Source organism: Enterovibrio makurazakiensis, from assembly GCF_050336585.1.
Taxonomy (GTDB): Bacteria; Pseudomonadota; Gammaproteobacteria; order Enterobacterales; family Vibrionaceae; genus Enterovibrio; species Enterovibrio gelatinilyticus.
This window is the reverse complement of sequence record NZ_JAKJSE010000005.1, coordinates 230,685-288,355: the sequence shown is the minus strand read 5'-3', so window position 1 is coordinate 288,355 and position 57,671 is coordinate 230,685. Positions and strand designations below refer to the sequence as shown.

General features: G+C 45.5%; 53 protein-coding genes (2 of these 53 cut by a window edge). 22 read left to right on the top strand and 31 right to left on the bottom strand.

Features of this window, described 5'->3' with window-relative positions; all coding sequences use genetic code 11:
• The 3 genes from L4D06_RS03475 to moeA all read right to left on the bottom strand — a co-directional run.
• On the bottom strand, positions 1-384 hold the start of the coding sequence (locus L4D06_RS03475) for a putative bifunctional diguanylate cyclase/phosphodiesterase (RefSeq protein WP_429737878.1). It extends 1,236 nt beyond the left edge of the window; 384 of the gene's 1,620 nt are visible here — the first part of the coding sequence; it begins with the start codon at positions 382-384; the stop codon falls past the left edge of the window.
• Between the two features lie 135 nt (positions 385-519).
• The gene (gene moeB / locus L4D06_RS03470) at positions 520-1,269 is read right to left on the bottom strand and encodes a molybdopterin-synthase adenylyltransferase MoeB (RefSeq protein WP_429737877.1); all 750 of its coding nucleotides are present in this window, start codon (positions 1,267-1,269) and stop codon (positions 520-522) included.
• Positions 1,270-1,378: 109 nt separating this feature from the next.
• Positions 1,379-2,614: a molybdopterin molybdotransferase MoeA gene (gene moeA, locus L4D06_RS03465; protein ID WP_429737876.1), complete on the bottom strand. Its 1,236-nt coding sequence runs from the start codon at positions 2,612-2,614 to the stop codon at positions 1,379-1,381.
• A gap of 221 nt (positions 2,615-2,835) precedes the next feature.
• Between moeA and folE the strand changes: the two genes are divergently transcribed.
• Positions 2,836-3,492 (top strand): GTP cyclohydrolase I FolE, encoded by a 657-nt coding sequence (gene folE, locus L4D06_RS03460; RefSeq protein WP_274165413.1) that lies wholly within the window; start codon positions 2,836-2,838, stop codon positions 3,490-3,492.
• Between the two features lie 98 nt (positions 3,493-3,590).
• Here the strand turns inward: folE and L4D06_RS03455 are convergent, their stop codons facing one another.
• A complete protein-coding gene (locus L4D06_RS03455; RefSeq protein WP_274165412.1) occupies positions 3,591-4,784 on the bottom strand; it encodes an amino acid aminotransferase in 1,194 nt (397 codons plus the stop codon).
• Positions 4,785-5,179: 395 nt separating this feature from the next.
• Positions 5,180-6,580 carry an asparagine--tRNA ligase gene (gene asnS, locus L4D06_RS03450; RefSeq protein ID WP_429737902.1) on the bottom strand — a complete coding sequence of 467 codons (1,401 nt, stop codon included), beginning with the start codon at positions 6,578-6,580 and terminating at the stop codon, positions 5,180-5,182.
• A gap of 349 nt (positions 6,581-6,929) precedes the next feature.
• On the opposite strand from asnS, the gene queD reads away from it, so the two are divergent.
• Positions 6,930-7,292: a 6-carboxytetrahydropterin synthase QueD gene (gene queD, locus L4D06_RS03445; protein WP_274165411.1), complete on the top strand. Its 363-nt coding sequence runs from the start codon at positions 6,930-6,932 to the stop codon at positions 7,290-7,292.
• A gap of 134 nt (positions 7,293-7,426) precedes the next feature.
• Here queD and queE read toward each other — a convergent pair whose 3' ends face one another.
• Positions 7,427-8,089: a 7-carboxy-7-deazaguanine synthase QueE gene (queE, locus tag L4D06_RS03440; RefSeq protein WP_429737875.1), complete on the bottom strand. Its 663-nt coding sequence runs from the start codon at positions 8,087-8,089 to the stop codon at positions 7,427-7,429.
• A 258-nt stretch (positions 8,090-8,347) separates the two neighbouring features.
• Between queE and mlc the strand changes: the two genes are divergently transcribed.
• The gene (gene mlc / locus L4D06_RS03435) at positions 8,348-9,562 is read left to right on the top strand and encodes a sugar metabolism global transcriptional regulator Mlc (protein WP_274165409.1); all 1,215 of its coding nucleotides are present in this window, start codon (positions 8,348-8,350) and stop codon (positions 9,560-9,562) included.
• Between the two features lie 152 nt (positions 9,563-9,714).
• Here the strand turns inward: mlc and L4D06_RS03430 are convergent, their stop codons facing one another.
• From L4D06_RS03430 to bioA, 8 genes are all read right to left on the bottom strand, one after another.
• Entirely contained in the window at positions 9,715-10,554 is an 840-nt protein-coding gene (locus L4D06_RS03430; RefSeq protein WP_429737874.1) for an energy-coupling factor transporter transmembrane component T family protein, read from the bottom strand.
• Positions 10,551-12,245 (bottom strand): ABC transporter ATP-binding protein, encoded by a 1,695-nt coding sequence (locus L4D06_RS03425; protein WP_274165407.1) that lies wholly within the window; start codon positions 12,243-12,245, stop codon positions 10,551-10,553. Before L4D06_RS03425 ends, L4D06_RS03430 begins: the two co-directional genes overlap by 4 nt.
• An 8-nt stretch (positions 12,246-12,253) precedes the next feature.
• A complete protein-coding gene (locus tag L4D06_RS03420) occupies positions 12,254-12,802 on the bottom strand; it encodes an ECF-type riboflavin transporter substrate-binding protein (protein WP_429737873.1) in 549 nt (182 codons plus the stop codon).
• A 281-nt stretch (positions 12,803-13,083) separates the two neighbouring features.
• Positions 13,084-14,322: a serine/threonine transporter SstT gene (sstT, locus tag L4D06_RS03415; protein ID WP_274165405.1), complete on the bottom strand. Its 1,239-nt coding sequence runs from the start codon at positions 14,320-14,322 to the stop codon at positions 13,084-13,086.
• Positions 14,323-14,672: 350 nt separating this feature from the next.
• Positions 14,673-15,344: a ChrR family anti-sigma-E factor gene (locus tag L4D06_RS03410; RefSeq protein ID WP_429737901.1), complete on the bottom strand. Its 672-nt coding sequence runs from the start codon at positions 15,342-15,344 to the stop codon at positions 14,673-14,675.
• Positions 15,337-15,969: a sigma-70 family RNA polymerase sigma factor gene (locus L4D06_RS03405; protein ID WP_429737872.1), complete on the bottom strand. Its 633-nt coding sequence runs from the start codon at positions 15,967-15,969 to the stop codon at positions 15,337-15,339. Before L4D06_RS03405 ends, L4D06_RS03410 begins: the two co-directional genes overlap by 8 nt.
• A 66-nt stretch (positions 15,970-16,035) precedes the next feature.
• Positions 16,036-16,599, bottom strand: a complete 564-nt coding sequence (locus L4D06_RS03400) for an LON peptidase substrate-binding domain-containing protein (protein WP_274165402.1) — start codon at positions 16,597-16,599, stop codon at positions 16,036-16,038.
• 51 nt (positions 16,600-16,650) lie between these two features.
• Positions 16,651-17,919, bottom strand: a complete 1,269-nt coding sequence (bioA, locus tag L4D06_RS03395) for an adenosylmethionine--8-amino-7-oxononanoate transaminase (RefSeq protein WP_429737871.1) — start codon at positions 17,917-17,919, stop codon at positions 16,651-16,653.
• Between the two features lie 176 nt (positions 17,920-18,095).
• Between bioA and bioB the strand changes: the two genes are divergently transcribed.
• The 4 genes from bioB to bioD are packed head-to-tail and all read left to right on the top strand — an operon-like array spanning position 18,096 to position 21,831.
• Positions 18,096-19,148, top strand: coding sequence for a biotin synthase BioB (bioB, locus tag L4D06_RS03390; RefSeq protein WP_429737870.1), 1,053 nt, complete (start codon positions 18,096-18,098; stop codon positions 19,146-19,148).
• A 16-nt stretch (positions 19,149-19,164) separates the two neighbouring features.
• On the top strand, positions 19,165-20,337 hold the full coding sequence (bioF, locus tag L4D06_RS03385) for an 8-amino-7-oxononanoate synthase (RefSeq protein WP_429737869.1): 1,173 nt from the start codon (positions 19,165-19,167) through the stop codon (positions 20,335-20,337).
• The gene (bioC, locus tag L4D06_RS03380; protein ID WP_274165398.1) at positions 20,334-21,149 is read left to right on the top strand and encodes a malonyl-ACP O-methyltransferase BioC; all 816 of its coding nucleotides are present in this window, start codon (positions 20,334-20,336) and stop codon (positions 21,147-21,149) included. The genes bioF and bioC overlap by 4 nt, the downstream gene beginning before the upstream one ends.
• Entirely contained in the window at positions 21,142-21,831 is a 690-nt protein-coding gene (bioD, locus tag L4D06_RS03375) for a dethiobiotin synthase (RefSeq protein WP_429737868.1), read from the top strand. Before bioC ends, bioD begins: the two co-directional genes overlap by 8 nt.
• A gap of 128 nt (positions 21,832-21,959) precedes the next feature.
• On the opposite strand, the gene L4D06_RS03370 is transcribed toward bioD, so the two are convergent.
• Positions 21,960-22,133, bottom strand: coding sequence for a hypothetical protein (locus tag L4D06_RS03370; protein ID WP_028025297.1), 174 nt, complete (start codon positions 22,131-22,133; stop codon positions 21,960-21,962).
• 282 nt (positions 22,134-22,415) lie between these two features.
• On the opposite strand from L4D06_RS03370, the gene htpX reads away from it, so the two are divergent.
• The 6 genes from htpX (at position 22,416) to L4D06_RS03340 (ending at position 30,437) form a co-directional block, all read left to right on the top strand.
• Positions 22,416-23,297 (top strand): protease HtpX, encoded by an 882-nt coding sequence (gene htpX, locus L4D06_RS03365; protein WP_274165396.1) that lies wholly within the window; start codon positions 22,416-22,418, stop codon positions 23,295-23,297.
• A gap of 156 nt (positions 23,298-23,453) precedes the next feature.
• On the top strand, positions 23,454-23,813 hold the full coding sequence (locus tag L4D06_RS03360; RefSeq protein WP_429737867.1) for a VOC family protein: 360 nt from the start codon (positions 23,454-23,456) through the stop codon (positions 23,811-23,813).
• 199 nt (positions 23,814-24,012) lie between these two features.
• Positions 24,013-26,331 carry a penicillin acylase family protein gene (locus L4D06_RS03355; RefSeq protein ID WP_429737866.1) on the top strand — a complete coding sequence of 773 codons (2,319 nt, stop codon included), beginning with the start codon at positions 24,013-24,015 and terminating at the stop codon, positions 26,329-26,331.
• 331 nt (positions 26,332-26,662) lie between these two features.
• Positions 26,663-28,285 carry a DUF1800 domain-containing protein gene (locus tag L4D06_RS03350; RefSeq protein WP_429737865.1) on the top strand — a complete coding sequence of 541 codons (1,623 nt, stop codon included), beginning with the start codon at positions 26,663-26,665 and terminating at the stop codon, positions 28,283-28,285.
• Entirely contained in the window at positions 28,282-29,601 is a 1,320-nt protein-coding gene (locus L4D06_RS03345) for a DUF1501 domain-containing protein (RefSeq protein WP_429737864.1), read from the top strand. Before L4D06_RS03350 ends, L4D06_RS03345 begins: the two co-directional genes overlap by 4 nt.
• Positions 29,602-29,864: 263 nt before the next feature.
• Complete coding sequence (locus tag L4D06_RS03340; RefSeq protein WP_429737863.1) at positions 29,865-30,437, top strand: class I SAM-dependent DNA methyltransferase; 573 nt, start codon at positions 29,865-29,867, stop codon at positions 30,435-30,437.
• A 66-nt stretch (positions 30,438-30,503) separates the two neighbouring features.
• Here L4D06_RS03340 and punC read toward each other — a convergent pair whose 3' ends face one another.
• Complete coding sequence (gene punC / locus L4D06_RS03335) at positions 30,504-31,796, bottom strand: purine nucleoside transporter PunC (protein ID WP_429737900.1); 1,293 nt, start codon at positions 31,794-31,796, stop codon at positions 30,504-30,506.
• Positions 31,797-31,881: 85 nt separating this feature from the next.
• Between punC and punR the strand changes: the two genes are divergently transcribed.
• The 5 genes from punR (at position 31,882) to L4D06_RS03310 (ending at position 38,301) form a co-directional block, all read left to right on the top strand.
• Positions 31,882-32,784, top strand: coding sequence for a DNA-binding transcriptional activator PunR (gene punR / locus L4D06_RS03330; RefSeq protein WP_274165390.1), 903 nt, complete (start codon positions 31,882-31,884; stop codon positions 32,782-32,784).
• Positions 32,785-32,899: 115 nt separating this feature from the next.
• Positions 32,900-34,747 carry a bifunctional helix-turn-helix transcriptional regulator/alpha/beta hydrolase gene (locus tag L4D06_RS03325; RefSeq protein WP_429737862.1) on the top strand — a complete coding sequence of 616 codons (1,848 nt, stop codon included), beginning with the start codon at positions 32,900-32,902 and terminating at the stop codon, positions 34,745-34,747.
• 173 nt (positions 34,748-34,920) lie between these two features.
• Complete coding sequence (locus tag L4D06_RS03320) at positions 34,921-37,206, top strand: hypothetical protein (protein ID WP_429737861.1); 2,286 nt, start codon at positions 34,921-34,923, stop codon at positions 37,204-37,206.
• Positions 37,207-37,600: 394 nt separating this feature from the next.
• Positions 37,601-37,954 (top strand): DUF1272 domain-containing protein, encoded by a 354-nt coding sequence (locus L4D06_RS03315; protein ID WP_429737860.1) that lies wholly within the window; start codon positions 37,601-37,603, stop codon positions 37,952-37,954.
• A 41-nt stretch (positions 37,955-37,995) separates the two neighbouring features.
• Positions 37,996-38,301, top strand: coding sequence for an NIPSNAP family protein (locus L4D06_RS03310; protein WP_429737859.1), 306 nt, complete (start codon positions 37,996-37,998; stop codon positions 38,299-38,301).
• Between the two features lie 107 nt (positions 38,302-38,408).
• Here the strand turns inward: L4D06_RS03310 and L4D06_RS03305 are convergent, their stop codons facing one another.
• Both L4D06_RS03305 and L4D06_RS03300 read right to left on the bottom strand, forming a co-directional pair.
• Positions 38,409-39,662: an Nramp family divalent metal transporter gene (locus tag L4D06_RS03305; protein ID WP_274165385.1), complete on the bottom strand. Its 1,254-nt coding sequence runs from the start codon at positions 39,660-39,662 to the stop codon at positions 38,409-38,411.
• 54 nt (positions 39,663-39,716) lie between these two features.
• Positions 39,717-40,103 carry an ectoine synthase gene (locus L4D06_RS03300; RefSeq protein WP_102391006.1) on the bottom strand — a complete coding sequence of 129 codons (387 nt, stop codon included), beginning with the start codon at positions 40,101-40,103 and terminating at the stop codon, positions 39,717-39,719.
• A 175-nt stretch (positions 40,104-40,278) separates the two neighbouring features.
• On the opposite strand from L4D06_RS03300, the gene L4D06_RS03295 reads away from it, so the two are divergent.
• Complete coding sequence (locus L4D06_RS03295; protein ID WP_429737858.1) at positions 40,279-41,154, top strand: LysR substrate-binding domain-containing protein; 876 nt, start codon at positions 40,279-40,281, stop codon at positions 41,152-41,154.
• A gap of 226 nt (positions 41,155-41,380) precedes the next feature.
• Here the strand turns inward: L4D06_RS03295 and glyA are convergent, their stop codons facing one another.
• Positions 41,381-42,715 carry a serine hydroxymethyltransferase gene (glyA, locus tag L4D06_RS03290; RefSeq protein WP_429737857.1) on the bottom strand — a complete coding sequence of 445 codons (1,335 nt, stop codon included), beginning with the start codon at positions 42,713-42,715 and terminating at the stop codon, positions 41,381-41,383.
• Between the two features lie 113 nt (positions 42,716-42,828).
• On the opposite strand from glyA, the gene L4D06_RS03285 reads away from it, so the two are divergent.
• Positions 42,829-43,698 carry a LysR family transcriptional regulator gene (locus L4D06_RS03285; RefSeq protein ID WP_429737856.1) on the top strand — a complete coding sequence of 290 codons (870 nt, stop codon included), beginning with the start codon at positions 42,829-42,831 and terminating at the stop codon, positions 43,696-43,698.
• A gap of 70 nt (positions 43,699-43,768) precedes the next feature.
• On the opposite strand, the gene L4D06_RS03280 is transcribed toward L4D06_RS03285, so the two are convergent.
• Positions 43,769-44,308: a hypothetical protein gene (locus tag L4D06_RS03280; RefSeq protein ID WP_429737855.1), complete on the bottom strand. Its 540-nt coding sequence runs from the start codon at positions 44,306-44,308 to the stop codon at positions 43,769-43,771.
• Positions 44,309-44,565: 257 nt separating this feature from the next.
• A complete protein-coding gene (locus L4D06_RS03275) occupies positions 44,566-45,543 on the bottom strand; it encodes an MBL fold metallo-hydrolase (RefSeq protein ID WP_274165380.1) in 978 nt (325 codons plus the stop codon).
• Between the two features lie 145 nt (positions 45,544-45,688).
• Between L4D06_RS03275 and L4D06_RS03270 the strand changes: the two genes are divergently transcribed.
• The gene (locus tag L4D06_RS03270) at positions 45,689-46,600 is read left to right on the top strand and encodes a LysR family transcriptional regulator (protein WP_429737854.1); all 912 of its coding nucleotides are present in this window, start codon (positions 45,689-45,691) and stop codon (positions 46,598-46,600) included.
• Between the two features lie 32 nt (positions 46,601-46,632).
• Here L4D06_RS03270 and L4D06_RS03265 read toward each other — a convergent pair whose 3' ends face one another.
• The 7 genes from L4D06_RS03265 to L4D06_RS03235 all read right to left on the bottom strand — a co-directional run bounded on the left by L4D06_RS03265 (position 46,633) and on the right by L4D06_RS03235 (position 54,281).
• A complete protein-coding gene (locus L4D06_RS03265) occupies positions 46,633-47,499 on the bottom strand; it encodes a hypothetical protein (RefSeq protein ID WP_274165378.1) in 867 nt (288 codons plus the stop codon).
• On the bottom strand, positions 47,489-49,951 hold the full coding sequence (locus tag L4D06_RS03260) for a fimbria/pilus outer membrane usher protein (RefSeq protein WP_429737853.1): 2,463 nt from the start codon (positions 49,949-49,951) through the stop codon (positions 47,489-47,491). Before L4D06_RS03260 ends, L4D06_RS03265 begins: the two co-directional genes overlap by 11 nt.
• Complete coding sequence (locus tag L4D06_RS03255; protein WP_429737852.1) at positions 49,948-50,664, bottom strand: fimbrial biogenesis chaperone; 717 nt, start codon at positions 50,662-50,664, stop codon at positions 49,948-49,950. The genes L4D06_RS03260 and L4D06_RS03255 overlap by 4 nt, the downstream gene beginning before the upstream one ends.
• Positions 50,618-51,343 (bottom strand): fimbrial biogenesis chaperone, encoded by a 726-nt coding sequence (locus L4D06_RS03250; protein ID WP_429737851.1) that lies wholly within the window; start codon positions 51,341-51,343, stop codon positions 50,618-50,620. Before L4D06_RS03250 ends, L4D06_RS03255 begins: the two co-directional genes overlap by 47 nt.
• A 64-nt stretch (positions 51,344-51,407) precedes the next feature.
• Positions 51,408-51,914, bottom strand: a complete 507-nt coding sequence (locus tag L4D06_RS03245; protein ID WP_274165374.1) for a hypothetical protein — start codon at positions 51,912-51,914, stop codon at positions 51,408-51,410.
• A gap of 119 nt (positions 51,915-52,033) precedes the next feature.
• Positions 52,034-52,444, bottom strand: a complete 411-nt coding sequence (locus L4D06_RS03240; protein ID WP_429737850.1) for a hypothetical protein — start codon at positions 52,442-52,444, stop codon at positions 52,034-52,036.
• Between the two features lie 1,414 nt (positions 52,445-53,858).
• Positions 53,859-54,281 (bottom strand): VOC family protein, encoded by a 423-nt coding sequence (locus tag L4D06_RS03235; RefSeq protein WP_429737899.1) that lies wholly within the window; start codon positions 54,279-54,281, stop codon positions 53,859-53,861.
• Between the two features lie 349 nt (positions 54,282-54,630).
• Here L4D06_RS03235 and L4D06_RS03230 point away from each other — a divergent pair, with 349 nt between their 5' ends.
• Complete coding sequence (locus L4D06_RS03230) at positions 54,631-55,932, top strand: ferredoxin reductase family protein (RefSeq protein ID WP_429737849.1); 1,302 nt, start codon at positions 54,631-54,633, stop codon at positions 55,930-55,932.
• Between the two features lie 75 nt (positions 55,933-56,007).
• Here the strand turns inward: L4D06_RS03230 and L4D06_RS03225 are convergent, their stop codons facing one another.
• The 3 genes from L4D06_RS03225 to L4D06_RS03215 all read right to left on the bottom strand — a co-directional run.
• On the bottom strand, positions 56,008-56,511 hold the full coding sequence (locus tag L4D06_RS03225) for a P-loop nucleotide/nucleoside kinase family protein (RefSeq protein WP_429737848.1): 504 nt from the start codon (positions 56,509-56,511) through the stop codon (positions 56,008-56,010).
• A 36-nt stretch (positions 56,512-56,547) separates the two neighbouring features.
• The gene (locus L4D06_RS03220; RefSeq protein ID WP_429737847.1) at positions 56,548-56,982 is read right to left on the bottom strand and encodes a GNAT family N-acetyltransferase; all 435 of its coding nucleotides are present in this window, start codon (positions 56,980-56,982) and stop codon (positions 56,548-56,550) included.
• Positions 56,983-57,323: 341 nt separating this feature from the next.
• Positions 57,324-57,671: the final stretch of an eCIS core domain-containing protein gene (locus tag L4D06_RS03215; protein ID WP_429737846.1), read on the bottom strand. Its footprint extends 1,662 nt past the window's final position; 348 of the gene's 2,010 nt are visible here — the last part of the coding sequence; its start codon lies beyond the right edge, outside the window; the stop codon is at positions 57,324-57,326.

Below are 57,671 nucleotides of genomic sequence, written 5' to 3'. Positions count from 1 at the left end.
GATTTGCTCGCTGATTGTTTTGAGGAGAAATCGTCGATTAGGTAAGCCAGTTAATCGGTCGTGTGAGGCGTTATGGCGTTGTTGGAACTCAGCAAAAGCGATGCGTTCCATACTCTGAGAAACGACGCCAAATATCATGACGCAGAAAATACCGCCACCAAAGAAAATGACAGCAACGACGCACTCGATAAAGGTGATTTCTGGCTTCATCGATAGAAAGGCAGCATACAAGATATAGCCAATGATGAAGCCAAGCACGACAGGAACAAAACTGAATGTAGAAGGGCGTCGATCACGTTGATATAAGGAGATCGACGACTTTAACGCAGAAAGGAGCGCAAACATACCCATGATGACAAGGACAATAGATAGGGTTTTTATCATCGTTGTTGCAATGCACCCACATAAAAAAGGAACGTCACTCTGTTGATGCTGTCAGGTAAGCAACAACAGAGACCCTCCTAATTGTAGTAGATGTTTCTCATTTTGAGATTTGTGTCGCTTAATTGAAACCGAGTGTTAAGTAGAGCAAACACCACACTTAGGATTCTTAGGCAAAGAAAACGACCGCCATTCGCTGCTCAGTGCATCATAAAGCATTATTTTACCTGTTGGCGCTGGTGAGAATTTTGATATGACTTTGATGGCTTCAAGTGCTTGGGTTGCTCCAATGATGCCAACGACGGGCGATAAGATCCCCGCTTCTACACAGCTCAGTACCTGTTCGCCAAACAGTGCGCTGAGGCATTGGTAACAAGGCTCTTTCTCTCCATAGGTGAAGACAGCTACTTGTCCTTCCAAACGGATAGCGGCACCGCTGATCAAAGGCGTTTTTGAACGGAAGCAAAGTTGGTTGAGTTGGTTTCGTGTGCCAATATTGTCTGAACAATCGATAACGATACTGTGCTGTTCGATTAATGCCAGTAAGGCATTGTCATCCAACCGTTTTTCGATGGTGTCGATACTCACATGTGGGTTGAGAACACGCAATGCTTTGGCCGCAGATTCTACTTTCAGCTCACCAATTGTGCTGTCATTGTGAAGCACTTGTCGCTGTAAGTTTGATAGTTCAACGCGGTCATCATCAATGAGCGTTATTTTCCCAATTCCCGCAGCAGCAAGGTATTGGCTTGCTGCACAGCCTAAACCGCCAGCACCTAGAATAAGGACTTGGCTTTGCTTTAAAGCCTCCTGACCGTCGAAATCAAATTGTCTGAGCACGATTTGGCGGTTATATCTGAGTTCTTCTTCGGGAGAGAGAATGTCCACGTTGTCCCTTAGCGTTCGGGTAGATGAGTACAAAGAGTGGGGAGAGGCCGGGAGTGTTTTAGCGTGACGCTAAAACACCGGCGACCTCGTTGGCGAGTTCAATGCAGGATTAGTTCAACACTGCACTAAACGGTTCAACCATGACTGAGTCACCCACTTCTATGTGGCCGCGATCTTGCTCAAGAATGGCAAAGCAATTTGCCAACGAAAGCGAACTAAATGCGCCAGAGCCTTGGTTGCCTGTTGATGCGACAACGAGTTCACCTTGTTCGTTCATGCGATAGATAGCTCGTTGGTAATCAGTGCGACCCGGTGCTTTTTTGAAACGCGTTTCTGCTTTGGCTTTTAGTGCGATGCTCTGCTGCCATTGTGTATGTCCTGCTAGTTTCGCTAGAAGTGGCTGAACAAGCACGTGCAAAGTCACCAGTACAGACACTGGATTGCCAGGCAATCCACAGAAAAGCGCGTCTTTAACAGTACCAAAAGCAAAGGGTTTGCCAGGCTTGATAGCGATTTTCCAAAAGCCAACTTCCCCTTCTTGGTCCAAGATGTCTTTGGTGTAGTCGGCCTCACCGACGCTGACGCCGCCCGATGTCACGATGACATCCGCATCGTCTGCAGCACTTAGAAATGTTTGTCGCAATTTTTCCGGGCAGTCAGGTACCACACCTAGATCGATTGCTTCACAGTGCATCTTTTCCAGCATTGCGCGAATGGTATAGCGGTTGCTGTCATAGATTTCACCCTTACCCAAAGGCTCACCGACTTGACGTAATTCGTCGCCTGTCGAGAAGAATGCAACTTTGGGCTTGCGAATAACAGTGACATTCGCAATACCTAGTGTTGCCAGCATAGGCACTTCTCGCGGTGTTAACAGCGTGCCTTTCGGAATAACGACAGCGCCTTGCTTAACGTCGTCACCGATAGGGCGAATGTTCTGTTGAGCGGTCGCTGATGCAGTAAAGGTAATCTGATCGCCGTCTACTTCTGTTTGCTCTTGCATAATGACCGCATCTGCACCTACTGGCACTTCAGCCCCGGTCATGATGCGAATACAGGATCCTTCAGGCCAATCGCCCTCAAAAGGAATACCAGCGAAAGATTTACCTGCCAAAACGAGGGCGCGAGATTTTTCTAAATCAGCACAGCGCAGGGCATAGCCATCCATTGCTGAGTTAGCAAAAGGTGGGACATTGATAGGCGATCGAATATCTTCCGCCGTAATGCGATTTTGTGCGTCAATCAGTGACACGTTTTCGGTTTGTGTCAGTGGGGTGGTTTGATCCAAAAGAATGTCGATAGCCGTTGATACAGGCATCAAACCAGGAGTGTCGCAGCAACCCATAATGAACTCTCAGTAGTTTCGAGCAACTTATGCTCAATACGCAGAATAAAGCGGGCATTATGGCAAACTTTAGCCGCTGAAACTAATGCCCACACGCATTTCGAGGTGTAAATTTTTTACTATAAACGCTATGCTTCAAAAATCTGACAGAAATTGATCCTTGTCTGTGAATGACGAGTAATTAATTAGATAACAACATTGCAATAATTCAAGGATTTTCCATGACAGCATTGAGCGATTCAGCAACACGAGTCCGCGAAGCCCTTATCGCACGCGGTATTGAGACACCAATGCAGACCGGCTCCACAATGACCGCGGAAGAAAAGAAAGAACGAATTGAATATCACATGCGGGAAATTTTGTCTGTTATCGATCTTGACCTCGATGATGACAGTTTGACTGAAACACCAGCGCGCATTGCAAAAATGTACGTTGATGAGGTGTTTTCCGGACTTGATTACGCAAATTTCCCCAAGATTACTGTGATCGATAACAAGATGGGTTGTGACGAAATGGTGAGAGTGAAAGACATCACCATGACCAGCACCTGTGAGCATCACTTAGTCACGATTGATGGCAAGTGTACTGTCGCATATCTACCTAAGAACAAAATCATTGGTTTGTCGAAGATCAATCGTATCGTACGTTTCTTCGCGCAGCGCCCTCAGGTTCAAGAGCGTTTGACTCGTCAAATTTTGGTGGCTCTGCAAACGCTATTGGAGACGGAGAATGTTGCTGTTCACATGCACGCGACTCATTATTGTGTGAAAGCGCGTGGAGTGATGGATGCGACTAGTGCGACGACAACGACAGCGTTGGGTGGTAACTTCAAACAGAATGCCTCCACGCGAGCAGAGTTTTTGCACGGCGTCGGTTAATTCCACGTTTGGTGGTACCCAAGATAGGTTTCCATTAACCGGAATAGAAACAAAAAAAGCGCCGAAAGGCGCTTTTTTATTAGAGGTTAGTGCGATGATTATTTAAGAACCGCAGCGATAGCTTTACACAGTGGACCCATGTTAGAGCGCATCATGCCGGCAACACTGATACGGCCAGAGCCTACGATGTACACACCGAATTCTTCTTTCAGGCGTGTCACTTGTTCTTTGTTTAGACCAGAGAAAGAGAACATGCCGTTTTGGCGTTGAATAAAGCTGAAATCACCTTCCACGCCTTCTTCTTTCAAGGTAGCAACGAATAGCTCGCGCATTTCTTGAATGCGAACACGCATATCCGCGACTTCTTGTTCCCACTCTGCACGCAAGGCAGCGTCGTTTAGGATCGCTGTCACAACTGCAGCACCATGCGCTGGTGGGTTAGAGTAGATAACGCGTGCAATGCTTTTCACTTGGCTAAACGCGGTTGCGGTTTCAGCAGCATTTTTACCAACGATGGTGAATGCGCCAACACGTTCGTTGTACAAGCCAAAGTTTTTCGAGAAAGAGCTCGCAACTAAAAGCTCTGAACATGCATCAGCAAAAATGCGAAGGCCTGCTGCATCTTCTTCAACGCCCGACGCAAAACCTTGGTAGGCAAAGTCGAACATTGGGAGTAGGTTTTTCTCATTACACAGTGCAGCCAGTTGTTGCCACTGCGCGGCATCTGGGTCGATACCGGTAGGGTTATGGCAGCAGCCGTGCAGAAGAACCACATCACCTTCGCTTGCGGTTTGTAGATCTGTCAGCATCGCTGCAAAATCCATGTCTTTGGTTTCTGCGTTGTAGTAGCCGTAAGATGCCACTTCCAAGCCAGCCGCAGCAAATACACCGTTGTGGTTCGCCCATGTCGGGTTACTCACCCATACTTTTACATCGCCAAGTTGACGCTTGATAAATTCCGCCGCCACACGCAGTGCGCCTGTACCGCCAGGTGCTTGTGCTGTTTGTGCGCGTTTATCTGCAATAAGAGATGCATCGTTACCAAACAGCAGCTTTTGTACGGCTAAACCATATTCAGGCGTACCTGGGATGCTTAGGTAAGATTTTGTGGTTTCACTTTCAAGTAGAAACGCTTCGGCTTTCTTAACGGTAGCTAAAACAGGTGTATTACCGGATTCATCCTTGTAAATACCGACGCCCAAGTTGATTTTCTCGGCGCGTGTATCTGCTTTGAATTCTTCAGTAAGACCTAGAATAGGGTCGGCAGGGGCTGCAGCTATTTTTTCAAACATCTCATTCATCCATGGCGTTAGTAAAGGGAACTACCTTTGTTTATACCATTTTGATCCGTTGTAATAAAACCGAAATTTCCTGAAATTTTATTGTTCTTTGTATCTGTCTATTCGCGCGATCAATCGCACATTTTTTAGCAACCGTTGGAATCATGTTCTTATTGACCTTTTCGACAAGTTTCGCGCGAGTCCTGTGTCCGTCAGGTTGCTTGTATATCTAAGGATGAATGATTCTGAATCGTACTTTTATCATCTATCAGCGTGTGGAAAAGCGCATTGAAATAGACGATGTGGGCTGAGAGGGGTGTTTTGAGGGAAAATTACATAAAAAAAGACCGCTAATAACAACAGCGGTCTTTCGAAACATAATTAGAACGTATCAGCGATGCAAAAAATTAGAAGTTTGCACTGCGTGGCGTACGTGGGAATGGAATAACGTCACGAACGTTGCCCATACCTGTTACGTAAGAAACCAGACGCTCAAAGCCTAGACCGAAACCAGCGTGTGGTACGGTGCCGTAGCGACGAAGATCGCGATACCAGCTCATGTGCTCAGGGTCGATGTTCATTGCGCGCATACGTGAGTCTAGAACGTCTAGACGCTCTTCACGCTGTGCACCACCAATGATTTCACCGATACCTGGTGCAAGTACATCCATTGCCGCTACTGTTTTACCGTCGTCATTCAAGCGCATGTAGAATGCTTTGATGTCTTTCGGGTAGTTTTTCACGATAACAGGCGCTTGGAAGTGTTTCTCTGCAAGGAAACGCTCGTGCTCAGATGCCAAGTCGATACCCCATTCAACTGGGTTCTCAAACGTTTGGCCTGATTGAAGCAAGATGTCGATTGCGTCGGTGTAATCCACTTGCGCAAAATCAGAGTCAACGAATTTCTCTAGACGCGTGATCGCTTCTTTGTCGATGCGCTGAGCAAAGAATTCAAGGTCATCACGACGTTCTTCAAGTACTGCTTTGAATACATACTTCAGCATGTCTTCAGCCAGTCTTGCTACATCGTTCAAATCTGCAAACGCCACTTCTGGCTCAACCATCCAGAATTCCGCTAGGTGGCGGCTGGTGTTTGAGTTTTCAGCACGGAACGTTGGACCGAAAGTGTAAACTTTGCTCAAAGCACATGCATACGCTTCTGCGTTCAGCTGACCTGAAACGGTTAGGAAAGTTTCTTTACCGAAGAAGTCTTCGTTGAAATCCACTTTACCTTCGTCTGTGCGAGGTAGGTTTTCCATGTCCAGTGTAGAAACTCGGAACATTTCACCCGCGCCTTCTGCATCAGAAGCGGTGATAAGTGGCGCAGAAACCCAGAAGTAACCTTGCTCATGGTAGAAACGGTGAATCGCTTGAGACAGGCAGTTACGAACACGTGCAACTGAACCAATCACGTTGGTACGTGGGCGCAGGTGAGCAACTTCGCGTAAGTACTCAATAGAGTGACGAGTTTTTGCCATTGGGTAAGTATCAGCATCTTCAACCCAGCCAACGACTTTTACGTCAGTTGCTTGAAGTTCAAATGCTTGACCTTGACCTGGGCTTTCAACAACTTTACCTGTCACTTCAACAGAGCAGCCTGTGGTAAGACGCAGTACATCTTCTTTATAATTATTCAGCTCATTAGAAACAACAGCCTGAATTGGATCAAAACAAGAGCCGTCATAAATGGCGAGGAAAGAGATACCGGCTTTTGAATCACGACGGGTGCGGATCCAACCACGGACAGTGACTTCTGTGTCGACTGCCGTTTTGCCGCGCAGGACGTCTGCTACAGGCATATAGTTCATAATTTGCATCTAACTCCGTTGAAGAATGCCTGACAAATCGTGTCATCAGGCTAGGATAATTCGCGCTTAAGCAGGCAAGTTTACCTTTATCGCCAAACTACCTCAAGATACTTGATTTACGTGGATTGCTTGCCCGTACTGTTCGGAGAAAATCTAAGCGAATACAGTGTGGATCTTTGGTGCGGAAAGAGGGGATAGCAACCTAAATGTGTCATTTCGGGAACGACAAGGGGCTATTGGCAGTGATTCAATTTGAGCTGGGCTCAAATATTAAGTAGCATCGCCCCCGCAAGTGATACCCAAGTGCGATTATTTGGGTATGCCATTATCGATCACAGGAACGTACAAAATGCACACCGAACTGTTTAAAGAATTCATGTTTGAAGCGGCCCACCATCTCCCACATGTCCCAGAAGGTCATAAATGTGGTCGATTGCACGGTCACTCGTTCCTTGTGCGTATCTATGTCGCGGGTGAGGTTGACCCTTATACTGGCTGGGTCATTGATTTTTCTGAGATCAAAGAGGCTTTTAAGCCAATTTATGATCGTCTCGACCACTATTACTTGAACGATATTGAAGGGTTGGAGAACCCGACCAGTGAAGTGTTAGCAAAGTGGATTTGGGATGAACTGAAACCGTCTTTGTCTTGCCTAAGTAAAGTGATGATCAAAGAAACGTGTACTGCAGGTTGTATTTACACCGGTGAATAACACGCCATTCTGATCCACATTCACGATATAACGTGTAGATGCGATGTGGAATGGAAAACGAAAAAGGGTCTGAGGGCCCTTTTTGTTTAGATTGGTGGTGAGTTTGACACAACGTCGAGAGTTTCTGGGTTGAATCAGGCGATATCTAAGTACTTATGTGTCTGAATCGACAAGCGCCAGTTGCGTTGAATGCATGTTTTTATGCAAAGTTCGGTAGCTCTTGGCTTCTGGCTAATGGGTTGCAGTGCAATTTCTTTACTACTCAAATTAATTCCATCAAGCAACGTATCAAGCTTTTCAATATCAGATTCTGTCCCGACAGGGTGCTTGATCTCATTGGCTCTCTCTAACGCTTCTACCAACACCGGAAGTTTTCCGCGCATGTTGATTTTAGGCGATACCGTCACCCATGTGTCCTTGGTTGCTTTGATTGCGTAAGTGCCGCTGGTTTCGATTTGGCATCGATAACCTGCCGATTCAAGGCGTGAGGTTAGAGGGATGAGATCAAAAATACACGGTTCCCCGCCGGTGATAACCACATGTTTTGCAGTGTAACTTTTCGCTAAGTGAGCAAGAATAGTGTCAGCTGACACCTGTGACCAAGTTGGACTGTCGCCGGTTTTCGCTAGGACAGTTCCAAAATCTCGCTCATCGTTTGGGAGCGTATCCCACGTTTGGCGTGTGTCGCACCACGGGCAGCCTACAGGGCAGCCTTGAAGGCGAACGAATACAGAAGGCACACCCGTAAAGGTCCCTTCTCCTTGAATGGTTTCAAATATTTCGTTGACGTTGTACATACCGCTTCAACAATCAGATTTTCATGTGGTGCAAGATTATGGCAGTTTCCCTAGCACCTGTCTTGGGAAGAAATAATTTGATGCATTACTTACAGAATGCCATACATTTAAATCATTGATTTTTAGTGTCAGATGCTGATTTATTTGGGATGAGACAAATAGCTCGTGATGTGTATCACGACATCTAACTATGAAGCTTCACAATTACTTCGCAAAGTAAAAAAATTCACTGTTAATGAATTTTATAGGGAAAGTGGGATGATTCTCGCCCAACCAGGACACATAGATCACATCAAGCGCAACAATGCTGGGGCGGTTTATAAGCTGATCGATCAACTTGGGCCTATCTCTCGAATTGAGCTTTCTAAACGCAGCCAATTAGCGCCTGCAAGCATTACCAAAATAACCCGTGAGCTCATTGATGCTCATCTTGTCAAAGAGACTGAATACGGAGAGCCTGGCAGCCGTGGGCGACCTGCCATTGGCTTGGTGTTGGATAATGAAGGCTGGCAGTTCCTGTCTATTCGTCTTGGTCGTGGCTATTTGACCCTTGCTTTGCATGAGTTAGGTGGCGACATCCTCGTGGAGGAGCGCCATGACATTCTCGTGCTCGATCAGGATGTGCTCATTGAACTGATTCAACAGTACATTAATCAGTTTTTTTCAACACATTCAAAGATTGTTGACCGTGTTACTTCTATTGCTGTTTCGCTTCCTGGGCTGGTAAACAGCACGCAAGGCATTGTGATTCAAATGCCGCATTATGATGTACATAATATGCCGCTGGGAGCGGCAATACATCGTGCAACAGGGTTGCCAGTATTCATCGGCAACGACACACGATCGTGGGCACTAGCCGAAAAACTGTTCGGTAATGCACGTGACGTTGATAATGCCATACTCATTTCTATTCATCATGGGCTCGGCGCCGGCATTATGCTCGACGGAAAGGTTCTGGAAGGACAAGTCGGCAACATTGGTGAACTAGGGCATATACAAATCAAACCGTTTGGTAAGCGTTGTTTTTGTGGAAACAACGGTTGCTTGGAAACGGTTGCTAGCCTGCAAGCAGTATTGGATGACACGCAGACTCTCCTTGATCAAGGCCATGAAAGTGTATTGCACAATAAGCCACTGACCATCGACAGTATTTGTGATGCTGCGTTAGAAGGTGATGGCGTCGCGCAACAGATTATCACCGAGTTAGGTCATAACCTTGGGCAAGCTATCGCGATCATGGTGAATTTGTTTAACCCACAGCGAGTGTTAATAGGTGGAGAGTTCAATCGTGCAAAGTCTGTGCTTTATCCTGCCATTATGGAAAGAGTGTTGAATCAGGCTTTGCCGCACTACTGTGAGAATCTAATAATAGAAGAGAGTTATTTTTACACGCAAGCGACGATGCCCGGCGCGGCGTTGGTTAAGCGTGCGATGTATGACGGCTATTTGTTAATGAAGGTTCTAGAAGGCTAATCTTGGTTTAAGTGGTTTAAGTGTCAAAGAAAAAGGAGCGCATGGCGCTCCTTTTTTGTAAGAGTCGAGTCCCGAGACTGGTGACTTATTCCTAACGGTAACTTATATATCCTGCGCCTCATCTCGTTAACACTGGCGTTTGAAAAACGTTGCTAAAACGGATACCAGATAGTCGCTGCTTCTGAAGAACGTTTGAAAATCGCTAGCGCCACCAATAGCGCAATAACAGCTAGCGCAATACCATCTTTGGCTGTTAGAGGGCGAGAGTGATACCAAGTTCGTTTTGGGTTTCTGCCAAATCCACGCAGCGTCATGGCGTTGGATATTTCATCTGCTCGATCAAGGCTTGAGAAAATGAGTGGAATAAGAATTTTCGCCACACCTCTAAATCGTTCCATAAGCGGTGCATTTTTCGAGAAATCAACACCACGAGCTTGTTGCGCGTGCATGATATTCACAAAGTCATTCTTCACTTCAGGCAAATAGCGCAATGTAAGGCTAACGGCATAAGCGATTTTGTAAGGAACACCAATACGATTCAGGCTTGAGGCGAACTCGGTTGGATGGGTGGTAAAGACAAACACCAACGCAATAGGGAACATACTGAAATACTTCAGTGTCACGGTACACAGGTAGAACAGTGTTTCTTGTGTTAGTGAATAGTTACCCGGTAACGTAATTAGAGGCGTGGTTGTTCCAATCCACTCTGGACCCTGTTGTGGCGCGACAATAAACATGAATACGGCATTCATGCTGAGTACGCTCAACGTGCCGAGCAAAAGCGGCTTATACACCCGAAAAGCAACGCCCGTCATATTAAGCAGCGCCAAGCCAAGTGCGACCATGCTTAAAATGATGCGCAAATCGAAGGTAGTAAGCACAACTGTTACCCATGCCATGAACAAGGCGAACTTGGTGATGCCATTGAGTGCATGCAGAGGGGAGTTTGTATCAATGTAGTTGATACCAAACTTCATCTTCGACGCTTTCATTTGGTATTGCTCTCAGTTTGAATGAATTGCTGCATAAATCCGTTGATGTCTTTGATTCCTACTCGGTCAGCGATCTGATAGAGGCTGGTTGTAGCAAGGTTTGCTTGGTCAAGCAGATTGGGTTGACTGAAAACGGAGGTCATTGGCGCATCGGCAATTAACTTGCTGTCGGCGATCACAATTGAGCGAGTCGTGTATTCGAGCACCAAATGCATGTCGTGCGAGATGATCATAACGGTGATGCCACGTTCTTTGTTTAGGCGCTGAATGAAAGAAAGCATTGCGCTGTAATTACGATAATCCTGACCTGCTGTGGGTTCATCAAGAACCAGCAATTCTGGCTCCATCACCAAAATTGACGCAATGGTTACACGTTTTTTCTGGCCATAACTCAACGCATCAATAGGCCAATGGCGATATTTACTTAATCCACAGAGTTCGAGAGCGTTTAGCGCACGCTGCTCGATGTCTTCTTCGCTGAGACCTAGATTTTTAAGGCCAAAACTCACTTCGTCCATGATCATATGATGAGAAATCATATGATTTGGGTTTTGCATAACGACACCAACTTTCTTGCTACGCTCGAAAATTGAAAGTTGGCTGAAATCTTCACCATTAAAACAGATCGTGCCAGAGTCAGGTTCGAGCACGCCCATAATCAGTTTGGTGATGGTGGATTTTCCTGAACCATTCTTACCAAGAACAGACACGATTTCACCGCGATTGACTGAAAATGATACGTCTTCCAACGCATTCTTTTCGCCATCGTATGAATAGGTTAGCCCTTCAATGTTTAATAGTGGCTCGGCGTCTGGCTGCCCGTCGTTAGGCGTATATTCCTCTGCCCATTGCAGCAAAGGTGTTGCAAACTGGTCAACATCAAGCAAGTTGAGATAAGCAGGATTATCAGATTCCGAAAGATGACAACCTGCGTGTTTCAATGCTGAAAGATACAGAGGTTGGCGAATACCGTGCTCGTGAAGTAAACCTGACATCAAAATGGCATTTGGCGTGGTGTCAGCGACAATGGAACCATTATCCATCAAGATCACGCGATCGACGGTGTGTGTCAGGACATCTTCAAGGCGATGCTCAATGATGATGATGGTTTTACCGGTGTCACGGTGCAATTGATCGATGATCTCAATCGTGCGTTTGCCCGTTTTAGGGTCGAGCGCCGCTAACGGTTCGTCAAACAGCAACACATCAACGTCATCAACCAAGATGCCAGCGAGCGATACTCGCTGCTTTTGACCGCCAGATAAATCATGTGGCGCATGGTTGAGTAGCGTTTCTAAGTCGACCATTTTGGCCGTAGCCTTGACCAAAGGGTACATGTCAGCCACTGAGACACATTGGTTTTCCAATGCGAAGGCAATGTCTTCTCCCACACTGAGACCAACAAATTGGCTGTCAGTGTCTTGCAAAACGGTGCCGACTTTCTCTGTGTATTCCACCAAAGACATCTTTTGGCTGTTTTTGCCATCAATCAGCAACTCGCCGTGAATGTGGCCTTCAATAGCATGTGGGATGAGTCCATTAATACATTGACCCAGCGTGGATTTACCGCTGCCGCTAGGGCCAATGATGAGGACTTTTTCGCCCTTTTCAATACGAAGGTTGATGCCTTTAAGTGTCGGATTGACTAATGCATCGTAGCGAAAGGTAAAGTTCTTAAATTCGATGGACATATTGGCGCTTAAGCCTCTTCCAAATTACGGTACTGGCTGTTGCGTTTGGCTACGGATTGCAGAATGAAATACCCCACAACAGTGACCAACAAAGCGTTACCTGCGGCAATAATACAGAGCTGAATAAATACCTTGGTAAAGGGTTCTGCGTATAACAAGGTGTCCAAAAATGCTGAACAGCCATAACCCAATACATTGCCCAATAAAGCGAGCAGTGAGAAAAGTACGATATCTATCGTTGGGAAACGGCCATATTTAAGACGATTCTTAGTGAGCATAGGAAAGAGGCCGATGACCATACCCACAATGCCAGAACCCAATACCCAAGTGAGCCATACGCCCCATCCTGCGAAAAGGTCGGTAACCCAGTGACCGATAAAACCGACAAAGAAGCCAACGCCGGGACCAAAGAGCACAGAGAAAAGTGCAAGGATAGCCATTGCTGGTTTTAGCGTTGTATTGGCGAATACGGGAATACCAAACATGGGCAAACCGCCAATACCATAAAGTGCCGCGCCAATCGCAATGATAACGACAGTTTTCGCTGAAAAATTCATAGATAACCCTTGGTGCCAGAGTGCTTTAGTGCAACACCTGACACGAACTTGAATGCTTTGTTGATGTACTTCACAAAAATGAGGCGGGATTATATAGGATAACCGCCAAAAAAAGAAAGCTATCAGTCTAGACGTCTACAACGCTGTGTAAACCATGATAGACAGAATGCTGGTGGGATGAGCAATCAATGTTGGGATTGCGGGTTGTTTGGGAAAACGAGGAGCTGAAGGGAGAAAAACGAAAAAAGGCGCCGAAGCGCCTTTCTCGTAGTCAGTGTATTTTATTTGGCGATTTTTTCTTGCATTGCTTTCATCTCAACCGCTCGGCAAGCCGCGGCAGTGAAGACAACATCGGTTGAACTGTTCAATGCAGTTTCTGCCGAATCTTGAACCACACCAATAATGAAACCGACAGCAACAACTTGCATGGCGATATCACTTGGGATGCCAAATAGATTACATGCTAGTGGGATCAGGAGTAGTGAGCCACCAGCGACACCCGATGCGCCGCAAGCAGAGATAGCGGCGACAATGCTTAGTAGTATGGCTGTGGCTAAATCTACTTGAATACCAAGAGTGTGAACGGCCGCTAGCGTCAGAACGGTAATGGTAATCGCCGCACCACCCATGTTAATGGTAGCGCCAAGTGGAATGGAGACCGAGTAAGTGTCTTCATCCAATTTCAGCTTGTTACAAAGCTGCAAGTTGACTGGAATGTTCGCCGCTGAGCTGCGAGTGAAGAATGCGGTTACGCCACTTTCTCGTAGGCATTGGAATACCAACGGATAAGGGTTCGTGCGTGTTTTAACGTAAACGATGAGCGGGTTTATGACCAGTGCGATAAATGCCATGCTGCCCAGAAGTACGCTTAACAGATGCGCGTAACCGATCAGGGCTTCGAATCCTGTCTCTGCGAAGGTATTTGCCACAAGGCCAAAAATACCAATCGGAGCAAGTTTAATAATAAAACGTACGATGAACGATACACTCTCCGCAACGTCTCCGAATACGGTTTTGGTGGTTTCTGACGCATGATGCAATGCGATACCTAAACCGATTGCCCACGCCAAAATACCAATGAAATTACCTGTCATCAGTGCGTTAATTGGGTTGTCGACCACATTGAAAAGCAATGTTGAGATAACTTGAGCAATACCTTCCGGTGGAGAAATTGCTGCTGTAGATGCAGTCAACGTCAGCATGGTAGGGAAAATAAAACTCATGGTAACGGCTGTGATCGCTGCTGCAAATGTACCGACAAGGTAGAGCGCGACAATGGGACGCAAGTGCGTGTTTTGACCTTTACGCTGGTTTGCAATTGAAGCAGCCACGAGGACAAAGACAAGGATGGGTGCGACAGCTTTTAGTGCGCTGACGAAAAGGCCACCTAGAAAGCCAACGGCTTTTGCACTGTCTGGTGAAATGCTCGCCAGAACAACACCCGCAATAATACCGATCAAGATCTGGAGCACCAGACTTGAATTGGTCATGCGAGAAAGAGGGGAGGATATTTGCTTCATTTTTATCTCACTTCACTGTGTTTACCTGAGTAACCATCAGTTTCTGGTTACTTGGTTATAAAACCCAAGCCGTCCAAACGTTAATGATAAACATTTGGGTGTCGGGAAAGCTGTTAACGAGTGGTTAGCGTTAGGATTAAATCAGGTGAATGAGTGCTCTGTAAAGTGATAATTAGATCATAATCTTTTATTTTTATATCAACTCRTGATTTTGTGGTGAACAATAATTAATCTACGATGTAAAATATTGTCGTTATTATTGTATGGTTATTGTAAGCGCGCCAAAAAAAAGCACCTAAGATAAGGTGCTTTCTTTGCAGGTATTGAATGCTTATAAGATATTAAGATGACTAATAAATAACACGTCCTACCGCGTTAAGTATCTGGCTAACGCCTTTAGTAAAGTGCAATGGTGCATCAGCCACCGTGTAACATAAACAGCCATCACGGGTTTGCGGCGTATGATGATTTTCACTGTCCAAAAGGATGAAATCACCGGGTACATATTGGTCATGTTCATCTTCAAATTGACCACTGAGCAGCAGTGTCACTTCTATGCCTTTGTGTGTGTGGCTCGGCACTCCCCCATTCATCCCAATGTGAAGTAAGCTGGCGTGAGTGTTACCTTCATTCAATGGCAAACGTGCTCGGCTTATTGCACCAATACTGCTCCAGCCCAAATGATGATAACGACGCAATGCAGTTGGGAGTGTGTAACGCTCGCCAGCCACATCGATATTTGCTTCTGGTGAAGCGGAGACCAGTGTAATTGGCAATTGCTCATCGCTCATGATGGAGGCCATCATTGCTTCAAATTCATCGTTTTCTATCTCTTGCTGCTCATCGTCTTGTTGCGGTGCACTGAAAGCCAATTCTGCCGCTTGATTTTCAAACGCTATAAGTTTCTTTGCGCAAATCTCACACATTTCACTGTGTGCTGCGACTGCAATTGACATTGAAGCGGGGAGTGTACCCGCAGCGTGAGCGATTAGTAGCTCGTCGGCCGGGTGATACTTAATCATCATTCACCTCCAAATGAGTGCGCAGTTTTTGCAACCCCAAACGCAGGCGTGATTTTATCGTGCCTAAGGGGACATTAAGTTGAGCGGCAAGTTCTTGGTGGGTAAGTTGCTTGATATAAACACCCTGTACCACTTGCTTTTGAAGATCAGGGAGTAAATCAATATACGAAAAAAGCTGAGTCTGTAATTGATTTTGAAGTGCATCGTCTTCTTGGTCGCCGGACTCTCCGTCAATGAGTGGCCAAATATCACCACTCAAGCAGTCTTCGCGATTACTCTTCACTTTACGAAGCATGTCGAAGCTCACGTTACGCATAATAGTGAATATCCAAGTGGATGCGCCACCTTTTGCACCATTATATAGGTGAGCTTTACGCCACACCAAAAGCATAGTTTCTTGAACCAGCTCAAGGGCTTGCCCATCGGCTCGCAAGTGCCTAAGTCCGTAGGACTTCACCTTTGGAGCGAAATGCTTGAACAAAGCAGCATAAGCGGACTGATCTCTGTCTTCCGCGACACGATGAAGTAATTCAGCCAGATGTTCCGGAGAGTTTGCTGACATAGTGTTTTTACTACTCGGACTGTTTATTGATTTCCTAGTATATGTGCCTTCGACCAATTCCATGATGATTGAATCCTAAAATTGCAAATAGAATCATGACTTACATAACGAACCGCATCAAAAAATGGATCACTCTTCTCGAATATTTTCTTCTTTTAATAAAACAGAGATGAACTGTTTGGCTTCTTCGAGATCGGTTTGGGCAATAAACCATTGTCTTTGATTATTGGCGAGAGGCAGCACCTCTAGCCATCGTTGGCATACCCAGTTCAGGTCATCAAAGTGTCGTTCAGAACCATATTGAGCGGCGTGTTCTGGGTGTGCTTCAAACAGTGCTAACAGTGCGTCACCGAGAAAGTCTGGGTGTTCTCTGCTGGCTTCCCAGGTGGGTAATGCTTCTGCGTCTGCCACCCAAAGCCCATCTGCTTCTTGCCCTATGTTCGACAGTTTCACTCGCTTTATCCCTTTGATGGTCACCCCAAGCAGACCATCAGGCAAGGTTTCGAAATCGATGATCTTAACGTGGGTACCGAAGGAACAAAGCGAATCACCTTCTTTCATTGCCAACACGAATCCTTGATTATCTTTCATTGATTCTTTTACAAGCCTCACATAGCGAGGCTCAAAAATGCGCAATCGGCTTACACCTTCGGGCAAAAGAAACAGGGGTAGTGGAAATAGACCTAATTGCATTTATACCTCCATAAATCGTATTCAAATTTACGGGGAGAAAGCACTTGTCGATCACATTAGGTCCACCAATGCGTTGTTAATTGCATCAATAAGTTGCTTTAGCTGTGCTTCGGTCATGTCATATGGGGGCATGATGTAAATGAGTCTACCGAAAGGGCGGATCCAAACTCCTGATTTAACAAAGTGTTCTTGAATGGTTGCTACATTAACGCTGTTATAGGTTTCTACCACGCCAATCGCACCCAACCAACGCACGTCCTTCACGCAATCTAGGTGGCGAAGTTGAGGAAGCAATTGCGAAAGATGGTGCTCGATACCTAGCACTTTTTCTTGCCACGGCGTTTCTAGCAGTAGCGACAAACTTGCATTGGCAACCGCACTGGCAAGCGGGTTTCCCATAAATGTGGGGCCGTGCATAAAGCAGCCAGCTTCACCACTACATACCGTGTCGGCAACATGTTTGGTGGTGACTGTCGCTGCCATTGTCATGTAACCGCCAGTTAACGCTTTTCCTAAGCACATAATGTCGGGTGAAATCCCTGCATGTTCACAAGCAAAGCGTTTTCCTGTTCGTCCAAAGCCTGTGGCTATCTCGTCACAAATGAGCAAAACGCCATGTTTATCGCAAAGCTCTCGAACGCGCTTTAGGTAGGTTGGGTGGTAGATACGCATTCCACCTGCACCTTGCACGATGGGTTCTAAGATCACGGCGGCAATATTCTCGAGATTGGCTTCGAGTTTTGTTTTGAAATCGGTGATGTCTGACTCATTCCACTCATCATGGAAACCGCATTCAGGAGAGTCTGCAAAAATGTGTTCGGGTAGGAAGCCTTTATACAGTTTATGCATTGAGTTATCTGGGTCAGTGACAGACATCGCTGCAAAACTGTCGCCGTGATAACCGTGACGTAGGGTTAAGAAGGTCGACTTTGGCTTGCCCTTGGCGTGCCAATATTGCAGCGCCATTTTTAAGGCGACTTCCACTGATATGGATCCTGAGTCGCACAGGAACACTTTTTCTAGTGGTGCGGGTGTCATCTCGACCAGTTTTTTGCACAAATTGATGGCGGGGTCGTGCGTGATGCCACCAAACATAACGTGCGACATTTTACCCACTTGCTCTGTAATGGCTTGATTTAAAACAGGGTGATTGTAGCCGTGAATTGCGGCCCACCAAGAAGACATGCCATCGAGAAGCTGTGTGCCGTCTTCCAAATACAAGTACATGCCTTCCGCACGAGAGACCGGATAGCAGGTTAATGGGTTAAGGGTTGACGTATAAGGGTGCCATATATGGTCACGATCAAAAGCTAAGTCCATGTTCAAATAATGTCCAGTTGTAAACCATGCATTGTTGTCAATGTTGACATTGTAAGGGTAGACCTTACACTGAACAAGTCATCAATCTCCAAATGACATCGATATACAGGACAAGCGAATAGAGATTGGCAGGTTGCTGGGTATACGCGTTATTTAATCAAGTTGAGGTAATACAGGTGGAAGTTCGCCATAACTGGACTGTCGAAGAAGTACAGGCCCTTTTTGAAAAACCGTTTATGGATCTGATGTTTGAAGCACAACAGGTTCACCGACAGTATCAAGCGCTCAATCATGTTCAGGTCAGCACATTGTTGTCGATTAAAACTGGAGCTTGCCCTGAGGATTGCAAATACTGCCCTCAAAGCGCGCATTATCGCACTGATGTGGAAAAAGAGCGTCTGCTCGAAGTAGAACGTGTGCTTGATGCCGCAGAAAAAGCAAAACACTCTGGCGCGACACGTTTTTGCATGGGCGCGGCGTGGAAGAATCCGAAAGCTCGTGACATGCCTTATCTAAAAGAAATGATTCAAGGCGTGAAAGGCATGGGTCTTGAAACTTGCATGACACTTGGCATGTTGACGCCTGATCAAGCGGATGAGTTGGCGGTAGCGGGTCTCGACTACTACAACCACAACCTTGATACCTCCCCAGAATACTATGGCAATGTGATTACAACTCGCACCTACCAAGACCGTTTAGATACGCTTTCACATGTTCGCGACGCGGGCATGAAAGTGTGTTCTGGCGGGATCATCGGATTGGGCGAAAATGCCCGCGATCGTGCAGGCCTGCTGGTGGAATTGGCTAATTTACCGCATCACCCTGAAAGTGTGCCAATTAACATGTTGGTTAAGGTGAAAGGCACGCCGTTAGAAGAAGTCGAAGATGTTGACCCGTTCGATTTCGTCCGCATTATCGCTGTTGCTCGCATCATCATGCCGGAATCTGCGGTTCGTTTATCGGCAGGGCGCGAAAATATGAATGAACAAATGCAAACGTTGTGCTTTATGGCGGGTGCTAATTCTATTTTCTACGGCTGTAAGCTGCTTACCACCCCTAACCCAGATGAAGATGCAGATATGCAATTGTTCAAAAAGCTGGGTGTCAACCGTGAGCAGGCCGTACAAAAACCAGATGAAATTCAAGAAGAAGCGTTGCTATCTCAAGTGGCTGAACGCGTGGCTTCTCGTCCAAGTAAAGACGACCTTTTCTACGAAGCCAACGTCTAAGAGCGCGTAAACCATTATGCGTCAAGACAGTCATCTACAACGACGTATCGAGCAAAAGCTCGATACGCGTCGTCAGCAGAAATTGCTCCGAAACGTCAGCGCTTTCCATCATCAAGATGGAAAGCTCTTTGACACCGATAACCAGCCTTACGTGAATTTCTCAGGCAATGACTACTTGGGGTTGGCGCACGATCCTTCCGTGATCAAAGCGTGGCAAGACGGTCTGGAGCAATTTGGTGCGGGCAGCACGGCATCACCATTAGTGACGGGGTTTACCCGCGCTCATCAACATCTAGAACATACGTTGTGCGATTGGTTGGGTTTTGAGCGTGCACTCTTGTTTAACAGCGGCTTTTCGGCTAATCAAGCGGTGATTTTTTCGTTGCTTGAGAAACAAGATATTTTACTGCAAGACAAACTGAATCATGCGTCGTTGATGGAAGCTGGGATGCTGTGTGACGCAAAAATGCAGCGCTTTCCTCACAACAACATCAATAAACTCAAGTCACTGCTTCAGGCCAATGAGCAAACACCAGCGCGCTTCGTGGTGACAGAGGGTGTATTTAGCATGGATGGAGACTTGTCTCCGTTGGCAGAAATAAGAGCCGCATGCGATGAGCATGATGCGTGGTTAATGGTTGATGATGCACATGGTGTGGGTGTGTTGGGTGACGAAGGGCAAGGAAGTGCACACCTTGCCAATGTGAAGCCTGATATTTTGGTTGTCACCTTTGGAAAGGCGTTTGGAATGATGGGTGCGGCAGTGTTGTGCAGTGAACAGGTCCATGATTACTTCACTCAATTTGCTCGGCATTACGTTTACTCAACCGCTATGCCGCCCGCTCAGGCACATGCGCTTTCTCATACTCTCTCGATGATTCGCACGCAATCTTGGCGTCGTGAAAAGCTATCTGCATTGTCTGATTGCTTTCACAACGAATTAAAAAACTGTACAGAGGTGGTAGACACCATAACGCCAATCAAACCTGTTGTACTTGGGGACGTCGAAAAAATGCAGTTGGTCGCATCCAAGCTAAAAAAGGATGGATTTTTAACTGGGGCGATTCGTCCACCCACCGTACCCGTAAACACAGCACGTCTTCGAATCACTTTATCGGTAAATCAATCTGAAACGCAGGTAAAAGACCTCGCCGTTTTACTCCGTCGTTGTATTGAGGAGGGCGAATGAGCCAAGCAGTATCATTTCAACTCGAGGCTTCTCTCTTGGAGAGTGAAGAAAAATCCGCTATTAAAGACGCGTTCAGCCGCGCGGCCACGACCTACGATAAAAGTGCTGCTTTCCAGCGTCGAGTGGGTCATGAACTCATGGCTCAAGTATCGGAGTGGCAGAATAAGACTGTCCTCGATTTAGGCTGTGGGACGGGCTACTTCAGCGAAAAAATAGCGCTTAAAGGCGCTCATGTCATTGCGCTGGACCTATCAGAGAAAATGTTAGAACAGGCCAGAGTAAGGTGTGGCAATACGCTACAGTACCTCTCTGGTGATGCAGAATCACTTCCGCTTGCTGATGACAGTGTGGATTTGGTGTTCACATCTTTGGCTTTGCAATGGTGCAATGATCTTTCTGTTCCATTACGTGAAATGAGACGGGTCGTAAAACCTGGTGGGACTATATTGTTTTCGACCTTGCTTGACGGTTCGCTGTACGAACTGAAGCAAGCATGGTGTGAAATTGATGCGCGTCAACACGTGAATACTTTTCTAACGCCAAACCAGATAAATATTGCGCTTGCGCAAGCTGGCATCGTAAATCACCACATAGAATGCCAAACGTTAACGGAGAGATATCCGTCTGCACTGGCGCTAATGAAAGACCTCAAAGGTATTGGCGCCACACATTTATCAGAGGGTAGAGAGGCGGGATTGGTTGGCAAGCGAACCTTTATGGCACTAGAGAATGCATACAGACAATTTCAGTTAAGTGAAGGAATCGTACCCGCAACCTATCAAGTTTGCTTTGGAGCGATAAAGAATGACTAAAAGCTATTTCGTGACAGGCACAGACACTGAAGTAGGAAAGACTGTGGCTTCAATGGCCATCATGCAAGCAGTCGCGAAAGCAGGCTATAGCGTGGTTGGTTACAAACCCGTAGCAGCGGGCAGTAAAGAAACTGAAGATGGACCGATGAATTCAGATGCCATTCGTCTTCGTGAATGCACGACGGTTGATGTGGACTATGAAGAAGTTAATCCAAGCCTTTTGCATGCTGCCTGTTCACCGCATATTGCAGCAGAGCTAGAAAATACCACTGTGGATTTTGCTCAGTTGAGCCGAGGGTTGAAGAACATCCAAACCAAAGCTGATTTTACGTTAGTTGAAGGTGCAGGTGGCTGGCGAGTACCTGTGAGTTACGACAGCACGTTGGCGGATTGGGTTGGGCAAGAGAAATTGCCTGTTATTTTGGTCGTAGGGATAAAACTTGGTTGCTTGAACCATGCCTATTTAACGGCAGAAGCCGTTCGACGAGATGGGCTAGAAATTGTTGGATGGGTGGCTAACAGAGTCAATCCAGGAACAGAGCACTACAGCGACATTGTAAAGACATTGGAGCATCACTTGGGCGTTCCTAAATTGGGGGAGATCCCTTACATGCCTGCCATTAAGTCGAGAGATTTAAGCGGCTATATCGACATTAGTCCACTAGGATTGTCGCCTGTTTAAGGGTTCTCGCCAGGCTAAGGGCTGTTACCTGCTGTCAGCATGAAAAAAGCCAGCGTTAGCTGGCTTTTTAAACGTTCTAGTCAAAATTCCGATGACATTACACGTGGTAAGTCATGATCAATTTCGAATTATTTGTCTTCTGACAGCAGTCCCATCAAAGACTCCTGCACATCTGAAATTTGTTTAATCTTTTGGTTCTCGTCATCGGCGAGTCCTAGCTCAGCACAAGCTTCGTCGAAGCTCATCCCTAAGTGACAGCAAAGGATATCGATTGCGACGCGATAATTTTCTTTGTCAGCCATTGTTTTCTCTCCTTAGAAACGCACTCACTATGGAGCACTTAAACGCATCAAATGAGGCGCTCACCTTTTGAACACACATTATTCTTGATTGGCTATTATTTCAACTCGACCAAAGTCTAATTTCGTCTTGAAACCTAGACCGTTCACTATCCTTTTTAAAAATAGCATAAGCAGCCCGTTACAATAATTTACGTTTGAATTTGCTACGCAGGCTTGTTTTTCGACAGTTTGACCCTACTATCACACCCATAGCGCTTCAATCATTCGGAGACAAATTCAGTAATGAAACGCATATCTTTATTTTTGTTAACCAACCTAGCGGTTCTTTTCGTATTCAGCATTGTGCTGAATATCGTTTATGCCGTGACTGGCATGCAACCAGGCAGTTTGTCAGGTTTACTTGTGATGGCAGCTCTGTTTGGTTTCGGTGGCTCGTTGATTTCACTCTTTATGTCGAAATCAATGGCACTGCGCTCTGTAGGCGGTCAGGTCATCGAGCATCCACGCAATGAAACTGAGCATTGGTTGATGAACACAGTGAGTCGCCAAGCACAGACAGTAGGCATTGGTATGCCGACTGTGGCTATCTATTACTCAGATGATATCAACGCATTCGCAACGGGCGCCAAGCGCGATGACTCTCTGGTTGCTGTATCGAGTGGCTTGTTGGAAAACATGACACGCGATGAAGCAGAAGCAGTTCTCGCTCATGAAATTAGCCACATAGCAAATGGTGACATGATCACCATGACGTTAATGCAAGGTGTGGTGAATACCTTCGTTATCTTTATTTCTCGTTTGATTGCAGGTGCAATTAGCGGCATGAATAATAACGACGAAGAAGGGGAGAGCGGTGGTAGCTTTATCACTTACTTCCTTGTGTCATCAGCGCTAGAAATCGTTTTTGGTATGTTGGCGAGCATTCTGACCATGTGGTTTAGTCGTCATCGCGAATTCAAAGCGGACGCAGGATCTGCCCATTTGGTGGGTAAAGAGAAGATGATCGCGGCGCTAGAAAGGCTAAAAGTGAGCCATGAAAGCCGCTTAGAAGGTTCTATGATGGCGTTTGGTATCAATGGTAAAAAGTCTTTGAGCGAACTGTTCATGACTCACCCACCGCTGGATAAGCGCATTGATGCACTTCGTCGTGGTGAGCACTTGTAATTAGACTGTCTTAACGCTAATAAAACGCCTCCATTTACTGGGGGCGTTTGTATTTATGTCTCGTCGAAAACTATATTGGACTAATGTTACTGATAACAAGATCGGATAATACCTTGATGTACGGGTATAAACCCTCAACAAATCAAAGAGGTAACAATGAATCCTGTAGGATGGTTTGAAATTGCTGTGACTGATATGGAGCGTGCGATTACGTTTTATGAAAATGCGCTTGGAGTGAGTCTGGCTCGCAAGGAAATGGGCGGCACACAGATGGCTTGGTTTCCTGTCGAAGAGGGCAACGCTTATGGTGCAACCGGGACGCTTATACAAAGTGCAGACTGTTCTCCTGGTTCTTCATCCACTGTGATCTATTTTAACGTTAATAGCATCGACGATGTGATAGCGCGTGTGGCAGAGAGCGCTGTTTTACACCCTAAAACCCAGATAGGCGATTCTGGGTTTTATGCGCATATAGAGGACAGTGAAGGTAACAGAGTGGGTATACACTGCCATTGATCTTTTGTTTGTAAAGTTAGGCAAACAAACATAATTGACAGCGAAAGCGCTGTCTTTTGGCGATCTCTGTAACAAATGAGCCTAATTATTGAGCGGTTTTCTCTGGGCACGCGTTAGCATTATCGGATAACGTTCAGTGTACAGATTTGCACGGTTATGCTTTTGCATATGGTGCATTGGCCAACAACCAGGGAGGGGCATGTTAAAAGTCATCAAGTTTTTTTTTACCGCTGTGATTTTGCTTGCTCTTCTCGCTACTGCGTTGGTTTACGGAGCACTTGCTCTCAGTCTTCCTGCATTAACCGGCGTGTCGACGGTTGATGTTCTCTCTGATACCACTTATTTACAACGTGATGACTTAGGCACGGCTATTGTTGTTGCCCAAAATCGAGCGGATGCATCTTATGCGTTGGGTTATGCACACGGCCAGGATCGCTTTTTCCAAATGGATTTGCTCAGGCGAAATGCGGCGGGGGAGTTATCTGAATTTTTTGGTATAGCGGCTCTTCCACGTGATGAATTAACGCGTTTTCATCTTTTTCGAAAACGCAGTCGTGACATTGTGAATCAATTACCTAGTCAGCATCGCCAACAGCTTGAAGCGTATGCGAAAGGGGTTAATGATGCGGTGTCTCATTCCACTTTCCCATCGTTTGAATATTTGGTCACCCAAACTGATCGTGAGCCATGGTTGCCTGAAGATTCACTGCTCGTAATATTTAGTATGTACCTTGATTTGCAAGGACGAAGCCTAAAGCGTGACCTTACCTTTGGTGTAATTGAGGACCATTTTGGACCCGAAATGGTGACTTTTTTGTCACAGCCCAGTAAATACCAAGCCGCTTTAGACGGCAGTCGGTTCGAACTAAAAAAAGTCGACATTCCTTTACTACCAACTCAAAGCGTTAGTGCCGCACTGGTTCATGATATTGATGAGTCCCCGCTTGTTGGCAGTAACAACTGGGCCGTAGGAGGTTCGCTGACTCGTAATGGGCTAGCGATGCTATCTGATGATATGCATCTAGGTATTAATGTTCCCGTAATTTGGTATCGGGCCCAACTCAATTATCAACAAGACGGAAAACCTCTCCAAATAACAGGTGTCACATTGCCGGGTGCGCCCGCCGTAGTTGTCGGCGCGAATGGTCATATCGCATGGGGATTTACTAATGGGTATATGGATACGGCCGATTGGTATGAGTTGGGAGCCGAAGATAAAACCACTTTTGTCTTGGAAGATATTCCAACTAAGCAAGGTAACCATAAGTACCTCCTTGAAATGAGTGAAATTGGGCCTGTTACCATCTTGGGAGGGAAAAAATATGCACTGTCTTGGGTGGCTTATCAAAAGTATGCCGTTAATTTGAATCTGCTGAATTTAGAAACATCAGAAACGGTAGATGCGGCATTATCCGCGTGTAAAGACGCGGGTATACCCGTGCAAAACATGGTGGTCGCGGACAAAGAAGGCAACATTGGATGGCAAGCGACAGGTGCGATCCCTGACAGGCGTATGCCTGCACAAAGGCCACTACCTGCCTCCCAATATGATCTGGCATGGCATAACCAAGCGAAAGATGTCCCGTTTGTGGTGAACCCCAAACGCTCAATGGTTTGGACAGGAAATAGTCGAGTCGTTAGTACAAAACAAGATGCGCGATTTGGTAATGGAGGATATGCATTGGGGGCTCGCAGCGCTCAAATTAAGCAGCGTTTGTTTGAGAAAGATCTTTTTGACCCTGAAGATTTCTATCGCATTCAATTGGATAACGAAGCATATTTTCTTGACCGCTGGCATACCGTTTTACTGGCCGTGCTGCAAAAAGATACGGCTCGCTTTGCCGAAGATATTAAGGAGGTCGAGAATTGGCAACGCTGTGCATGTGCTGACTCTGTGGGTTATACCCTTGTAAGAAAATATCGAGATGCGTTAATGGATTCGCTTTTTGCGCCACTAGAAACGCAACTGACAAAAAGTGATCTCAGCTTGGGTGTGTTAGAGCGGCAATTGGAGCCTGCACTCTGGCAGTTGGTTTCAGAAAAACCGGAAAGTTGGCTTCCCAATGGTCAGGGTGATTGGGACGTATTTTTTGCCGATACGTATGAGAAAATGCGCGACGATCTCATGCTGAAAATGACGGACCATGTTGACGGCTCCCTTCAGGCGCTTCGATGGGGCGATGTAAACCAGTTAAACGTTCAGCATCCATTTAGCCGACAAATTCCACTATTGAGCTCGTTATTGGATATGCCTAAAGCACCAGGGTTTGGTGATAGGTATATGCCAGCTGTCCAGGGCCAAAGTTTTGGCGCGTCGCAGCGGTTAATTGTTCAACCGGGAGACGAAGTTAATGGCATCCTGACGTTGCCTGGTGGTCAGAGTGGTCACCCTTTATCTCCTTTTTATCGTAAAGGATTCGATGAGTATATCGAGCAAGCGTCTACACCCTTGTTGCCCGCCCAGCCGATTTACCAAATTGTATTCACACGACATCAGTCATCAAGCATTGATCACTGAGCCTCAGATCCCTCCCTCTTAACGTCTAATATTCTCCTAGTAACAGAAAGCAAAAGTGCAAAGAGAGAAAAGGTATTGTTGCGAGTAGAATATAGGGAATAGCACACAAGTGTCTGATTAGTTAACATTAATCAATCTAGATAATTAATATAAATATCATTGTGATGCGAAGGTTTTTGTATGTCCGTGTCGATAGTGAGACACAAATATATGCACAAACATAAGTTGCTGTAAATAATCAATATATCAAGTAACGCAAAGATGAGATTGTCACTTTTTTTTAGAGGGGTGACCAATAACTCAGTCATTTTAATTCTTAAGAGTTTAAATTATGAATATTCTTGTTTGCGATTCGGGTGATTCAAAATTGATATTTGGTGCCAATACTAAGTCTCAAGAATGCCCAACCAAACTTCGGGTATTTGATATGCAATTTGACTCCTTTCAACACGCTTCTCGTTGGCTAGATCTTTCGACATTTGGTCCAAAGCCAGCACAAGCTGAAGCACTTAACAATAAATACGCTAAGGCCTGGTTTGACGAGCAAATTGCTCTTCCAATCAGTTCCCATGTGTCTCAATGTGAAAAGCAGTTTATTGCACAAGGCTTTGGCAAAAAACCGTCACGCTCAACACGTATTCGAGCTTGGTTAGATATCGCACTGTATGGTGAAGACCAGCTCAGGCAGCGTGTTGGCTATGCGTTAAGCCAAATTTTTGTAGCGTCAGATCAAGACGCAACCTTGATTAACCAATCAACCGCGGTCGCTAACTATAACGATTTACTGTGTCAGCACGCTTTTGGTAATTATCGCGAATTACTTAAAGCTGTTTCTTTGTCCCCCGTGATGGGTCAATACCTGACTATGGTAGGGAACAAGAAGGGTGACTCTGTAACGGGCAGACGGCCGGACGAGAATTATGCGCGTGAAATTCTACAGCTATTTTCGATAGGGCTTTATCAGCGCGAACTTGATGGTAGCTATGTTTTAGATGGCAGTGGTTCGCCGATGCCGTGTTATGACGAGAAGGATATTCAGGAACTGGCTCGCGTGATGACAGGTTGGAATTTTTCTGATTCTGAATTTATCTCGCCAATGATCAGTCATGAAAACGACCATGATCGCGGTGAAAAATTCATTCTAGGGCATCGCTTTCCGAAGAACATATCGGCAGTAAAGGAAATGGATATGGTGATGGACATTTTGCTTCATCATCCATCAACAGCCCCAAATATTTGCAGGAATATCATTCAAAGGTTGGTCACGTCTAATCCATCATCGGATTATGTTCGCCGAGTCTCCGAAACCTTTGTCGACAATGGAGCGGGTGAAGCCGGCGATTTAAAAGCCGTGATTTGGGCGGTGCTCACCGATGATGAAGTCTATACGGCACCTTCACAATCAATGAGTAAAGTCAGAGAGCCTTGGTTAACTCTTATTGCAGTATATCGTGCTCTTAACGCTCAACCGGGTGGCGGTAGCGAAGTTGTAGAAACAGATTTGGTGTATTTGAAAACCTGCAATCAATACCCACTTGGTTCCCCTTCCGTGTTTAATTTCTATTTGCCGGATTATGCGCCAAAGGGTGTGGTATCTAATAACAACTTGGTGGCGCCCGAACTACAAATCATTGATTGGGCGCACATTATCAATGTCCATAATTTCATATATGGAATATTAAGATTAAACCTTCAGGATGTGAAAAAGCCCTCAAACAAACAGCTGTATATCAATGTGGAAATTTTCAAGAGCCTTATTGTTGAAAAAGACATTGATGGATTCCTACAAGAAACGTCTTTGCGATTTTTTAATGGAAATATGCCAGAACCACTGAAACACGTTATTCGAGAACAATATAACGGGATGAATCTTGACCCAGGTAAATGGGTGCAACGTCTGTTATTCCTTGCATTGTCCTCACCATATTTTCATGTTCAGGAGAATCGCGCATGAAACTGACTCGACGCCACTTCATCAAAACAGTAGGCGCTGCAAGTGCCGCGGCTTCAGCTCCGTTCAGTTTTAGTACTTATGCAGAAAATGCCGACGACTACAAAGCCCTCGTATGTGTCTTCTTAAACGGGGGCAATGATTTTTTCCATCAAGTGCTGCCGCTAGATAGCTCAAACTACAACAAATTCGCTTCGTCACGTAAAGGCATTGCCGTTCCTCAGCAATCCGTATTGCCAACACACATTGTTGATAATCATGGCGTTGGCTACGGTGTTCACAAAGCGCTGAAGCCACTAATTCCGCTCCTTGAAAAAGGGAAAGCGACGTTTGCCGTCAATGTTGGACCTTTGCTCGAACCTACGAATAAAAATGACATCGTGAGTGGTCAGGCATCATTGCCGCCATATCTGTTTGCACATAATAAACAACAAGAGGTTTGGCAGCACAGTTGGTTTGGCGACCATTATGGTGATCACGGCTGGCTGGGCATGTCTATGGATGTCATCGCAGATGAAATGTCCAGCATGCCAAATTGCTTCTATTCGGGGCCAAATACATTGCTTGATGGTTTCAGTAACGACACCATGTTTCTAAATAGAAATGGTTTTGAAGAACTGCATGCACTCACGAGTGCAGTCGTTCGACCTAGTTATGAATCAATGGCAACACAGCATTATGATTCACCTTTGGTCGCAGGCTACGCGGAAATGGTTAAGCAAGCCATGAGTGCGCAGGAACAAATGGCACCTGTCGTTGACTCGATTCCACAGGACACACGCATTCCGGCTTCTGGTCTTGGGTCGCAATTACGTGCGGTAAAGCAAATGATTGAAGCGGCACAGATGTTGGGACACAACCGACAAGTGTTCTATGTCTCTATTGGAGGCTTTGATACTCACGATAATCAGGTGAATCGACAAGATGAACTGATGAAAGAGTTTTCAGAAGCTATTGCGGGTTTCTATGAAGCACTAGAAGCTGAAGAGCTGACTGACAACGTGATGACATTTACCATGTCAGAATTCGGTCGAAGCATGCACGACAATGCGAGACAAGGCACTGATCATGGTTGGGGTGGTGGGCAGTATATATTTGGTGGTCACACTCACGGCGGACACTGTTTTGGTCATTACCCTGATTTCACTCGCAATGGTCAAGATGATAATGGAGACGGTAGGTTGATACCTGCCATTGCTCATGAGCAATATGCCGCTTATATGGTGCAATGGTTAGGGTTGAGCAACGGTGCTCTCAATACCGTATTTCCATCATTGTCAGCGCTTGGTGGACCAATGAAAGTGCAGGGATTGTCTTAGGGCTTTTTGCCCTCAATGATTCACACTGCCCAGAAAGCCAGAGTTGATTTGCTCTGGTTTTTTGTCTTTGGCATTGTGCTCGGCATCTTGAGGTTGCTTAAGTATATTTCTAAGCCGTAAATAGATAAGTTATACGAGTGATGGTGGTGTGTGATTCACAATTGAATCGTTCATTAATCAATCAAGAAAACGGCAATGGCTAGAAGTTGGAAAAGAATTACCCTAATATTTTGTCCTCTTCACCAAGTAGTAAGGATAGTGGCATGAGTGAAAGCTGGGATGATATGGCAGTAGGATGGGACAGTAACAAAGCTGTTATTGCCTATTCGGACAAAGCCACCCACTCATTAGGTGAGGTATTAAAGACGAAAGGTCTTACGATTTTGGATTTTGGTTGTGGTACTGGGCTGATGACAGAAAAATTGTCACCAGACGCAGCGTCGATTACCGCCATCGATCCTGCTCGGAAGATGATCAGCGTGCTTAACGCTAAAGAGTTACATAACGTGACAACCATCGTCGGCGTTGTTGATGAAGCTTTTGTCAGAGAGTGCCGTCAGGCTGGAAAACGTTTCGATTTAATTGTTGCGTCTTCTGCATTGGCATTTGTGGCTGACTATTCAGAAACGATTGCTTTGTTAGCTATGCTGTTGGCAGACAAAGGGCTGTTAGTGCAATGGGATTGGGAAAAGAGCGAAGATGAAGGCGCCGGCTTTACGACGAGTGAGGTTCAACAGGCGTACAGTGAAGCAGGTTTGAATCTGATTTCGACCACAAACCCTTTCAGTATGGGTGACATGCGGGTGTTAATGGCTGTTGGTCAGCGTACCGATTAAACGAAAAAACCGCCTCAAAGGGCGGTTTTTTTATGTCTTCTACAACATCGCGTTGTCATTGATTTATTAAGCGGCTTGCGCATTATCTTCAAACGGAACGCGATTTCCATTCCAGCTCAGTGCTAGGCCCAAGCCCACACTTGCAGCCGCGCCCATCATCACTGCAGATACTGTTAGCAGACCGCTGATAGCCAACGCAGACACAATGCCACTTGCAACAAAACAAATCATGGTTTGCAGGAAGTTAAGTAAACCTGCTGCTGTTGCGCTGCAGTGTTTGAACTCTTCCAGTGCTTTGTTAACAACGATTGGGTAAATAGCACCGTTTGCTGCTGCCAAAAAGCAGAATGGGATCAGTACAGGCCAAATGTTTGTTACATCAGTTTGCCAAGACACCACAAAAATAACGGCAACACTTGCGATGAACAAGCCAACAAACCAAGGCAAAATCGTTGCGCCATCAAATTTGTTTAGCAGGGCACGACAGCTATAACCACCAACAATAAAAGCGATAGTCTGTGGTACATAGCTCATACCAATGTCTGCGCCGCTGTAGCCCATTTCCGTCATGACAAACGGAGAACCCGTTAACCATGCAAAGAAAGCCGCTGAACAGCCAGCAAACACCAGCATGTTACCGATAAACTTGCGAGAGCTAGCAATGTGCTTGTAGTCGCTGACGAGCTTTGTCGTGATCTTCTCGTCACTGTTGATGACTGGCGCACTTTCTTTTTGGCGTAAAGTGGCAACCACCAACAATGCACCAAGGCCAACCAAAACAATGAAAATGCTACGCCAGCCAAACTGTGCTTCAAGACCGGCACCCAATAATGGTGCAAGTGCTGGAGATAGGGCGACTAACGGCATAATGGTAGCGAAAACACGTTGAGATGTTTTGCTGTCGTAACGGTCGATCACCACGGCTTGCCAGATCACTGACGCACTGCATGCACCCAACGCTTGAACAAAACGTGCTGCGAGGAAAACTTCAATGCTATCAGCCATAAAGCAGGCGATAGTAGCCACGCTGAACAACGCCATGCCACCAACCAACACCTTGATACGACCAATGCGATCAGAGAGCGGTCCGTAAACGATTTGACCCAATGCCATGCCCAACAGGAACACGGTAAGTGACAGGCCAATCATAGATTGCGATGTGCCCATCTCAAGACGGATGTTTTCAAAAGCGGGTAGGTACATATCAGTTGCTAAAAAGCCGAGCATGCTCAGGGCCGCGAACCAAATCATTGTTGTCATTGGAACAGAATTTTTCATTTCAGTTGTCCGTTCATGTTTCTTGGGTTTACTTTGTTTCGAAGTGTAACGGTAGCGAAAAGCGGTGTGAAACGTTAATATTTACACATTGCTATCAAAAAATTTGATTCGAATGCTTGGCAAGCAATCTTTGTCAGTCTCAGTGGGATGTGAAAAGGTAAATATTATGTTTTCTTATCAAGATCTTCAGGTCGTCGATGCAGTAGCGCGCCGAGGGAGCTTTTCAGCAGCTGCCGAAGAATTGCACAAAGTACCGAGTGCCGTTAGCTACACCATTCGGCAAATGGAAGACAAACTTGCTGTGAATTTATTTGAGCGATTGCATCGCGCTGTCCGTTTGACGCCCGCTGGCGAATTTTTTGTGATTGAAGCGCGTGAATTAATGAAGCGTATGGAAGAAGTTCGAGAGCAGACTCAGCGTGTTGCCAATGGCTGGACGCGGAGTGTGTCGCTCGCGCTTGATAATGTGGTGCGTGAAGACCGCGTCGATTCATTGGTTCGCGATTTCTATGATGCATTCCCTGATGTTGAGCTTCTGCTAACGATGGAAGTGTTCAATGGGGTATGGGATGCCTTGGCTTATGACAGAGCAGACATTGCCATTGGAGCCACGGCTGCCGTGCCTGTTAGCGGTAACTTAAGCTATCGCGACATGGGTATTCTAACGTGGCGTTTTGTTGTCTCTAAAGATCACCCGTTAGCCAATATGAAAGAGCCACTCAAGAGTGACGTGCTTCTTACCTATCCAGCAATTTGTTTGGAAGATACCTCTCGCATACTCCCAAAACGTGCGACGTGGTTGCTGGATAACCAAAGGCGTTTAACTGTTCCTAATTGGCATAGTGCAATTCAGTGCTTTCGAAGCGGGTTAGGGATAGGAGCTATGCCATCTCATATGGCAGAACCTTACTTGGCTTCCGGCGAGTTGGTTGAGAAAACCTTGGTGGAACCGCCCGCTAAGAGTCCTTGTTGCATTGCTTGGCGTTCAGACAAAGAGAGCCCAGCAGTAAACTGGATCCTTGATTACCTTGGTGATGCAGATAAAGCGCATAAGGAGTGGCTTGAGTAGAATGCACTGCATTAGTATCTGTGAATCTGGTGATCATGCTTGACATTGTTACAGTCGGTCGCGTGTTTGAGTCATTAAAATTAGGGTCTGGCTAGTTGTTCGGGTAGTTTGCCTCATGATTGTCTCTAATAAAGAGTTTCACGCCTTGGTCGTTAATATCTACGAAGCGGCCGCAGAGCCTGATAAGTGGCCACAGCTTGCCGCAGCAATAGCGGAGTCAGTTGAAAGGTCGGCTTATAAAGATCTTGAGAATCAACCAGATAAACTGTACGGCAATATCTCTTCACCCCATCAGTCCTCCCAACTTGCGTCACTCCAGAAAACACTTCACCAGATTTCACCATTGACATTACCTAGTGATCAGGAAGTGGTGGATTACAGTCAGCCGGAGTTTGATGCCATCCTGCTTCGATATTTTCAGAGCGCCATTGGTATCGCTCAAAAACTGAATGCGCAGGAAGCCTACCGTCAGGTAATGTCGTCAGTACTCGACCAGTTACCCATTGCATTAATGATAATTACGAGGGAGGGAGAGATTCTAGAAAGTAATGTTCTGGCCACAGAAATGCAACACTCAGAGAGCTTGTTGGCAGTCAGAGAAGGAAAAGTAGACATTCGTGATAGTGACAGCAGAGCCAACTTGTTCCGAGCAATACGGAATGTTGCAGCGGGTGTCAGTGAGAGCTCAAGCGAAGTATTAATGCTCGGTTCTCAGAGTCATCCTCTTGATAAATTGATGGTGCTACTTAGTGCAATTCAAGGGGCAAATGATGAAGGTGGCGCTCAAAATATCGCCCTGTTTCTTTCTAGCCCGAGGAACCAACCTGTATCAATACCCTTATCGATTGCCAAATACTACGGATTGACTAGAAAGGAGAGTGAAGTGGCCTCTTATTTGGTAAGAGGTTTCTCAGTAAAAGAAATCGCCGATGAAATATTTGTTTCAGAGCACACTGTCAGAAGCCACCTGAAAGCATTGCTGACGAAAACGGAAACACAGCGACAGACAGAATTGGTTCGCATGTTATTGGTGGGGCCGACCCCCCTTTTTGACGAAGTCACGCGTTTCGCCAGTGACAAAGAGCGATTCAACACTCAGGGCCTTAAAAAATTCTTAGTAGATAAAGAACGAGTGATTGCGTACCGAGAGTATGGTCCGGCAGATGGGCCTCCTTTACTCTATCTTCATTGTGTCATTGGCTCGGGTAATGAGCTGGAAATGATGCTAAGCGAGGCGGAAATGCAAGAGTTGGGATTTCGCATCATTGCGCCTGATCGCCCTGGATATGGCAAATCAAGCATGAGTAAGTCCATTTCTTTTGAAGCGTTTGCGCATGATCTGAACCGATTACTCGATCATCTCGGTATCCGTTCTGTTTCAATCTTAGGTTTCTCTATGGGCGCTTTGTATGGATGTGCTCTGGGCGTTTATTACCCGGGACGTGTTAATAAAATTGTCGCAGTCAGTGCAGGATTGGCATCGACGGAAAAAGAAGAGTTTGACCAAATGAATTCGTTGTGGCGAATGAGTAATTTAATGGCCAGAGATATTCCCAAGGCCTATCGCATCATTGCCAATTTAATGTTCATTGCTATTCGAAAGAACCCCGAAAAAGTTTACGAACTTATCGCGACAGATACTGTTGGTAGAGAGGCTGAACTCTTTGCAAACGAATGTTTCAAACAACGCTATTGCCAATATTTGGAATATTCTCTGCAGCAAGGCTTATATGCATTGTGTCGTGAGGTAGAGCAGCTGATGCGCGAATTGAATTTCGACCCATCGGAGATTGCTGCGCCCGTGGTGCTTTGGCATGGATCAAGTGATATGCATGTGCCCATTTCCGTTGCGAGACGTTTTGAGCAACGACTTCTTAATGTGGAGTTTCGTGTTGAGCATGGCGCTAGTCATTTCTTTATTTTCTACAAATTACGAGAGATTTTGGAGTTGGAGTTCAAATAGCACGCCAGTGAGGTAGATGGCGCCGAGCAGTGCATCAGAATTAAGAACAGTGAGAGCGAAGAAGCAAGATCACCGAAAAATACCTCAAATGGGGGAGGTATTGAACCTTGTTCCTTAACACAGTGTTGTTTCCAGCTAATGGAAATCAAAATGCTGTTGTAAGGAGACGCAAAATGAAATTCGCGAATACACTGACTTTCAGTGTCATTGCAATACTTGTTCTTTCAGTATCAGGGTGTTCTGATAGTGATTCAGGCTCATCGAATTCACCCCCCCAATCCCCGAAACAGAACTCGGTAACAGGGAAAGTCGCTGACGGATATCTGCAAGGCGCCACAGTTTGTTTTGATATGAACCGTAACTTTGTTTGTGATGGAGATGAAACAACTGTTACGACCGACGAAAGTGGCAGCTATACGCTTTCGGTACCCGAAGATGTTAGCCAAACTTATCCTATCATTGCCACTGTGTCGCAAGCGACCATTGACCAAGACACAAATGCTCCCGTTCGCAACGCTTACACGCTGGTTTCGCCACCAGGAAGACACGCTTTTGTTAGCCCAATAACGACGTTGTTGGCTTTACAAAGTAACGGTTCGTCTGACGAAGCGCTGAGTCCTAGAGTCAGTTTTTTATTGAACCAACTTGGATTATCTTCTGATGTTGATCTGTTTGCTGACTACATCGAAAAGCGCGATGACGAAAGCTATCGAACCGTTCATCAAGCCGCTCAATTGGTAGCACGTGAACTTGGGGCAGCATTGACAACACTACATCAAGGCGAGCGCGGTGCCGTTGCATCCCCAGAGGAACTGACAGTTGTTACTGGAATATTGGCGACAGACCTAGATGACTACTATGAGCTCTTCACGCTGTCCGACGACGATTTTGATGCCGATGCATTTGCGCTGAGCCTAGAGGGAGAGTGGCAAGAATTCTATTCGGGCATTCGTGATGACTTTGACACCGTCCATAAAAGTATAGTGTCATACATTGGTAAGCCTATATTGATTGATGTAGGGGTGTATCGAGAGCGTACTGCAAATGGCGAAGTGACGGAAAAAATTGAAGTGCTTTTTGCTGCTGATGTTGCGCTAGGAAGGGACTACAACCTCATTGTAAGATCGGGAAGCGGCTTAGAGCACAAGTTCTCACAAGCCGATATAAAGGAGCAATCCTCTTCTTATCTCTTATATTCCTTGTCATTTCCTGCGGGTGAAATTGCAGACGGTTACTATGATTTCTATCTCGAAAACAGCAATGACATGTCAGAGCAAACTGCCATTGCAAGCATCTATTTTTCGTCTAGCGAGTATTTTCCTGAAGCACAAAAAGAAAATTGGTTACCCAATGGCAATTTACAGTTGGTTAAAACGCCTTATGGCGAATCACAAATTAGCTTCCCGACGGTAAATGATGAACTATTTGTTCGGATCTCACTTCGAAATCCACAAGGAGACATGTATTACCAATCTGATTTTGAAAGGGGCATGTCTTTCTATCTTAAACCAACATCAGACGTCGATGTTGTAGCTGGTAGCACACTGAATGTAGAGGTATCAGACAATGACGAACGGTTTGGGCGCAATTTTGTTTCTCACCTATATTCCGCTCCGATAGTCAACGCAACATCGCAATCAAGCGTGACGTTCTCCCGTATCTATAAACGTTGGCGTGAGCGGGACACTGAAACCACGTCCAGCTATGTCTGGCAGTTTAATGCGTCGCCAATGGTACAGGATGAAAAAGCATCGCCACTCGTCCCACTCGCTCGCAGTATCGAGATCGATTACTTCGATAGCATGGATCAGCAGTACAAACGAGCCACCACACATGATTTGGATTACAACCAAATCATGGCGCTGGGTGATGATTACTATGTGGACGATGAAGAAAATGGATTGACCTTGTCGAACTCACTAGATGCAGAGCTTTATCAGGATCTTGAAGTGAATTTCCTCGATGCCTTCTATCAGTCCTCTAGCGAGATTCCATACGCCATGTACCGAATCCGTGTAGTTGATGGCCAAGGTGAAACATCGGATCACTATGACTACTTCCGCGGAGGAGAAAGCGGTTTTGATCAAATGATAGCCGAGAATATCAAACATTCTAAGAGTGATGATGGGGAATGGTTGATACTGGAAGCGCCCGATCTGGAGCTCTATGACGAGGTCTACTATCAGTTCAATCTTTATGTGAATTACACGAAAGATGGCGATAGCCGGGAATTGTTTGTTATCAATACACCGAGAACAGCATTGCACCGCATTTTTTGGCGCTTTGACGATATTGATGCAGCAATGGCGAGCTTTGCCGATGAGTATGAACCTGACTCTGTCGAGTCAGTCGTTTTAAGAGCAAGTGCTTGGGATAGCAAGTCTAACTCCCTTATCGACACGCGTTCAGAGTCCAAATCCATCAACGTGTCGAATTTGTTTGATCTACAGGATCTCTAGATCTTAATCAGTAAAGCCGCGTTGTCAGCGCACCAATGTCTGCACAGCAATGTCTGCACAGTAATGTCAGCGCGCGCTTTACTACCGATAGTATTTCTTTTCACCAAATTGAAGTTATTCATGTGTATGGAGTAAGGTGATTTCGCATATTTGAATCAAATGTAAATCGTGTTTTTTAACCAGTATTTAAATTCAGGTTTTATTTTAATAATTAATTTAAAAAGGCTGGATTTCTATTTTAATCGCTAAGTTGTCCTATTACGTTTACACGAAAGTAACGTTCATCAATGTGTTAAGAATTTTTGATACGTTTCTACCAAGCGCCAGCATATCGAGCGTGTAGTATTTAATTGTCTGGACACACTTCAATGCTTTATCAAGTCACGCCGTGCCAATGGTTTACCCTGCAAATACATCGAAGGATAGGAGGAACGGGATCATGTTGGAAATCAGACCGAACTGCGAGTGCTGCGATAAAGATCTACCGGCTGATTCAACCGAGGCGATGGTCTGTACCTACGAATGTACTTTCTGTGTTATATGTGTGGAGGACATTCTTTCTAACGTTTGTCCTAATTGCGGTGGTGGTTTTATGCTAAGGCCGGTGCGCCCCAAAACGGCGAGACGAGAAGGGTTGAGTATTCTTCACCAACCGCCATCGACCAATCGCATTCATACCCCTTACAGCATTGAAGAGCTAAAGGCTTTTGGTGAAACGCATAAGCTTATAAAACCTGAAAATCGCTAAATGGTTGGTCAATAGAAACGGTAAAAACAGGGAGTGTTAATATGGTTACGTGTTATCTCAGGTATGTCATCGATCCTGCGAAAACCGCAGAGTTTGAACAATACGCCAAGATGTGGATCCCTTTAGTGAACAAATTTGGCGGTAAGCACAACGGTTATTTTCTGCCATCTGAAGGGGCAAACAATATTGCTCTAGCGCTGTTTACATTTAAAAGCCTTGCTGAATACGAAGCTTACCGCAAGAAATCCTTTGATGATGATGACTGTAAAGCTGCGTTTCAGTTCGCTCAAGAGACCAATTGCATTGTCAGTTACGAACGTAGTTTTTTTCGTCCCGTTTTCGAATGATCCGCCGTATGAAAGTAAAAAAGCAGCCTAATAAGGCTGCAAAATTTTGGACTCGGTGCCGCATGTCAAACGCAGTGTTGTTCTGCGGTTCTTGTTATAGTGTTCGCTTATCCGATTCCTCCCAGTGAGGATACGGTAGAAAGAAAACTTTTCGCGCCTAAAAAGATCGTAATCAGGCTGATTAGAATGCCAAAGGCGAGAGAAACCTTGCTGTTAACGTATTCACGCATGAACTTTGCTTGGCTCGTTATCATGACCAGTAAAATAACGGCAATGGGCAGGATAATGCCGTTCAATACCTGCGCGGAGATGATGACGAAAACAGGGTTTAAACCCGTCGCGGAAATGAAAATACCAAAAATCAAAATAGACAGATTGGTAAAGAAGAAACGCTTATCTGATTTGTCGTACTTCCAACCAAACAGGCCAGCTAGCACATACGAAGCGCCAAGCGGTGTCACAATGGCTGACGATAACCCCGCTGCAATCAACCCCACACTAAGAAACGGGCTCGCGAAATCGCCAAGTACGGGTTCGAGCGCTTTCGCCATTGACGCGATACTTTCTACCGACGTGCCCTTGATAACAGTACCTGCGGTGATCATGACAGCGGCAGTGATAAAGCCCCCCACGGTGATCGCAACGATGATATCGAGTTTGGACAATTCTAACTGATCGGTACTGGTAAACGCCTTTTTGGCATTGATGGCATGAACAAAGAAGTTGTAAGGCACAATCGTTGTACCAATCAACCCCAGAACCAAAAACATGCCGCCATCAGGAATAGAAGGAATAAGCCCGCTGGCAACGTCAGACCAGTTGGGACCAACCGCGAAGACAGCGACAAGAAACACGACCGCCATGGTAGCCACTAACACCATGAGTAGCTTTTCTATTAGCGCAAATGGGCCGAAGTTGATAAGCACCAAAATAGTAATGCCAACCAGTGGACCAAGTATTTGCGTAGACACGCCAGTGAGTGTCGATAACCCGGCGGCGGAGCCGGTGAGATCGCCGCCCATATAAGCGATACAGCCAAGGGGAATCGCGACACCGACAAGGCCTCTCGCTAAGTTTTTAAGCGCATTGTTTTCGAAGGTTTTCGAAATGGCTTCAGATAAACCTTGTCGCGTGACTACCCCTAAACGTGCCGCCATTTCTTGTAAAACGATGGTCGCGACGATGGCAAAAAGGATGGTCCAGAGTAAGTCGTAGCCGAAGTCTGCGCCAGTTCGTGTTGCCGTGGTGATGGTGCCTGGGCCAATGAACGAGCCGGTGATGACAACCGCAGGGCCAATGGCTTTCACTTTATCTAAAAATGTGTATTTCGTTGCTGATGATGTGGTGTTTGAGGCCGACATATAATCCCTCCTTGGGCGTACTGCATATGTTCTCGCTAAAGTCTGGTGTCGCTTTTAGTAAGCGGACCCCTCTGGGTTATTGAGATCGTGTTTTTCGGTGCCTGAAAGGGGAGGGTTGAACACACTCACCAAAATCAGATCTTCTGATTGGCCTCCGCGCAAGAAGTGGGGGTCGTGTTGATCCAGCACATATATGTCACCCGTTTTGATTGGGTACACATTGCCATTCATGTCCTCAACTTCCCCAGTGCCTGCAATGCAGTAACATGCTTCAAGATGGTTTCGATAGTGCAGCTTAGATTCAGTGCCTGCGCGAACCACGGTGTGACAAACCGTAAAACCGACGCCGTCTTGCTGGGTCAAGAGTCGGTGGCTTGTACCGTTGCCCCAGTTCACAAATCTGTCTGTTGATTCAACGTCATTGAGTGATCGAATAAACATGGTGCCTCCAAGTGTTAGAAAATTTAGAAAGAAGACGTTCAGATGCTTTGTCACCATCGTTGAGATTGCGACACACCTGAGTGCATGAGGCTGCTAACCTTAGAGAAGATGATGAATTGAAGTGTCACACTGAACAATTGATCTAATTTCAACCAATCTGTTAGATATTCTCACAATGAAGTTACCGCCCTTATCTGCAATAAAAGCGTTTGAAGCCACCGCGAGGCACCTTTCTTTCTCTCGGGCTGCTGAAGAGTTGTTTGTCACTCATGCTGCCGTGAGCCATCAAATAAAAAACCTTGAAGAATGGTTTGGAACCAAATTGTTTGTTCGAGAGGGAAGGGGCATTCGTCTTTCTCGCTCCGGTGAGTCGCTGTATCGAAAGGTGTCGCCAGCATTGTTTGATATTGCCGATGCGTGTCGAACCGTGAAAATGTTGGTGAATAAGGAATCGCTCACCGTGGGCTGTATTCCGTCTATTGCGAATCGTTGGCTTGTGCCAAACCTGAATACATTTACTTCTTTTCGCCCTGATTTAGACGTGAAAATTGTGTATGCCACCGTTGATGACACATTAGAAGACAATGAGTTGGATGTGTTGATTACAACAGGGCAGGCTAAAGGGCATCATATTGTCTCGCGCTGGCTATTTTCACGTGCTAATAAGCCAGTATGCAGCAAAGCATTTCTTCAATCTCATGACCCATTGAATACCCCTCAACAATTGCTCACTGCGCCACTCATTCATGATGAGAATCGAAAAGGGTGGCAGGAATGGTTTGAAGCGGCAGGTGTACCATGGAAAGCCACGGACAGTTGGCCGCTCTATCAAGATTTCAATTTACTTGCGACAGCAGTCATAGCAGGCCACGGCATTGCGCTTTGCCCTGTCGAGGTATTTCGTTTGGAAATTGAGAGAGGGGATTTGATTATCTTGTCTGATATTTCAACCAAAAATGACATGGGTTACTACGCCAGCTATAGAGAGAATACCAGTGATGTTGCCATTCATTTTGTTGAATGGTTTGCGCAGTTTGTTGCTGAACATTAAGGCGATAGTGAAAAAGGATCACGGTAAAATGGAGAGCGATGCCAGCGAAGGACAGGAATTGGGGTAGCATTTTGATAACTCATGGTTTGGGGCTTCGTTGTCAGAATCTGCCCGCATGACGCTCTACGGGCGATTGGTTTAGTCTCGAATACAGAGGTAAAATCGCCACGTGTGCGTGGCGGTTTTCAATGATCCCGCTGTGTATTAAGCTTCAGTAAATTTGTCATCAAGTCAGCACATAACTTAACCTAGTGTGCTGTTGTCTTAGTGCAGATACATCCTTTGCAATGTCTCTGTTATCTCTTCGTTCCAGCAAGCAGTCAGCGATTAGCGTCGCCACGACAGGCATGTCTTTCGCAGTGAATCCTGCTCTTACAATTTCAGGTGTTCCGAAACGAAGACCGTTCATGTCACCAGACACTGCGTCAATAGGAAGTCCAATACCACAGGTCAGAATGTTGGCCTTTCTCAGTTGTTTAGCCATTGTTTGTCCACCACCAAAGGGCGCGGCGATAATGGCAAATTGGTGGGAGAGGGAAGGTGTTTTTCTGTTTTTAGTCTCGACTTCAAATACGGGGAGTCCTTCATTTTGACAGGAGATAGCTAGGGCGTGGTTAGTGCTGATCATCGCCTCAGAATAGGATTCGCCATAGGTTTTCCAGTCGAGTAATGATACGGCAAGAGCAGCAGATTTTGCCGCATCAAAGTTGGCGGTCAGGCCGGGAAACGCAATGGCATCAATCTGTTCCATTAGCTCAGCATCATTAGAAACAATTAAGCCGCCGGGTGGTCCGCCAAGGCTTTTGTAGGTACTCATTGTCATCAAATGCGCGCCTTCTTTGAGCGGGTTTGGCCAGCTTTTTCCCGCAATGATCCCGCACTGGTGAGCGGCATCAAACAGTACTTTGGCGCCCACTTCGTCAGCGATCTCTCGTATCTCAGCAATCGGGTGTGGAAGTAAATTTAGGCTACCACCAATGGTGATCAGCTTGGGCTTCAATGCGTGGGCTTGTTTGCGTAAAGCGTAAAGATCGATGGTGTAATGCGCGGCATCTGCTGCCATTTCTACGATATTTAACCCGTACAAGCCTGCTGCGCCAGCATTGTGATGGGTAACATGCCCGCCAATCGATGCGGGTGGCACTAAGACTGTATCACCAGCTTTGCATGTCGCCATGAAGGCATATAAGTTTGCCATTGCACCTGATGCAACGCGGATTTCAGCGTATTTGGCGTCAAACACCTCACAAGCAAGTTGCGCCGCAACCAGCTCTATTTGCTCAATGGCTTCGAGCCCCATTTCGTATTTGTCTCCGGGGTAGCCCAGAGAAGGTCGAGAGCCAATACCTGACGAGAGTAATGCTTCCGCTTTGGGATTCATGATGTTGGTAGCAGGATTGAGGTTGATGCATTGTTTTTCATGAATAGTGCGGCTTTCCTCAGCTAACGCGTAGATAGAAGAGACCAGTCCCTGACTGTCGGTCATATCGAATTGGCGAAGTGAATGTTCGGCAAATTGATTAAGGGTGTCGTTTATCCAAGGTTTAGTGTGAAATGCCATTGGGTCTGTTCCTTGCTCTCGTTTTTTGATGCTTCTATCAAAACGCGTCAGCAGGTTTATCTCAAATGGATTATTTTTTGTGTAAGGCATAATTTAATTTGGGCTAAATAATCATGCGTTCTCAACGTTTTCCCAACCTTCCGCCGCTTGATTCACTGATTGCTTTCGAATCAGCTGCCGAGCATGAAAGCTTCGCGAGAGCGGGTGAAGAGCTTTTTCTCACAGCTTCTGCAATTGCTTATCAAATCAAAAAACTCGAAAGTACCCTCGGTGAATCATTGTTTGCTCGACATGGGAAAGGTGTTTCTCTTACGCCAAAAGGCCAAGAATTTTTGCTGCTTGTTCGCGAGTCCCTCATCGGATTGGAAAGCCATGTAGATAGGATCCGGCATGGGCGGTTGTCGCCATTGAAACTCGCCACACAACACGCATTTGCACAGCTTTGGCTCCAAAAAAGGCTAGGTGCATATCAACACAATTTTCCAGAACACGATTTGGAAATTACCGCCGTGTCGTCTATTTCAGGAAACCCCAAAGACACGGATATTGCGATAGGGTACTTTCACCACGATCCCGGCAATCATTGGAAGTGTTTATGGAAAGAAACACTGCTCCCTGTTGCGTCAAATGGCTACCAATCAGATATTCCTGCTCTCTATCAAGATATGAATTGGCACGATGATTGGCGTTTTTGGCAGGACGAAAAAGTCTTCAAAAAGGGAATGGCAAAAATGCGTCGTTCAAGCCTCTATGCACTGATTTTGCAGTCAGTGTTAGATGGACATGGTGTGATGGTCGGACGGGTTTCTTTGATCCAAGAATACTTGAAAAGGGGAGAGCTCGTACCTTGGCCGACAAGCGACATTCAAGCGATTGAAAGTGGTGGTTACTACCTGTATCAATCTCCGTCTTGTGAAGATCATTTGGTCGCCAAGCATTTTTGTCAGTGGCTGATTGCGTTGTGTTCAGACGAGGTGAATTGATAGTAAGAAAGCCATCAAGTTAGGATGGCTTTCGTCTATGAAACGTTAACTGACTCTGTCTAACTATCCGTTAGAAGTGAGCGGTGGCTTCACGTGCTTCTATTTCCATTGGTGCGTTGAAGTAACCGTACACATACATCTGCAATAAATACTGTCGCGTTTGCTCGGTTAGCCCTAGCTCTTCAGCTTGTTTTACATGAACGAATTCATGAGGAAGCAGGTCGCGCTGTGTTTTGTAACGGTGTTGAATCCACACACCATAACCATAGGTATAACCCGCCATATTAGGATTGGTGTATCCGACACTTTTCGCTACGCCAAGCAGTTCAGGGTCTGTTGGTGCAGGGAGTTTATCGACGTAATAGACTCTTACTTTCTCGGGATGCTGTACACCCATTTCTTTGGCAACAACAATCTGAGCCTCCGTTAGCGGAATGCCATTTTCCAGTGCTTCTTGCTGGGCTTCATGCACAAACTCACTTGCAGCAGGCATAAGCTGTTCCACGCCATCTATCAGTTCTTGTGGTGGGTTTGCATAAATCTCATCTCGATTTACACATCCGGTCAAAACGAGTAAACCCAGACAAAGGGAAAATATCTTCTTAATCATAACAATACCTCAGAAATCTAGTTCTAGTTCAGGCTAAAGTTATCATCATATTGCTGGGGAGGAGCGCTGTTGGAACGCTTCTTGGAGGCAAGGCGCAGTGAAAAATGGTTTCAATGAAACGTTTGATTGGCGTTCTTCAAATATTGGCTGGTCCGTCGGGGTGTTTGTATTGGGGATCTGGGGTTTTAAATCGAAAGCAGCCACTTCTCGACAGCGTCATGCTATGAAAAAGTGGCTGATGTTTGAGAGCCTAAGCTTTATTTTGTCGCAGACAAATCTTTATAAGCAGCTGGTACATTTAGCGCTGGGTGAACCCAATCGCGGAGTGCATAGCCTCTAAATTCTGGCATTTGAACTTTCGCAACGGTTTCTTCAAGGGTGAGGCCCTCATCAATTGCCGCTTGTACCTGCGTTTTTATCGTGTCGAGGTAATCAATGTGCCATTGAATATCATCCGGTGTCATTGGTGAGCCGTGGCCCGGTACGACGGTTGCATCGTCTGGCAAAAATGCGCGTACTTTTTTGAGCGAGGCCAGTGTTTCAACCAAATGACCATCTAGCAACCAAGGCAGTGAAGGTTTGACGGTAATGATTGGGTTACCTGACCACATTGTTTTCGATTGTGGTTCCCAAACAAACAAGTCGCCGCCAGTTTGTGCGAAACCAAAGTCGATGATTTCAACAAGTTTGCCACCCAAATCTAAGGTGATGTTGCCGCCTGCACCCACAAGAATATCCGCATCAGTCGGCACGATATCTTCGATGCCGCGACCTTTGCCGAAGTTATGCATCATGAACTGCGTATCATGCTCGAAGTGGTTATCGATGTAATCTTGTGCCACTTCATGTTGGATGATCTTGGTGTCTTTGGGCAGATACATATTGCCGTACGAGTGATCGCCATGGAAACTGGTATTCACAGCGTAAATAATAGGTTTGTTTGCTTCTTTTTCTACCATTCCTTGAACTTGCTTGTTCAAGCGTTCGTTAAGCATGGTGTCGATGATCAGCACGCCTTTATCACCCACGATAAATCCGCCGCTGGTGGCAACAGGTAATCCTTTTACCTCAAGCTCTTTCGCGTCAGACGGGTAGTAAGCGTATACGCCATTATCAAGTTTCTCGGCGATGAGCTGAACTTTGTTTGCATCCCAAACGGGTTCATTGGCGTTGGCGGTAAAACCGAAGAGCGAGGTTGTCGCGACAATCGAAGCCGCAATCATTGTTTTTTTCATGGTGTGATCCTATCTCGTTAATTGCTTCCGTGAATTTCGCATTCACTGTACGAATGCTGGAGTGGATAATAAACTGCATCTGACGTAATTTAGTGTTCTCTGATTGAGAACAATCTAAATTGTAAGCATGAAATTGGTGGAGTGAATGGACAAATTCGCAAACATGGAAACGTTTGTACGTGTGGTTGATGTAGGAAGCATTAGCGGTGCCGCGGAGCGTATGAATTTGGCGAAGTCAGCAGTGAGTCGTCGCTTGAAAGAGCTAGAAAACCACCTCAATGCGCAGCTATTTCATCGCTCTACACGTAGCATGAAGCCCACAGAAACAGGGCTTGCCTTCTATGAACATTGCCAGCGCATATTGGAAGATATTCGTGAAGCAGAAGCGGCGACATCTCATGCCCATTGTGTATTGCAAGGCCCACTAAAAGTTGCCATGCCCTCTACGTTTGGTGTGTTGCACATGGGGTCTGCTGTGAATGACTTTTTAAAACTACACCCAAATGTTGAATTTGAACTCGACTTTAATGACCGGCAAGTCTCGTTGATTGACGATGGTTACGATCTTGCTATTCGTATCGCCGAGTTGCCAGATTCCACCTTATTGGCACGAAAAATTGCACCCATTAAGCATGTATTGTGTGCCAGCCCTGATTATTTGGCCCTGCATGGTACGCCTACCAAAGCGGAAGATCTGGCTGAGCATCAATGCCTCATTTATAGCCTGAGTAAAGATGTTGGCCATTGGCATATTGAAACCCCAGACGGCAAGTCTAAAAAAGTGAAGATAAACCCTGTGCTCAAATCCAGTAGCGGTGAATATCTGATCTCTGCTGCGGCAAATGGGCTGGGTATTGTTCATTTGCCAACGTTTGTCGCGCAAGAAAAAATCAATGACGGGTCGGTGGTTGAAGTCTTGCCTGGTTGCAGTTTCAGAACGATAAATGCCTATGCGGTTTATCCCCAAACACGTCATCTATCTAGACGTGTTAGAACATTTATTGATTTCCTCGTTGAACGTTTTGACGGCACACCTTATTGGGATAGAGCCACATGAAAACAAAGCGTTCGATGTTATCTAAATCAAATTTACGGCATATAAGATAAATCGGGTTCGATGTGAATGTGCACGGTATCGGTGTATCTACCGCCAGCCTTTCGCTCGGTATTGCCGATGATGATCTGAATCGGAAGTGGAGTACCATCAGTGGAATAGCTGCTCTTCCACTCATTGTTTGAGTCATCCAGCGCAATCTGCTCGTTAGCAATACGCATGGTGTAATCAAGATCCCATTTAGCGTTTTGAGATTGGTGCCTGAGTTTACCCTTGAATTGTGATTCAGCAGAGAGTGAATAGGGGGCGGTACTTTCCACCCAGAGGCGCGGTGCATAATTGATAATTTTGTTAGTTTTCAGCGATCCCAAATCAAGATTGTAGTGGCGCTGTGTTAAACCATAGAATTGTATTCTTGCACTGGGAAGCACGTTAGACGCAATGGGTAGAGTGATTTGGTCTAGTTCCATTATGCTGTTTATTGGAAATAGTGTCGCTTTCAGTAAACCACGGTATTTACCTGCTTCAAGCCATTGTGCATCAGGATAACGCAGCTCAAATATTGCTTCCGCCATGTTAGCGTCTAGCTGCATTCGCCACTTTCCTGCTATCAGGTTTCCAGTCTCAGCAAAGTATTCAAAGCGCATTTCCGCGTTTTTACTGCTTTTAAGCCATGTTGTTCCCTCATCCACTTCGATAACCACCTCCACAACACACCCCTCAGGGATATCTGACTGCAGATGATACTGTTTAATCAAAGGAAAACTGGAAGAGGAAAATACATCATAGGTGTTAGCGCTGAGCATGGGTTTCAAGTTAAGCAGAGAAGCGCTGCAACTGTCAGCTAAAGCTGTGGCGCTGAAAAACGTCATGAATAATGCAGGTAAGCTATTAATCCACATACAGTTCTCCTAGGCGAACAAACGTGTCACTACCGTTTGGAATGGTAATAGACAAAGTTTGCTCCGGATTGGTTTTGAGTACGACGTGGTAGTCTCCGGGGCGCAAGCCCGAAATGGCAAAGCGCCCTTGTCGGTTGGTGAAAAACTCCAAGGGTGCGGTCTCCTCATCGTCAAGGAAGTTTGCGACGCCAACAACCAAAGCGAGTGGTTCTGAGCGACTAACAGTAAGTAATGTTCCGATGGCGGTAATCACCGCATCGGAACCAATTTCCAATGCGTATCCTTGGCGGTAGCCGGGGTACAGTGCAAAACCGCCTTCACCAAGATCATAGCCTGGCGGGAGATTTTCAACATCGTAGCTAATGAGTTGATCGCTATATGCAGCGAGATCGGATACCAGAACATTGTAAGGGGTGTCGATAAAGACCCTCGCAAATTGGTCATTTATAGAGGGGTCAACGGCGATGTCATTGTCATTGAGGTTGGCGTGTTTGCTTATTACGGCAAATGCTTCTCCCACTTTTCTTCCTACTGCGAATTCAGAACCGGAAAAAGCCAACGCACTTGAAACTTCAAAACGAGTATTGTGGCTTCTCATATTGTCGTCAAAATTACTCACTCTCGTCGCATGATCTGCACTTATCTGATAGCGATTGGCTGCATAGTCGATAGCGGCGTTGAGATTGGCATCTTGATTCTCAGATGTTTCGATTGAGGCGAAAGCGGAAATCCCGCCAGTGTTACCCACGCCGTTTTGATAGGTTAGGTCGAGCCCTGCTTGTCGGTTTTCCGTTTGTACCCGGCTAACTAGTCGAGTTGTGTTTCCTAGAGGCCAACTTAGCGTTAATGTGCCGGACACTTCATTATCACTGCTGTCAAAATGTTGGTAATCCACACGGGCGCTCCATGTGGCTTTGGTACTAAACAGAGGGCCAGATAGACTTGGGCTCGCTGACCAATAATTATTGCTCGCTGTGTTTCCTTCGCTATAGCTGGCTGAGAGAGAGGCTTTGTATCCAGAGGCTTCAGGAAATGAGGCAAAAAGCGACCAAAACGTGCCAACACTATTGAGTGGTGATTGATGGCTATCGATATCGTTGGCGGCAGAGAAATTGGGGCTTATCTGGTCATACAATAAACTGAATTGGCTAAGCCATGGATTGGATTCTGAGATGTTAGCGTCAAAAGCCACACGAAGGGCGTTGCCTGCCCCTAAAATAGGGTGCTTGCTTTGGCTCGCTTGAACTTCCGTCACGCCGAGACCGCTGGCGAACAGAATACTTCCACCGTACTGATACAAATCTTCTTGTTGTTGCCCGTTAATACCAAGCGTTAGCCATGGGAAAACGCCTATTTGAGCGTCACCCATGATGACTCGCTGTTCAGTGTTATAACGAAACTCGTCAAATTCAAAGGTACGTGGCGCACCAACCATCATGGTGTATTCATATTCGCCAGTTGCGAGTAATTGGTTACCCGTGGCCACTGAAAAATTGATTTCCTCTTGCTGTCCATTGGCGTCGGTGATGAGAAGAGAGATATTGTTAAGACCCTGAGCAATTGGAATGTCGTTTAAGCTATACGTCCCTGCGTTTAGGGTAAAACGTTGGACGATGACATCATCAATGACAACGTCGACACTAGACGTTCTTGTTAGTGTGAACGTTTGTGCGGCTTTGGGTCTCACGTTTTTTGTGGGAATGAGTGAGAAGTTGCGGGTGAAACCCAATCCGATAACGTCGATACCATCTTGAAAGAGCGTGCCATTGTTAAACATGTCACCCAATACCAAACGGGACCCCATGTCAGGGATATCCAGGTTAAGGCGTGTTCCTTCTCGTAGATAGTTAGGCGTTAATCCATCAATGTTGTTGTAGGACGACTCATATTCCAGAGATAACCTTTTGTAATTTAACGCCCCATCGAAACGGTGATTATAGTGGCTAAGGTTGTCAGATTTGCCTTCATAGGATTGGATCTGCGTATTGGATAGTGTCACATTAAGAAAACCATTAAAGGGTCTAGGTTGAATGTAATCGGTAAAAACGGGACGTCTGGCAATGGATATTTGCTGAGCGATCATTTTGTCAGGGGGAATGGTGAGCACGCACTCTAGACTCGAAAATTCAAAGGTTAACCCTAAACCTATGTATTCGAAATCTAGTGTCGATAAGGTATCTCCGTCATTTCGGCGGGCTAATTTGTCGATATCGTGCTCACTAATCAGTGGCTTCAGCACAGCGATGGTAGATTGTTTATCAAGCAGAATGTCGTCATCGGCGGTGATGGTGATGTCTGTCTCGCCGATGACGCTATCACTCACACGAAGTAACGATGTCAGGGTGATATCGCGGCCAGTGGGATTAATTTTTTGTTGCGCTACGGCGACAGGTCCTCCCCATAAAGAGACGAACAAAAATACGGGAACTAAACGATGGAGCAGGGTGCTCACCGTGCCTCGCTGTCGTAATGACCAGAGTGGATCTCACTGGGTGTAGAAAGCTTGATCGTACTGTGTGGCGGTACGAAATGCTCACCAAAGACATTTTCGGGTTTATCAATACGTATATTGGGACTCTGCAGGAAGCGTATTCGACTCAGGAAGGTATAACGACTTCCGTGATTTGATAACGTTGTCACTCCGTCATCACTGACATCCAAAGATAAACGAGCGCTTTGCGAGCGAGTAGAAAGATGTACTAGAGCATTGTAGTGAATTTCAATAGCGACGCCTGAAGGTGAATCGCTCATGTTGCTCTCAATCGGCGGCTGAGTGAACCGAACAAAATAGCTTTGTGATGTTGGCAGTGTGTTGTTTCCTAACCATTGGATACGGAAAATCTGAATGCCGCCAGCGGGCAATACGACTGCCGGTGGGAATACCATTAGCTCTGAGCCATCAGTTTCCATTGCATCATAACTACCGTCTGCGTCAAAGGTTAAACGCCTCAATGATGCTTCGATTGGAATACTAAATGTGTTGTGGTTTTCCAGTCGAATCTGCGCAGAACTTCGTGAAGATATAGACATTTCTAATACGGTGGGAGAAATCGTCAAACCTTTAGACTCACTGATAGAGCCAATGAATAGGCAGGCAATGAATAACCATGTGACGGTCTTACCGTGAGCTTTCAGTGCTAAGTTCAATTGTTGTATTACTGGCATTGAAACCCTCTACTGGCTTCATCACAAATATACGCGTGGATTTTGGTAATACGAATGTGGATTGGATGTAGTCACCAATATCGATTCCTTCGATAACGTGAGTTTTTCCACCACTCTTTACTGTCCATTTCATTTCGTTGATTCGACCATAGCTAGTGCCAATATTTTCAACCTCAACTAGCCAGTCCTTGTTGTTTTTCGAGACGTTAGCGACTCTCAATTTGGCATCTGTATTATCGGGCTTAACATTCATTAAAGTGTCAAACCTCATTAGCAAGCCTACATTCATGATGTCATTTTCATTTCTCAGTACATTTAGCTGTCTGACTGAGATTCTATAGGCTTGAGATTCTGTAATATCCGGCGCGCCTAAATAACGAACTGTCACCGACTGAGATTTACCTGGGGCGATGATGGCAGTGACGGGAATAACAAGAAGATCATTGTCAGCAGGAGTCAGCGTCTCTTTTCCTTGTTTGTTCATATTAAGTTTGAGTGGAAGTACCTCGACGGTAAGAGGGAAGTCATTGGTGTTGTCGATACGCATCGAGATCTGCGCACCTCTTCCAGTTGGCGTCATTTCTGCAATCATGGGCTGAACTTTGTAGGCGTAGGAAGGACTTCCTGCCAGTAAGCCGAATAATACTAGAACAGAACGGATCACTATCTGCATAGACATGGACCTCTTTTCGAAAAGAATGGGAGGCGAAACCTCCCATTCGAATTGACATGATTCGATGTACTTAGTTCTGCGCGATGGTAACTGTCAGTGTGTCAGTGTAATCACCCGCAAAAGTTGCATCGTCAAGAATCTCAATTTGTAGTGTCGATGGTACCCCTGCAGCGAGCGTTGCTCCGCTGAAGACACCAGCAGCTGTGCCGCCTGCACCTAAACTACTCGTATTTAGTGCGAACGCACCAAGAGCACCAGCGGTGAGAGTCGCTTTGTAGTCAACCACTTCTCCTGTTGCTTCAGCACTCGTAAGGCCGCCGTTGAGCGTAGCTAAGGTGATGACCGCACCTGATTTGTAGTTACATTTGACGTCAATCGGCAGTGCAGAGCTTGATAGGGATAAACCTTGATCGAGAGGGCCTGCGTTATAAGAGACCGTACTAAGGCCAGTGACTTCGCAAACAGGGTCTACGTTACCTGTGATGAGCAGTGAAATAGGATCTGCAGAAACGGAAGCTGCAAATGAGGCCGCGAAGAGTGTTGATAGAGTGATTGAACCGATACCTAACTTTGTCATGATAATGTTGTCCTTTTATAATGGGTTAGCACCATTTATTTCTGTGAACACTTGAGAATGTTGCAACGCTATTAACTGCTTTTCGTTTGCAACCGTGGTGGATTAACAATACTGAGATATCAATAAATTCCACCGTTTATTGATGGGGATACGTCAATAGTTATGACGTCTTTATATTCTCCAGAGAATACGAAATCCTCCTCCATGATTATGCGAATTGAACCTTTGGCATTAAAAGGTATGTCATTGTTTCCTGTGACACGCTGAACCGACGATATGTCTTTACTGCTAAAGGTTTTGTTTATTCCAATACTTGAAACCAATAAGTGTAAAAAATATTCATTCGGTTGTTGTTGAAATTTATCATCCAACACTAACCCACCAGATGAAGACCAAATTGAAATGGTAAGTGGTTGATTGCAATCTATTTCAAATGGTGTGCTATTACTGATTCGGTTCGAGATATTTAAAATCCCACCCGAACTGAAGTCAATAAAACAATATGTGTCGACCTCACCAAACATTGTCATGGAGACTGAGTCCATAGCAACGCTATTAAACGATGATAAGCATAGTAGAAAATTTGTTGCATAGGTCTTTACTGCACTTTTTGTCAATTTAATAGCCTGTTTGGAAGTTGGAAATTCACCGTGCATTAGTGATGATAAATATTGAAATTAAAGAGTGTCGATTAAATTAGAACCAAATCGATATGTGATACTTATTTAAATCAAAAGTATCATTGAATATTTTTTAATCTCGTTTTTATTTTTTATGAGACAGCGATGTTCTCATTGACTAAATAACAATGCACAATGTCTTGTGAATTAATCATCATGGCTAACCTGTTATTTTGATTGAATGGAGGGGGGGTATTCTGTATTAATTTACATTGTAGTTTATAAAATGGAACACCAAAATATATTTGGATTTCCATCTTCGGTTTTCAGTCATCGTTGGGGATCAGCTTCTAGCCGAGAGCTTCTGTGGGGTTCTGCATTTGTTTCTGTTTTTCTAAAGTGTGAGTGTTTATTTTTGAGAAACCATACAAATAATAGTGTTTATATTTTAATTATTTATTTTTCAATGTTTTACATTGAAGATTTGACAGGTCATCGGTTTCTTGGTTGCATTCGTGATTGAAATGTCATGTGCGATCTAAAACCTAGTCTTCATTAAGTTTCGTTAATTATATAACCTTCATTCTGAATTATGTCATCACTGTGTGTATTTTTGCCTCAGTGCACAAGGTGCATCCCCAACGTCTCTTGGCGCATTTTTCTATCTGACCAGTGAGCAATCACAGAAAAATGCAGTGGGTAAGCATTTTCTCCGTGAGATTTAGGGGCAGCCGTATTGATCTTTAAAACAAGAAGGATTGCGCAGGTGATTAGATGTTCTGGAAGATGGGGGAGCGTCATAAAGATGCTGAACGCCCGCATAATAGAATCTAGTAAGCAATATTATTTTCGGGCCATCAACCCTACTTCATTAGTATTTGAATCGGTTAAGATCAGCATTGCTCTCTCTTGACCACAGCAGTTTTAAATAGGCTTCAGGGCTACTTTTGTAAACTTTCCAGTTATTGTAGGCAAAGTTCAATGCGATTCTCTCTTCCTCATTGTCATCAGCACTGCCAAAAGTATATACACTCTTCATGTAATTGATTTGCTCGTTAGGGCTTTCAGCATCGGCAATAGATGATGCAAAGGTTACAGCGGGTACCAATAGACTTACAGCAAAATCAAAACGATCTTGGCATATTCGTCGTCAGATAATTCTGGGTTGTTGTCAAAATCATAGTTTTCGTAAGGGCGGTGATGATCATCCCAAGGGTAATCTTTATCTTCGGGCAGATGCGCTCACAGGTATACAAGCAATACTCAATGAATGGACTGCTGACAGGTTTATAGCGTCGTGACTTAAAATGGGTCGATGTTCGTGCTACATCAGTCTTTTTGACATTGGATGGTCTGTATTAAGCTGGAGTAAATCCCAACGGTTACCGTATAAATCTTCGAACACTGCCACTGTGCCATAGTCTTGCTCCGCTGGTGGTCGAACGAAATGGATGCCAATAGACACCATGCGCTCGTAATCCCGCCAAAAGTCATCAGTGTTTAAGAAAAGAAAGACGCGCCCGCCAGCTTGATTACCTATGAAATCTAACTGTTCTGGCTTTGAAGCCTTAGCCAGTAGTAATGTCACGCCTTGTGAATTGGGTGGAGCAACAACAACCCAACGCTTGTCCTGCTCTGGCTGATAAGTATCTTCGATAAGTTCAAACTTCAGCTTGTTGACGTAAAAATCTAACGCCTCGTCGTAGTCTTTAACGACTAACGCAATATGAACAATATTTTGTTTCATTGACTGACTGCCATGGGAAATACGGGTGATTGAATGAGCCTTCATCATTACGTCTCAGTCCCACAATAACAACCATTTTTCAGCCAATAATATGATTATCAGTAACATTAACAAGGAACGAGATTATCTATGTACGCGTTGTTGAAATTGGCGTTAACTAGGATTTGTTTCATTTTTTGTACTTCATGCAAATTTCATCTCAATACGCCTATCTTCATATTGTTGCTTCAATTTCAACGGGTAACCTGCACATCAAGTATGCGTGTTTAGTTTGTTTGGGTGTTTGGACAGGCCTGTTCAGTGAGACGAAGCAAAGCGAAGCGCAAAGAGGCAAATGCGGAATGAGATGATGAATGACAAGTTGAAACTGATGCTAGAGAACAAGAAAAACATCACCGCTATTGCATTGGTGTTGGGCTGTTTTGTTTTCATAGGAAGCTTGCTGCCCGAAGAGTTGACCTTACAACGTTGGGTGGCGGCGTTTTTTGCTGCAAATGCTCTGGTAGCAATGGCATTGGCTTTTGTGCTTTCGACCCGGCTGGAGATCCTTGAGACCATATTCAGAGGGTTAGATCGCGTTTACAAAGTCCATCGATGGGCTGGAATGTGGGCTGTATTCTCTATCTTTATGCATTGGTGGTTGGTGCCCCAGTCTGATATTCCGAGAGAAGAGTCGAGCTTAATTGAAATAGGTTCTGATACGGGTGAGTGGGCGACATGGCTGTTGCTAGGCCTGGTGGTGATCAGTTTCATGCGAATCTTGCCGTATCACCTTTGGAAGTGGAGCCATCGCTTGATGGGTTTAGTGTTCTTTATTTCTGTTTTTCACTATCTGTTTGCGGTACGTCCTTTTCAATTGTTCTCTCCAGCAGGCATCGCAATGAATCTCACGTCGATCGTGGGGTTTGTGGCGTGGTGGTATTACGCTTTCAGCAAGTCGACAAGTAAACATCATCTCGCTAAGGTGCAGAACGTTAAAAAAGAAAACGGAGTTGTGAGCTTTGAAGCCAAACCCACTCAAGGCCGACCGTCATGGAAAGCTGGGCAGTTTGCCTTTATCTCGGTGCTTCACCATCAGAAAATAGGCGGTGAACCGCATCCGTTTACTATCGCGAGTAGCGACCACCAAGGCATTCCTCGTTTTTCGGTTGCAGGGCTAGGGGATTACACCAAAACCTTGTTCGATTATTTGAGCAACGGCGACATGCTACGCCTTGATTTACCCTATGGGCGCTTCAAACTGAATCGTCAGCCTTCTCCGCAAGTTTGGATGGGGTCAGGAATAGGTATCACGCCTTTCGTCGCCTGGCTCCAAGAGCTTAATGAAACCAATTTATCTCGTTCAACATCTTGTCCAAATGTGGTGCTGTATTACTTGGTGAAAAATGCGGATGCCGCCATTTTTGCTGAGGAACTGCAGCAGTTAACTGAGAATCTTCCAACTGTGTTGCTGAAGGTCATCTTCTCGGAAGAGGGGCGTATTACGCCGGATCGAATTGCTGACGATCTAAACGGGAATGTTGAACGTGCAGAACTGTACTTTTGTGGTAACCCAGAAGTGCGAAAAACGATGCAAGAAGGACTAGAAGCGTTAGGAATGCCAAAGAACAATACGCATTATGAGTTGTTCGATTTTCGCGGTGCGATATAAAGCCCCCGCAAACCGAATGAGTGATCAGGGCTTTCTGGCAGGGTTTGCCAGTAAGCCCCATGGGCAATTCGACAATTACTGAGATGACACATTGACCGTTAGGCCATGCTTGAGTTCTTCACTGTCTGGTACTTCAAACCTCGGTTCCATAAAATTGAACATCATGTCGGTCACTTCAAATGAATAAACCGCGGGGTCTTTTTCCATATTGCGTTTATTGACGCGAGTTTTACGGATGTCTGAAGGCGCATCCAAATAATGGACTTCAGCATCGATATTCAGTGCTTGGGCTTTTGTCACGAAAATCTCTCTTTGCGATTTGGTAGTAAAACCTAAATCCAACAGTACGTTTCCGTCTAGCGCCAATATTTGTTTACTGACTTCCCAAATCTGGTCGTAGCATCGGTTAACTCGCTCAATCATCCAAGCGTAATCCAGTGACGTCATATCTTTGGAGAACAAAGTTTGCATCCATGGATCAATCGAAAACTTCACGGCACCGATGTCTTTGCAAAGGCTAATTGAGTACGTTGTTTTCCCTACTCCAGTCGGGCCGCACACTAAAATGAGTCTTGCCATTTACGTTATTCCTTTATTGTTTGTCGTCGCCGAAAACTAGCAGTGCTTTAGCATTTTTGTATGCGGAACCCCTGTACTGGCTGCGATGAAAGTGTCCCCAATAGTTTCGAACCCATATTTCTCGTACATCGGCACCGCATGCAATCGCGCGTTGAGACTGATTTGTTTTGCGTTGTGTTTCGCGGCTAACTGTATGAGTTCATTCAGCACCGCAGAACCCAAGCCTTTGCCTTGCATGTCAGGGCGAACCACCATTTGAGATATTTTAAATGCATGGGGTTGCTCTTCACTTAATCGACCGTAGGCAAGTAAACCTTCTTCATTCGTCATCGCCAAGTGTAAGCTTTGCGCTTCGAGCGAATCGAAGAGGATGCTTCGAGGTAGTTTCGGCTCACGGAAGAAAAGGTCATAACGGAGCGCTAAGGCATCTTGATATAGGTCATCCGTGGTTTGTAATTGAATCAATTCCATTTTCTCTCCGTCTTAAATTCATGCCTAGATGGGGGGGGGGGGTGATACTACAAATCAATAGTCTTCTCGGCCTTCCAGCTCACTAAAATCACTCATTATCCACTTCTGGTACGCCGGTCTTTGACGTTGTTTTTCTCAGTATCTTCATTAACAGACTCTCAATTGAAGTATGTGCTCATATCTCCAGCGGTAAGTATCGTTTTAGCGTACTCAGTTTGACGGTCTGATTTTCATGCCTAAAAATGCGACGAAGAGAGTGTTTTGCTTATCGGGGAAAGGGGGGATGGGAGGCGTGATGTCGCATATTGACGTTTGTTGGGCGTAGACCGCTTACCGGAAGGTTATAGCGGTACATTTCCATTTAGAATCTGACTTCGGATACTTGCTAAGGTTTCTAAGACTTCGGCTCTTCCTCCGTGAGCGGCTTGAATGAGTTGTTCATTCACCCATCGAATATGCCGAGCTGTGTGAATTTTTGAATGAATTTGTCCTGTATTGATATTGCGCGTTTCAAATACATCGGAAAGCCAAACACCGTTTCTCTCAGAGTTAATACTAATATTAAACCGTTCTAGAATGTCCCTTGCTGGTTGTGCTTGCTGCATTCTCTTCGGGATTATGTGGTGGGCATGATGCCCAGGTGGCCTAGTTCCCATTGTCCGCTCTAGATTTCTAGCAAGCAGATTGGC

Coding starts and splice junctions, on each gene's coding strand:
- moeA (WP_429737876.1), bottom strand. CDS start 2,614: ATGGGTTGCTGCGACACTCCTGGTTTGATGCCTGTATCAACGGCTATC.
- folE (WP_274165413.1), top strand. CDS start 2,836: ATGACAGCATTGAGCGATTCAGCAACACGAGTCCGCGAAGCCCTTATC.
- L4D06_RS03455 (WP_274165412.1), bottom strand. CDS start 4,784: ATGTTTGAAAAAATAGCTGCAGCCCCTGCCGACCCTATTCTAGGTCTT.
- asnS (WP_429737902.1), bottom strand. CDS start 6,580: ATGAACTATATGCCTGTAGCAGACGTCCTGCGCGGCAAAACGGCAGTC.
- queD (WP_274165411.1), top strand. CDS start 6,930: ATGCACACCGAACTGTTTAAAGAATTCATGTTTGAAGCGGCCCACCAT.
- queE (WP_429737875.1), bottom strand. CDS start 8,089: ATGTACAACGTCAACGAAATATTTGAAACCATTCAAGGAGAAGGGACC.
- mlc (WP_274165409.1), top strand. CDS start 8,348: ATGATTCTCGCCCAACCAGGACACATAGATCACATCAAGCGCAACAAT.
- L4D06_RS03430 (WP_429737874.1), bottom strand. CDS start 10,554: ATGAAAGCGTCGAAGATGAAGTTTGGTATCAACTACATTGATACAAAC.
- L4D06_RS03425 (WP_274165407.1), bottom strand. CDS start 12,245: ATGTCCATCGAATTTAAGAACTTTACCTTTCGCTACGATGCATTAGTC.
- L4D06_RS03420 (WP_429737873.1), bottom strand. CDS start 12,802: ATGAATTTTTCAGCGAAAACTGTCGTTATCATTGCGATTGGCGCGGCA.
- sstT (WP_274165405.1), bottom strand. CDS start 14,322: ATGAAGCAAATATCCTCCCCTCTTTCTCGCATGACCAATTCAAGTCTG.
- L4D06_RS03410 (WP_429737901.1), bottom strand. CDS start 15,344: ATGATTAAGTATCACCCGGCCGACGAGCTACTAATCGCTCACGCTGCG.
- L4D06_RS03405 (WP_429737872.1), bottom strand. CDS start 15,969: ATGGAATTGGTCGAAGGCACATATACTAGGAAATCAATAAACAGTCCG.
- L4D06_RS03400 (WP_274165402.1), bottom strand. CDS start 16,599: ATGCAATTAGGTCTATTTCCACTACCCCTGTTTCTTTTGCCCGAAGGT.
- bioA (WP_429737871.1), bottom strand. CDS start 17,919: ATGGACTTAGCTTTTGATCGTGACCATATATGGCACCCTTATACGTCA.
- bioF (WP_429737869.1), top strand. CDS start 19,165: ATGCGTCAAGACAGTCATCTACAACGACGTATCGAGCAAAAGCTCGAT.
- bioC (WP_274165398.1), top strand. CDS start 20,334: ATGAGCCAAGCAGTATCATTTCAACTCGAGGCTTCTCTCTTGGAGAGT.
- bioD (WP_429737868.1), top strand. CDS start 21,142: ATGACTAAAAGCTATTTCGTGACAGGCACAGACACTGAAGTAGGAAAG.
- L4D06_RS03370 (WP_028025297.1), bottom strand. CDS start 22,133: ATGGCTGACAAAGAAAATTATCGCGTCGCAATCGATATCCTTTGCTGT.
- htpX (WP_274165396.1), top strand. CDS start 22,416: ATGAAACGCATATCTTTATTTTTGTTAACCAACCTAGCGGTTCTTTTC.
- L4D06_RS03360 (WP_429737867.1), top strand. CDS start 23,454: ATGAATCCTGTAGGATGGTTTGAAATTGCTGTGACTGATATGGAGCGT.
- L4D06_RS03355 (WP_429737866.1), top strand. CDS start 24,013: ATGTTAAAAGTCATCAAGTTTTTTTTTACCGCTGTGATTTTGCTTGCT.
- L4D06_RS03350 (WP_429737865.1), top strand. CDS start 26,663: ATGAATATTCTTGTTTGCGATTCGGGTGATTCAAAATTGATATTTGGT.
- L4D06_RS03345 (WP_429737864.1), top strand. CDS start 28,282: ATGAAACTGACTCGACGCCACTTCATCAAAACAGTAGGCGCTGCAAGT.
- L4D06_RS03340 (WP_429737863.1), top strand. CDS start 29,865: ATGAGTGAAAGCTGGGATGATATGGCAGTAGGATGGGACAGTAACAAA.
- punR (WP_274165390.1), top strand. CDS start 31,882: ATGTTTTCTTATCAAGATCTTCAGGTCGTCGATGCAGTAGCGCGCCGA.
- L4D06_RS03325 (WP_429737862.1), top strand. CDS start 32,900: ATGATTGTCTCTAATAAAGAGTTTCACGCCTTGGTCGTTAATATCTAC.
- L4D06_RS03320 (WP_429737861.1), top strand. CDS start 34,921: ATGAAATTCGCGAATACACTGACTTTCAGTGTCATTGCAATACTTGTT.
- L4D06_RS03315 (WP_429737860.1), top strand. CDS start 37,601: ATGGTTTACCCTGCAAATACATCGAAGGATAGGAGGAACGGGATCATG.
- L4D06_RS03310 (WP_429737859.1), top strand. CDS start 37,996: ATGGTTACGTGTTATCTCAGGTATGTCATCGATCCTGCGAAAACCGCA.
- L4D06_RS03305 (WP_274165385.1), bottom strand. CDS start 39,662: ATGTCGGCCTCAAACACCACATCATCAGCAACGAAATACACATTTTTA.
- L4D06_RS03300 (WP_102391006.1), bottom strand. CDS start 40,103: ATGTTTATTCGATCACTCAATGACGTTGAATCAACAGACAGATTTGTG.
- L4D06_RS03295 (WP_429737858.1), top strand. CDS start 40,279: ATGAAGTTACCGCCCTTATCTGCAATAAAAGCGTTTGAAGCCACCGCG.
- glyA (WP_429737857.1), bottom strand. CDS start 42,715: ATGGCATTTCACACTAAACCTTGGATAAACGACACCCTTAATCAATTT.
- L4D06_RS03285 (WP_429737856.1), top strand. CDS start 42,829: ATGCGTTCTCAACGTTTTCCCAACCTTCCGCCGCTTGATTCACTGATT.
- L4D06_RS03280 (WP_429737855.1), bottom strand. CDS start 44,308: ATGATTAAGAAGATATTTTCCCTTTGTCTGGGTTTACTCGTTTTGACC.
- L4D06_RS03275 (WP_274165380.1), bottom strand. CDS start 45,543: ATGAAAAAAACAATGATTGCGGCTTCGATTGTCGCGACAACCTCGCTC.
- L4D06_RS03270 (WP_429737854.1), top strand. CDS start 45,689: ATGGACAAATTCGCAAACATGGAAACGTTTGTACGTGTGGTTGATGTA.
- L4D06_RS03265 (WP_274165378.1), bottom strand. CDS start 47,499: ATGTGGATTAATAGCTTACCTGCATTATTCATGACGTTTTTCAGCGCC.
- L4D06_RS03255 (WP_429737852.1), bottom strand. CDS start 50,664: ATGCCAGTAATACAACAATTGAACTTAGCACTGAAAGCTCACGGTAAG.
- L4D06_RS03250 (WP_429737851.1), bottom strand. CDS start 51,343: ATGTCTATGCAGATAGTGATCCGTTCTGTTCTAGTATTATTCGGCTTA.
- L4D06_RS03245 (WP_274165374.1), bottom strand. CDS start 51,914: ATGACAAAGTTAGGTATCGGTTCAATCACTCTATCAACACTCTTCGCG.
- L4D06_RS03240 (WP_429737850.1), bottom strand. CDS start 52,444: ATGACAATGTTTGGTGAGGTCGACACATATTGTTTTATTGACTTCAGT.
- L4D06_RS03235 (WP_429737899.1), bottom strand. CDS start 54,281: ATGAAACAAAATATTGTTCATATTGCGTTAGTCGTTAAAGACTACGAC.
- L4D06_RS03230 (WP_429737849.1), top strand. CDS start 54,631: ATGAATGACAAGTTGAAACTGATGCTAGAGAACAAGAAAAACATCACC.
- L4D06_RS03225 (WP_429737848.1), bottom strand. CDS start 56,511: ATGGCAAGACTCATTTTAGTGTGCGGCCCGACTGGAGTAGGGAAAACA.
- L4D06_RS03220 (WP_429737847.1), bottom strand. CDS start 56,982: ATGGAATTGATTCAATTACAAACCACGGATGACCTATATCAAGATGCC.